Source organism: Acinetobacter sp. YH12096 (genome assembly GCF_013419215.1).
GTDB classification, from domain to species: domain Bacteria; phylum Pseudomonadota; class Gammaproteobacteria; order Pseudomonadales; family Moraxellaceae; genus Acinetobacter; species Acinetobacter amyesii.
Genome location: NZ_VPAM01000006.1, coordinates 1 through 57,671 on the forward strand (window position 1 = coordinate 1; position 57,671 = coordinate 57,671).

Consider the following 57,671-nt stretch of genomic DNA (forward strand, 5'->3'; position numbering starts at 1 on the left):
TGCCATACTGGCAGGGCTTTCAATACTATTGAACACTCTTCAGTTGTTGTCAGAGTATTCGTCTGATGAGCTGAATGCGATTGCTCAGATCGCATTCAATTTATAAAAAATGTGTAGATACCTATGCCCTTTGGGAGAGGGCTGGGGTGAGGGTAATGAAAATAATACTGAGACTAGAATGGGCAGGTGATGGGGGGGATTAATGAGGTGGTTTATTTGTATTGTTTGAATGGATTCTTAGTTGATACTCATAAATAAGTTTTGAAATCATTTGTAAAATATTTACATTGTTTATCCTCTCCCCTGTGGAGAGGATAAAAATTAAATTAGACTGTTAAGCAGCATTAATATTTTCGGCAATAGTAAGATAGTAAGTATCTTTCTTTTGTTTCAAGGTGTTAAAGAAAATACGTAATACATTTTTCTGGAAGATGTCTTTAGAAAAATTTTTAATATCAGTTAGTTCCTTTAATATATTCGCAGTGAGATGGTATGAGACACTCTCAAAAATTTTTCCATAACAATCATGATAGAAATCAAAAGAACTTACAATTTTGACATATTTGAAAGGTCTTTGAATATTTTGATTTTCAACTATTGATTTGATTTTTTTAATAAGAAAATCCATATCAATTTCGCCATTTTTAATGATTGCCTCACCTGAAACATTTGTCAAAAAACGTATTCCTTTTTTTCTAAAAATTATTTCTAGCCTTATAAGCTTAGAGCCAATTCTTTCTAAATTATGAAAACTATTTTCTATTTTAGTATTTGAATCTAATGGGATGTCATCGAAAATATATTCGCTAATTAAATTAATAATATTTTGTTTTGTAAATACGTCATTTTCCCAGCTATAGCCTTTTGTATAAATTATTTTAGGATGTGTTATATATTTTTCTAAGTAATGATCTAGATCTTTATCTTTGAAAATTAAAGTATTTTTTATTTTACCATTAATAATTCGGTCAGTGATTTCATCTCCACTGGTTTTAGAGCCAATGGCTTTAAAGTGAATTTTTCTATTACAACCGTGAATTTTTAAAATAGTCTTCCAAAAATCAATATCAACTGAAGTAGAGCTAAATTGCCCATTTTCGATTTGAACAATTGTATAGCTTTTTTTTCCGCCTTCCGTATAAGCAGTTAAATCTACATTATTAAATGCATTTTGATTGGATTGACCATGAGGTGATCTATTAAATGGAACATTATTCACTTGATGCTACCTCTGCTTCAGTAATAATATTTTCCATATTTATAATGTTTTCTCCAAAGCAACTAACAATATCAGGAGAGTGTGTAGCAAAAATTATTTGTGCATTTGGATTAAGTTCTTTTAAATGTTGTACAAGATTTTCTTGCCAATTAATATGTAATGATAGTTCAGGTTCGTCGGCAAAATATATAAACCTCTTGTTTTGCTGTAAGAATGCTTCTCCCAAAATAATTAAAAGTTGCTTTTCTCCAGATGAGAGTTGGCTCAATAAAAGTGGTTTATTTGATTGAGTTATAACCTCTAGTTCATTACGTGCATTAATGTAAAATTTCTTTCTCTGCATCATTGAATTTAAAATGTTGAGGAACTTATCTTTAGGTTCTTCAATTTTAGATTTTTGAACTAAGTGTTCATTCCATTTTTCTACAATAAAGTCGATTCTTTCTGTACTGAAAAGTACTGAAAAATCATTAAGTTCTATTGGTACAGCATTATCTGCATTTTTAAGTTTTTGTTGAGCTTTATCTAAAGCTGAAAAATGATTATTAATTTTTGATCTCAAGTCGCCAGAGTCAAGATTAAAGTGTTTGTAGATATTTTCTAAAGCGTCTTTTTCTTTTTTTGCATCTAGCTTTATAAATGAGTCTATAACACTATTTTTATTTTCCCTTTTATATAGTAAAGATAAGAATACTTGTTTTTGGAATTGATCTATTTGTTCTGTAATTTTTTGATTATAAAATGAAAAAAGGCGAACCAATTCATTTGAAAGTTCATTAACCTTTAAGTCAATACTAGAATCATATTCCTTTCGAATTTCACGATAGTCGGTTTTTGTTCGGTGAACAGATAACCAACTTATATTAAAGAGGGAAGATAATTTGGTACTATCTCTTAGAATAATGTTCCTTCTTCTAAAATCATTACGATAATGGCTAGAGTAACGTCTAAACTCATTTATCTCTTCATTAAGGATTGATACATAATTGTCTTTTGAATTTTCCTTAAAATAAAAAGAAATTTGGTCATTGTTTTTGGAAATTTTTAAGGATGCTACTCGATTACTTTTTTCAGCTCTTAATGAAATTACAATGTCGTTAAATTCAGATACCATCAAATATTCAAAATCAGCTTCTAGACAAGCTACTATTAAATTAACGACTGTTGTTTTACCTGAGCCATTGATTCCAATTAGGAAGTTGCTATGCGAGTTAAAGTTCAACTCAATATTTCTTGTTCCCCAAAAACCTTTAATATGTGCACTTTTTAAATGGTACATTGTTAATCTACTGTTTTTAAATATTTTTTAATTTTAATTTTTTATGTTTATAAATGCAATCATATGATGCTGCACCTTATAAAAAGGTGCAGCGATTTTTTGTTAGACCACAGAATCATCCAAATTTGGCGCTAACCAACGCTTCGCCTCATCCAAAGTCCAGCCTTTACGCTTTGCATAATCCTCAAGCTGATCGCCTGCGATTTTACCCACGTTAAAGTATTGGCTTTCAGGGTTTGCATAGTAGAAACCGCTGACAGATGAAGGCGGCCACATTGCAAAGCTAGAAGTCAATTGCGTACCAATTTTATCGGTAGAACCTAACCAATCAAACAATGGCGCTTTTTCAGAATGCTCAGGACAAGCAGGGTAGCCCGGCGCAGGACGGATGCCTATATACTTCTCTTTAATCAATTCTTCATTGCTTAAGGTTTCAGAAGCTTGGTTGCCCCAGAACTCTTTACGAATGCGCTCGTGCAAATGCTCCGCAAACGCTTCCGCAAAACGGTCACCTAAAGATTGTGCAAGAATTGCAGAGTAGTCATCGCCTTTAGCTTTGTACTCATTGGCCATTTCTTCTGCACCAAAGATCGATACAGTGAAACCGCCCAAGTAGTCTTCTGCGACACCTTTAGGCGCAATAAAGTCCGCTAATGACAAGTTTGGTTTACCTGTCACTTTATCAGACTGTTGACGAATGTGATGGAAGGTATGCGTAACCGATTGACCATCTTCGCTATACACTTCAACCGAATCCGCTGCTGAACGGTTTGCAGGGTAAATACCAAACACAGCACGAGCATCAAAACGTTTGTTGTCGATGATGTCTTTTAGCATGGTCTGTGCTTGTTCATACAAGTCAGTTGCTGCTTCACCTACAACTTCATCCGTTAAGATAGCAGGGAATTTACCTGCCAAACTCCAAGAAATGAAGAACGGTGTCCAGTCAAAGTACTCAACTAATGTTTCCAATGGATAATTGGTCAGCGTTTGCGTACCAATAAAGTTTGGCTTCACAGGCGCATTGGCAGCAAAGTCAATTTTTAAGCCATTTTCAACAGATTCAGCATACGTCAGTTTCGCTGCTTTTGGCTGTTTGTTAGCAATACGCTCACGGACTTTTTCATATTCAGCACGTGTTTCCTCAACAAACTTCGGTTTCATTTCTTTAGAAAGTAAAGTTGTTGCAACACCCACCGCACGTGAAGCATCGGCTACATAAATGACTGCATCATTTGAATATTGCGGGTCAATTTTAACTGCAGTATGCGCTTTAGACGTGGTTGCACCGCCAATCATTAGCGGAACATTAAAGCCTTTGCGCTGCATTTCTTTCGCAACAAAAACCATTTCATCCAGTGACGGCGTAATCAGGCCAGATAGACCAATAATGTCGACTTTCTCATCAATCGCAGTTTGTAAAATCTTCTCGCAAGGCACCATCACGCCAAGGTCGATGATGTCATAGCCGTTACAGCCTAACACCACACCTACGATATTTTTACCGATGTCATGCACATCGCCCTTAACAGTCGCCATCAGGACTTTACCCTTAGATTGGCCAGCTGTTTTTTCCGCTTCAATGAACGGATTCAGCCAAGCTACAGCCTGTTTCATGACACGTGCAGATTTCACCACTTGCGGCAGGAACATTTTGCCTGAACCGAACAAATCACCTACCACATTCATGCCGTCCATCAGCGGACCTTCAATCACATCGAGTGGACGTTTAGCTTTCAGACGTGCTTCTTCAGTATCTTCATCAATAAAGGTGGTGATACCTTTCACTAAAGCATGCTCAAGGCGCTTTTCTACGGGAAGCTCACGCCATTCCAAGTTTTCCACTTGTTTTTGCGCAGCACCTTGACCACGGTATTTTTCAGCAACTTCAAGCAGCTTTTCTGTAGCTTCTTGATGGCTTTCACCTTGGTTTTGGTTCAAGATCACATCTTCAACCGCAGCTTTCAGTTCAGCATCAATATCATCATAAATCGCCATTTGACCAGCGTTGACAATACCCATGGTCATGCCTTGCTTGATGGCATGGTACAAGAACACAGAGTGAATCGCTTCACGTACAGGTTCATTACCACGGAAGGAGAACGATACGTTAGACACACCGCCTGAAATCATCGCATGTGGTAAGTTTTGCTTGATCCAGCCTGTTGCTTCAATAAAGTCCACAGCATAGTTGTTGTGTTCTTCGATACCTGTTGCCACTGCAAACACGTTCGGGTCAAAAATGATGTCTTCAGCAGGGAAGCCCACTTCATTCACCAATACATCATAAGAGCGTTTACAGATTTCTTTTTTACGTGCAGCAGTATCTGCCTGACCATTTTCGTCAAAGGCCATCACAATCACGGCAGCGCCATACTGACGGCACAAACGCGCTTTCTGTACAAACTCGTCATAACCTTCTTTGAGGGAGATCGAGTTTACAACCGCTTTACCCTGTACGCATTTTAAGCCCGCTTCAATGATGTCCCATTTCGATGAGTCAATCATGATCGGCACACGTGAAATTTCAGGCTCAGATGCTACAAGATTCAGGAAGTGCACCATTGCGCCTTCTGAATCCAACATGCCTTCATCCATGTTGATGTCGATGATTTGCGCGCCAGCTTCAACTTGCTGCTGTGCAACATCGAGTGCTTCGGCAAAGTTTTCTTCACGGATTAAGCGTAAGAATTTTTTAGAACCTGTTACGTTGGTACGTTCACCCACGTTCACAAACAGCGAATCTTCTGTAATGTTGAACGGCTCTAAACCGCTCAGACGGCAAGCAGGCTTAGTTTCTGGCACTTGGCGTGGCGCAATGTCTTTTACGGCATTGGCAATAGCGCGGATATGATCCGGCGTTGTACCGCAGCAACCGCCCGTGATGTTAATTAGGCCGCTTTCTGCAAATTCTTTAATAAATGCAGCTGTTTGTTCGGGGGTTTCATCATAACCGCCGAAGGCATTTGGTAAGCCAGCGTTCGGATGCGCCGAAACAAAAGTATCGGCAACGTCAGCAATGGTTTTGACGTGCGGACGCATGGCATCTGCACCTAGGGCACAGTTAAAGCCAATCGACAATAAGTCACCATGACGCACAGAGTTCCAGAACGCTTCAGCAGTTTGGCCAGTTAAAGTTCGGCCAGAGGCATCGGTAATGGTGCCTGAAATCATCAATGGCAATTCATAGCCTAGCTGATTAAACACTTCTTTCACTGCAAAAATGGCAGCTTTACAGTTTAAGGTATCGAATACAGTTTCAATGAGCAGAATGTCCGCACCGCCTTCAATCAGGGCATGCGCAGCTTCAATATAGTTTTCTTTTAGCTCATCAAAAGTGATGTTACGGAATGCTGGGTCATTTACATTTGGCGAGATCGAGCAAGTGCGTGAAGTCGGCCCAAGCACACCTGCAACAAAACGCGGTTTTTCAGGCGTAGAGTATTTTTCACAAGCGGCTTTAGCAATACGCGCTGCTTCACGGTTGATCTCTGATACCAAATCTTCCATGTGGTAGTCAGACATTGAAACTTTAGTGCCGTTAAAGCTGTTGGTTTCAATAATGTCTGCGCCAGCATCGAGGTAGGCTTCATGAATGCCTTGGATAATTTGCGGCTGCGTCAACACCAATAGGTCATTATTGCCTTTGAGGTCAGATGCCCAATCTGCAAAACGCTCACCACGGTAGTCAGCTTCTTCGAGTTTATGACGCTGAATCATGGTGCCCATTGCACCGTCGATAATCAGAATCCGTTGAGCGAGCAGCTCTTTTAGGGTGGCAAGCGTGGACATAAATAACCCCAATCCGATGGAATATAAAATCGGCAAATATATTAACAGAATTCATTGCAGTTTTATTGATATTCAACCATCTTTACAGCGCGCAATTATTAGCTTGTTGAATTAATGAGCAATATTGCAACTTGCTAATTTCATATTCCAATTTCATATAAATGTATGGAAAGCTTCATGAATTTGTCATATTGCTCAGGCAAGATTAAAAAACATCCAGCAGGGCTATGCAAAATGACAAAAAAACATGACAGATGAAATATAAGTTGAAATATTGGGTTTCAAAGAAAATAAAGTTTAAATACGCAGATTAAATAACTGATTTACTTTATGAAAGTAGAGTAGGGAAGTCGGTTTTTAACACTTAAAAAAAACAAATAAAGCATGAAAAATTGCTTTATATGACACCGCTTTGTCATATAATTGTCATAATTAAATTGAACAATATGGGGATTTTAAAATCCTCTATTCCTGCCTGCATGAATTCTAAACAAACTCCCGTAGATTCAGCGCACACGTCGACTCCTCAAAAGTCCACGAATGTTCATGTGCCTACACCGAAATTCTTTATGCCGGTATTTTTAACGCTGATTATTTCAACGTTGATATATATTGGTTTTCAGGTGACTGCCGATTTAGCGCATGTTCCGCCTTTAAGTCTTTATTCAATGATTTTATTGGGCACAGCCTTATTCATCGCACTTGGCTTTGAATTTGTAAATGGTTTCCATGACACTGCAAATGCAGTAGCAACAGTGATTTATACCAACGCCTTGTCAGCACCAGTTGCAGTAATGTGGGCGGGTTTCTGTAACTTTCTGGGTGTAATGGTTGCCAGTGGTGCAGTCGCTTACGGCATTATTGCTTTATTACCTGTTGAATTGATTATGAACGTTGGTTCAGGTGCAGGTTTTGCCATGGTTTTCGCAATGCTGATCGCAGCGATTTTGTGGAATTTAGGAACTTGGTTCTTAGGCATCCCTGCGTCTAGTTCGCATACTTTGATTGGTTCTATTCTTGGCGTTGGCATCATGAACTACCTGTTAAATGCAGGCGGTGGTGCGAGCGGTGTAGATATGGAGCAGGTGCTTAAAGTCGGTAAGGCGTTATTGTTCTCGCCACTGATTGGTTTTGCATTTGCGGCTCTCGTTTTCTTGTTGGTGAAGCGTATTTTCCGCAAACAGCTTGAACTGTTTCAACCACCAGAAGGCAATAAGCCGCCACCACCATTGATTCGTGCAATTTTGATCTTTACCTGTACAGGTGTAAGTTTTGCGCACGGTTCAAATGATGGTCAAAAAGGTATGGGGCTGATCATGCTGATTTTGATCGGATGTGTGCCATTGGCTTATTCATTGAATAAGAACTTAGATAATCAACATATTCAATCTTTCCATCAGTTATCTGCTCAAACTGCGACTGCGATCTACGCAGAGCATAAGGATATTCCTGATGCACAAGCGCGTGATGTACTCACCAAATACATTCAAACCAAAGAAGTCAGCCCAGAAGTTGTGCCAGCTTTAGCAAGTTTGACCGATCATTTAGGTGAGCGTGTTGCACAGTATGGCGACTTAAAAGATATTCCCGAACAAGAAGTATCTTCGATTCGTAATGACATGTACTTAAGTACTACTGCTTTTAAACGTCTAGATAAAGCTGAACAACTACCAGCAATGGCAGAAGCTGAACAAAAGACTGTGAAAGAATATCGTAGTCACCTAGACTCGTTCTTACAGTACATTCCAACATGGGTGAAAGTCGCTGTTGCATTGGCACTGGGACTTGGAACCATGGTGGGTTGGAAACGTATTGTCGTGACTGTAGGTGAACGTATTGGTAAAAACCACATGACCTATGGTCAGGGTATGTCTGCCGAGCTTGTTGCTATGTCAACGATTGCTGCTGCGGATGGTTTTGGTATGCCAGTATCGACCACACACGTACTTAACTCTGCGGTTGCAGGTACCATGGTCGCGAATAAGTCAGGTTTGAACTTTGCAACAGTGAAAACCATTCTATCGGCTTGGGTCTTCACTTTACCTGCAACGATCTGTCTATCAGGTTGCTTGTACTGGTTATTCTTGAAAGTGTTCTGAGCAACTCAAATTCCAGATATAAAAAAACGCTGCTTCGGCAGCGTTTTTTTATGGCTTTATCTCAGACATCACCGATTTTAACGAGATGACTGAGAGCCGAATTAGAACAATCAAACTAGCAAGTTGAAACTTTGCAAAGTTCAACACTTATTTAAACCAATGCAATTATGCTTTTTTAAACAGCGCTAATACTTTTTTCACGGGCAATTTCTCTTCAGCAAAACCATACAGCGCTGCAAAAGGTAAGGCGGTACGTGCCAAATAAGCTACACGCCATAAGCCACCATGGTTGGCACCATGCATCATGAGTTCTAAAGGATGGTCTAGCGCTGTTTCAGGGTTTGCAACTGAGTGAGGATTTCTCAAGTCATGAATCCATAAAGCCGCCATGAGTGCATTGGTGGTTTCAGGTTGAAAGGATTCAACATCAAATAAACTCGCACCATTAAATGCGGCTTTTAATAATGGATTCTTCGTCACTGAGCGAGTCGTGGTGGATGGCGCAATATTGATACTAACCCGCTGACCATTTTGACGTGCGACAGTTGCGCGCCATTGTTGGATACGTTTTGCGAGTGCGTAGTTTGGACCTTGTTCCACCACCAAACAGTCAGCGATACCATAGGATTTTCCATTGTCTGCTGTGGTGGTTTGCTCATTATTTTGCTTAAAGAAATGCTGACCTGTGACTTTGGCAATGCTTTGCGTCAAAAGCTTTTGTGCAGAAGCACGGTTTTGGAATTTGGCTTGCGCTGCCGTAACAATCTCTTCTGGCACCGCATAGACATCGGTCGGAGTACACATAAACATCAAGCTGGTGTCGGCTTTTTGCTGGCTGACATAGGCCATGATGCTGTCCATGGCCATTGCAACACGAACATGCTTTTCACCATCTAAATAGGCAATTGCAGCCAGATCAAGCTGATGTTCACTTTGTGCAAGCCATTGTGCAATTTCAGGAATGTGTGTTAGTAAATTGGCGCCCAATTTGTGTTTTAGTTCTTGAATGGGTGTGTTTTCATGCACAGCGTCGAGACTTGGCGCATATAAAGTGGCATTACCGGCCTGAACCGTGCTTAAGATTCGATCCCAAACACGTTCATTATTCAGGTCAATTGCCACAATATTGGCTTTCCATTTTGCTAACCACGTCAGAGGGCCAGCTTCGGAGGCAGCACCAAAAAGCACCATTGTCCGATCTGACAAATCGAACCATTCTGGGTGTGCAATGGCTTCACGTAATGCGTCGGCATGACTTGCTTCAATAATGCCAGCATCTTGCCATTTTTGAATCTGAGCCAGTAAAGCCTCACCTTGAAGTTTTTGACCATGATAGGGCACATACCACTCAGGTGCAGCGTCACTTTCACCTTTTAATTTCACGGTATGCAGCGGATGTGCAGTCAAAGCTACTGCATCTTTGAGCGTATGCTTTCCTTGATCACGATAAAACTCAAAGACGTGATGCGCTTTATTTAAACCTTGCTCAGCAATGTTGATCGCGGCTTCAGATGATTGAATCCCATGTTCAACCAAGGCTTTAAAATATTCAGGATATTTTTTACGCCAGTTTTTTTCTTGTTTTGCACGTACAGAAGAGTGATGGTCAACTGCAGCTAAGGCTTCAGCGATAATTTCACGACCAGTTTTAGATGTACTCGGCTTTTGGTTTGAAGCCGAAATGGGAAATTGAAGACCTTCAGTTGAACTCGACATGCAAAATATCTCAGCTAATTTTGTCATTAATATACAGATGTATACATTATCTATGCCAAATTAAAAAATAGGGTGGCATAAAGTGCCAGATTTATATGATTTGTCATGTGCTTTTGTGAACTTTCGTAGAATATACAGCGTCAATTTTTATTGCCGGAATTGAAAAAGCCTTCGATTTGAAGGCTTAAAAGAAGAGGGCATTAAATCAATAACGGCAAATCAACAACGGCCTTTTTTTGCCTGTCCAGGCGGGCAAAAGTCACCATGGCGATCTGGGTAATTATAAGGATAGTGATTACGATCTGGGTCGACCACGATACTGCCTTCACGGGTGTGAACGGCACAAGCACTCAACACGCAGGTCAACAGCAAACTTGAGAACATCAGGACTATTTTCATTGGAATTTTCCTTTTTTTATTCTGTGTCATTTCAGTTTAAATCAGGGCAAGGATAGATAGCGTTTCAATCTGCTGTGAAATTGTATAGCTCGATATTTAAAGTGCGGTGTTGTAGATGTGGGAAATTGGCTAAAGAAAAGATCAATGGTCATGAGGTTAAACTCTGCACAATAAAAAAGCCTAAACTGAAACGGTTTAGGCTGTCATATTACAGGTTAAATCAGACTGATTTTTTAGACTTAACGTTTAGAAAGGAACGTTTAATAACTGACTTAAGAAATGTGGAATGAGCTTCGGTTCAAGAATAATCGTCATGATTACACCATACGCTGCGCCCCAAAGGTGTGCGCTGTGGTTAATGTTGCTGTTGCCACGTTTACCTGACCAGATACTATAAGCCACATATAGCACGGCAAAAATAATCGCCGGAACAGGAATAAAGAATACAAAAATCAGTTTCCACGGTTCAAACAAGATATATGCAAAGAGCACTGCAGATACCGCCCCAGAAGCCCCTAAACTTGCCCAATGGGTATCGTGCTTATGTTTTAAATAACTCGGAATAATCGCCGCTATCAAGCCGCCCAAGTAAAACAGCACAAAGCCCATGTCGAAGAAATATTGGCGATAAAAACTTTCAATCACGCTACCAAAGAAAAATAAGGTAATCATGTTGAACAATAGGTGCGCGCCATCTGCATGAATAAAACCATGGCTAATAAATCGGTCATACTCGCCACGACTAAGGGCTGGCGGCCAAAATAACAAACGATTCATCACTTTCTGATTTGAAAATGCAATCAGTGAAATCACCACCGTAATCAGGATAATGGTCACGGTGTGGTTAAAGGGTAGGCCCAACATATATGACTATTCTACTTGTTAAAATTTATGCTCAATAATGCCATTAAATCTGCCTAAAGCGTGAACTTTCAGAATAATTCCGACAATTTTAGTTGATTTTTTTCTAATGCCCCGCATCTTAAGTTAAAATAGCGACTTCAGCTTGAGGAAATATTGTAATGTCGACTGAGAACAACAGCACAGCAGTTGCTGAAGAAATTCCAAACCTATTGATCACTCCAAATGCCCAAGAGTATTTGAAAGATCTTTTGGATAAACAAAATACACCGGGCATTGGTGTACGTGTTTTTGTGGAAAATCCGGGTACGCCACGTGCTGAATGTTGTATGGCTTACAGTGCACCAGAAGAAGTTGTGCCTACAGACTATAAACAAGACTATCCAGATTTCCCTGCATTTATTGACACACCGTCTATTCCATATCTTTTGGATGCGGTGATTGACTATAACAAAGACCGTTTTGGTGGTCAGTTAACTTTCCGTGCGCCAAACTCAAAAGTGCCACGTGTGGGTCCAGATGCCTCTGTAGAAGAGCGAATCACTTATGTTCTACAGTCAGAAATTAACCCTGGACTTGCAGGTCATGGTGGTAACTGTGCATTGGTAGAGGTGGTTGAAGATGCAGAACATGGTTTAACTGCAGTGCTTAAATTCGGTGGTGGTTGCCAAGGTTGTTCTTCAATCGATTTAACCCTGAAACAAGGTGTTGAAACAACATTGAAGCAGCATGTACCTGAGTTAATGCGTGTTGTTGACCAAACGGATCACAGTAATACTGAAGGTGCTTATTTCAAATAAGTTCAGTATTGTTATAAAAAAGCCGCAATGATGCGGCTTTTTTATTGTCTAAATCAAATAAAACGAAGATTTTTAAATGGTTTCTGAGGTTTTTACAGTGAGATGATAAGCGATATCACAAATATAAATGAGAATGATTATTAAAATTAGTTGCAATATGTTCGTGGTAGTTACAATGTGCAACACAATATTCAAGATTTCTCCATAAATACGTTCATTTGGAAGCACTCAATGACCAAACAACTATTAAAATCAACGCTTACACTTTCAATACTCTGTGCATTGGTAAGTTTGTCGCATGCAGAAGATGTGCAAACTGAAGCAACAGACGAATCCGTAACGAAGATGGAAACCATTGTTGTTACTGCAGCAGAACAGGTTAAACAATCATTAGGTGCTTCAAAAATTACGGCAGAAGATTTAGAAAAAATGCCGGTTGTGAATGATATTTCAGAGTATGTGCGCCGTATGCCGGGTGTGAATTTGACTGGTAACAGTGCCACCGGGCAACGTGGTAATAACCGTCAGATTGATATCCGTGGTATGGGGCCTGAAAACACGTTGATCTTAATTGATGGCAAGCCTGTAAATTCGAGAAACTCAGTACGTTATGGCTGGCGCGGTGAGCGTGATACACGTGGTGATTCGAACTGGGTACCTGCGGATGCTATTGAATCGATTGAAGTGCTGCGTGGTCCAGCAGCAGCGCGTTATGGTTCAGGTGCGATGGGTGGTGTGGTCAATATTAAAACCAAGAAAGTGACCAACGACGTGCATGGCTCTGTGGAAGTTTTTACCAATCAACCTGAAGACGCTAAAGAGGGCGCAAGTCACCGTGAAAGCTTTAACTTAAGCGGGCCAATTCTCAAAGATGTCCTTTCATATCGGTTATACGGTAGTTATAACAAAACCGATTCAGATGCTGCGGATATTAATGCTCTAATGGACAATGGCGCGCGTATGGCGGGTCGAGAAGGCGTTGAAAATAAAGATATCGCAGGGCGCTTGGCTTGGCAGTTGAATGATCAACAAGTCTTGATGTTTGATGCAAGTGTTGGCCGCCAAGGCAACCGTTTTGCAGGCGACAGTCAAAACAGTGTATTTGATCCAGCCGATCCAAACAAAGCGCCTATTCTATCGGCTTTAATTGGTGAAGAAACCAATACCATTTATCGTGATAGTTTTGCATTAACCCATGAAGGTACGTGGGGTTGGGGCGATAGTAAACTCATTGCGCAATATGACAAAACCAAAAATAAACGCCTACCTGAAGGAACAGGCGGTAGTACTGAGGGACAGATTAATAATCTTGAAAATAAACAAACGTCACATCTAGAAACCATTCGCTTTAATGCAGAAGCCAATCTGCCGTTCCAATGGTATGTCCCACAAGTATTAACTTTAGGCACTGAGTGGGTCGAAGATGACTTTACCGATACGGTTAATACACAAGCTGGCGCAGGCGGTTTTGGTGATGCGCTGACTTCAGGTGACCGTTCACAAATGGATTCACGGATTGCGTCGGCCTATATTGAAAATAATATGAATTTGGGCGAAAGCACCGATGTTGTTTTGGCACTGCGTTATGATAATCATAGTAAATCGGGAGATAGCTGGAGTCCAAGTCTCAATATTACGCAAAAACTTGGTGACTATTGGACACTAAAAGGTGGTGTGGCTAAGGCGTATAAAGCACCCAATATGTACCAAAATGCGGAAGGTTATCTGTTAAGCACTCGCGGTAATGGCTGTCCGATTGGGCTGAGCCAATGTCTATTACAAGGTAATGGCGATCTCAAACCTGAAACTTCAGTGAATAAAGAGTTAGGTGTGCAGTTCGAAAAAGACATCGTAAATGCAAGCTTTGTATGGTTCCGTAATGATTATAAAAATAAGATCGTTGCAGGGGATACGCGTCTAGAAGAACTAGAAGTAAATGGTACAACATATAATGTACTGCGTTGGATGAATACGCCAGAAGCCTTGGTGGAAGGTGTTGAAGGAAGTATTTCTTTGGACTGGGGTGATATCACGTGGACCAATAACGTTACTTATATGATCAACTCTGAAGATAAACGTACTGGCAATCCGCTTTCAGTGATTCCGAATTACACACTGAACTCTATTTTGAACTACAACATCACGGATCGATTAGACAGTAACTTTGTCTATACCCAATATGGTCGTCAAAAGCCACGTCAATATGCAGAAACCAGTCTTGAAAGCAAAGATGGCTTGGCGATGGATAGCGTGAAAAGTTATGGCATTGCAGGCATTAACTTTGGTTATAAATTTAATGCGGATTTGAGTGCTCGTATCGGTGTGAATAACCTATTTGATGAGCAAAAACTGCGTGATAAAACGGTCAATCAAACATATAACGAGCCGGGTCGTGCTTACTATGCAAGTTTGAAATACCAGTTCTAAGTATTTCTAAAAGAAAAGCCGCTTAACGCGGCTTTTTTTATGTTGGGATATTTAAAATTTTCAGTGCTTCACTTGAGTAGTAGAATTGTTCTAAATACAGACGGGAACGCTCACGCAAATAACCCGACTCAATCATTTGTTGAACGATAGGATTGAGTAAGTTTTGAAGTTCATGCTGAATCAGTGCTTCATCAATATTTAAATCACGTAGCAATAAATCAAAAGGGCGTTCTGCATTGCGCACGTACCAAGCGTATACGCCATCATGCACTTGCTGTTTCATATACTCAGACTGTCGCATAAAGTCCCAAATTTCATGACCCATGGCAACTGTTTGCGGCAAGTCCTGAACTTCAACATAGTTCTTTAATACTGAAACTGGCAGCGCTTTAATTTTATGCCACAAATTGGCTTGAAAATGGTACAGCTTATGATCATCAAAGTGCTGATTTAACACGGTTTCACTCATTTGACTGAGCTTTAAAATATTCTTTTGTAAGTATTTGCTGACTGCATTATCTAAATTGGTATCAGTGACATTTTCCAGTACCGATTTCCCCATTTTCATAAATCGTGAAACACCGGGGACAGATTTCGCAATAACTGAGTTGTCTAAATAATCTTGTATCGCATGTTGAATCAACTGACTGATCATGGCTGAAAATGCAGGATTGTTGACCATGGTATGAATTAAACGTTGACGATGTCCCTGTTTACTCGCCACATACTGTGCAATTTTATCAATGGTCAACACAGGAATGATTTCGGCAATCGTGGTGCTGTCATTTGCAGGATGAATCAGTGCAAATTTGATATGTTCAGCAATTTGCTCAATCAGAAATTGACTTGCAGGGGTATTTAAAATTTGTTTCTGCAACAAGGCATTGATTTGATCAAAACTCCAAATCTGCTGCAAAGTTTGTTTACGAAACCATTGATAAAAATGGGTGAATTCAGTGGCTACGGTATCATTGTGTGAAAAGCTCTGATCTAAAAAGTTCAGTTGAGCGTCAATCAACTGCTCAATCATCGGGTTTTTCTGCATACTTTCCCTGAAGTCCCAGTGATGGGTATCTAAAAATGGCGAATGCTCAGTTTAACTGAATCAGTTTATCTACCAAAGGGTTTTTAAACTTTTGACTTTTCGCAAGGAAAGGTAAGTAATGGTCTGCAACTTGTTGTTCGGCTTCTAAGATTGGCATATGACCGACGTTATTTAAAATTACAGGGGTTTCTGCACGTTTCAGTAACGACTTGAGTTCGCCAGCCACTTCAACATTAAAAATTTTATCTTGTTTGCCCCAAAGGATCAGGGTTGGTGCTTCCACCGTTCGTGTTAATCGAGCAAAAGTTTCAGGGGTGTAGATTCGATTGAGTGTGACGACTTGATCGATCATTTTACTGGTGAAGGGCGCACGCGCAATTAAGATATTTTCCTGCGCTTCTTTAAGCTGTGTTGGAACATTGGGCGGATTTTGCATGAGTTTATGCATAACATCATCTAAATCACCCGGTTTTGAAACGATTAAATTTTTAAGTTTATACGGGTCGCGGGTATAACTGGTATTGGCCTGTTTATAAATGCCCGCGCTGTTGAGTAAAAATAGGCTTTGGGTATCAAAGGGATATTGAGAGGCATATACCGTGGCAATGGAACCACCCAATGAGTGACCTGCGACATTCAGTTTATCTTCAATATCTATTTTAAGGACAAACTGGCGTAGTTGTTCCGTGACATTCGGCACTGAGACATCAAAATCGACCGGCACATGCGTATCGCCATTGGCCGGTAGGTCGGGGATAATCACGTGATAGTTCGGTGTTAAATAATGCGCAACACGATTCCAATTATCACGTGTGCCACCTAAACCATGAATCAGCAAGATGGTAGGTTTAGAGCGTTGACCGCCTTCGCTATAACTCCAATTCACATTCCCGACTTGAACACTGTGTGTGACTAAACCAGCCGCTTTACGCTCTTGGTTCAAATAGTTTTGCACGATAGAGGGTACAGCCAGGTTTTTGCTGATGGGAGACGGATTTGCAGCCAAAGTGTTGTTGGCAGTAAACGTCATACAGCAAATTGTTGCTAGCTTGAAAAAGCCAAAAATGCGTGAATGATGTCCTTTCATTGACGTTTACCCCAGTTAAATCGAATCGATATATTTTTTAGATCATTTATATGACTATTATCAGAATGGGCTGAAATAGCGAAAGCGTATATTTATGAAATATATTGTAAATTAAAAATGACCTTTGTCATCCATTGCTTTTTTGACGTGGTTAAACTTGCGTTTTAATAATGTGAACCATTACAGAAAAAATAATTTTTTTTGATGAATGTGGAGTAGCATTTTCTATCAAGATGCATCGTCGTAGAAAAAATTCACAGCAATTGTTTTTGCAAGTGACAATCGATTCGACTGGGATTAAAATATTGCAACTTCGGATAAGGGTAATTAGAACATGCTAGCAGCAGCAGAAGCTTTAGATCGTTTAAAGAAAGGGAATCAACGTTTTGTAAACGGTGAAACGAATCACCCGAAGCTTTTGACGCATCAACAACGTGCTGAAATGGCCGAAAGCCAAGAACCTTTTGCGATTATTTTAGGGTGTTCAGACTCACGTGTTCCTGCTGAAATGGTATTTGACCAAGGCTTAGGCGATTTATTCGTGATTCGTGTTGCAGGTAATATTGTGGCACCGTCTCAAGTCGGTAGCGTGGAATTTGCAGCAGAAAGCTTTGGATGTCCTGTGGTCATTGTATTGGGTCATACACACTGTGGCGCGATTCATTCTACGATTGAAGCTTTAACTAACCCTGCGACACCACCATCAGCAAACTTGATGTCGATTGTGAACCGCGTTCGTCCATCTGTAGAAATACTCATGCAAACTGAATTGAAAGATGACCTTGAAAAACTTTCAATGCATGCAGTACGTTCAAACGTTTTTGCATCAGTGAATCAACTTCGTCATGGTTCAGCAGTCCTCGAAAACTTAATTGCGCAAGGCAAATTAAAAGTGGTAGGCGCTGAGTATTCACTCGAAACAGGTGAAGTAAGCTTCTACGATTTCTAAGCAAATTACAGTAAAGACAAGATATTAAAAAAGGCGCTCAAATGAAGCGCCTTTTTTATGAACCGATTTTCACCAACTAAATTTATAAACTTGCTTTGATCAATGGATAAGCATTGTTCAGCAAAATTGTTTGCGCTTTGGCATTCGGGTGGATCTGATCTTGTTGCATTAAGTTTTTATGTCCCGCAACCCCTTGCATAAAGAAAGGCAATAATTTGACTTTGTACTGTTGGCTCAACACTTGATAGTTATTTTCAAAAGCTTGGCTATATGCCTTGCCATAATTCGGTGGAATTTTCATTCCAAATAAAATGACTTTCGATTTGGCCTGTTGGCTTTTTTGAATCAGCTGCGCTAAATTTTTTTGAATTTGTGCAGGGGGCTGTCCGCGTAAACCATCATTACCACCTAACTCAATCACCACAAGGTCTGGACGATGAGTTTGCAACAGTTTAGGCAGTCGTGCCAAAGCACCACTGGTGGTTTCACCGCTGACACTTGCATTGACCACTTTATGTTGTTTCGGATACTGTTGGTCTAGACGTTTTTGTAATAAGTGGACCCAACCTTGCTGCACTGAAACACCATAACCTGCACTTAAGCTATCGCCCAAAATCATGATGGTTTTGGCAGAGAGCAGCATCGGGCAGAACATCAGTGCAATAGCCAGCAAGTAACTCAATAGACGATTATTTTGAATGCGATTTTGCATATAGGGAAGATATGACCCAACTCACGACAGATGTTGACATCATGCCACAGGCGATTATTTCTGCACAGCAATTGACACAAAAGATACAACTTCCACAAAAACAGTTATCGATCTTCGAACAACTCGATCTTGAAATCTTTGCAGGGGAACAAGTTGCGATTACTGGTCGTTCTGGTTCAGGTAAATCCACCTTGTTGGGTATTTTGGCGACCTTAGATCAGGCCAGTTCGGGACAATTACGGGTCTGTGGTCAAGACATTCATCTATTAAATGAAGAACAGCGTGCTCAAGTCCGTTTGGCTCATATTGGATTTGTCTTTCAGTCTTTCCAGTTGTTGCCACATTTAACGGCACTGGAAAATGTCATGCTGCCGCTACGGCTAAAAGCAAATTTTCAGGTCAAAGCTGCCGAAGAAAAAGCATTAAAATTATTAGCAAAGGTCGGACTAGAACGCCAAGCGCATCAAGCCCCTAAAGTTTTATCGGGTGGTGAGCAGCAACGGGTTGCGATTGCCCGTGCTTTGGTGAGTGAACCCGATCTGATCTTTGCAGATGAACCGACAGGTAATTTAGACAGTGCAACGGCACAGGAAATTGAACAACTGTTATTTCAGTTAAATCGTGAAATGGGAACCACTTTGGTATTGGTGACGCATGATGCCGATTTGGCCCGTCAATGTCAGCGCCATTTTGAATTGGTCAATGGTCAATTGATTGAGCATCGGACAGGAGATGCTGCATGAATCTTTTGGCATTGTTTCGACCACTCTTACAGCTGAGTTTTAAAACTACGGGTGTGTATTTATTATTGATCGCACTAACCTTGGCGATCAGTGCCACCACGGCTTTAAAGTTTAGTAATGTACAAATTCAAAATGCTGTAGCGCTACAAGCTGCTGAAATGTTGGCAGCAGATTTGGCGCTGACAGCCAATGAACCAATTCCACAAGAGTGGCAACAACAAGCCAAAGCACAGCAATTAAAACATTCGAATGTCACGCTATTTAGCAGCATGGCGCACACCGATCAGCAATTTGTCATGGTCAATGTCAAAGCCGTTGATGCTGCATTTCCATTACGAGGTGAACTTGAAACAGAGCCGAAACTAAACCGGTCCATACAAGCAGGTGAGGTCTGGTTAAGTCCGCGTGCCATGGATTTATTGGGTGTAAAGGTTGGAGATCAGATCAATATTGCCGATGCTGCTTTTCAAGTCAGTGCCAAAATCATTCATGATACCAATCAAGAGCTTGGCTTCAGTGGTTTTTCACCGACGGTTATGATTGCGCAATCTGAGGTGGCGAGAACCAATGCTATCCAAGTCGGGAGTCGGATTGAATATCGCCTGTTAATGGCAGGAGATGCACAAAATACCCAGCGCTTTGAAAAACTGTATAAGCAGAAATTTGGCGATCAAACAGAAAGTGGTGCTGCCAATTCAGATCAAGCGCAGGTTCAGGATGCGGCTCAAAGCAGTTTGAAATTGAGAAATGCCAGTGAAGGCAATACCCGCTTGATGAAGCCGATTGCCAACCTAGAAACGTTTTTACAACTGGCGAATATTTTAACCATTCTACTTTGTGGCATCGCCATCGCATTAACCAGCCAGCGTTATGTCCAACAAAATCAGGATGCCATTGCGCTGATGCGCTGTATTGGATCGACCAAACAGCAAATATTAAGTGCTTATTTGGCTTTACTGTTGGTTGTACTCGGGCTTTCAATCCTGTTTGGAAGTTTGATTGGTCTGGGATTTGGGTTTGGCTTATTGCAACTGATGCTACAGCTGATTCCAAATTTACAATTAGAGTTTTCAGCCCTGTCTATGCTACTTGGCCCGCTTCCAATCGCAATATTTACCAGTGCGATTGTGCTATTAGGGTTTGTTCTTCCGAGTCTTTGGCAATTATTAGGGACGCCGCCAGCACGGGTGATACGACAACAAGAGCGTTCTGTACGTTCCATGCTTTGGATGCTCAGTTTCGGCACACTTAGCTTGGTGGTGTTTTGTGTGGTTTTAACTGAAAATTTACAGCTCACCTTATGGCTGATTTGCGCCATCATCTTCCTGTGTGTTGGCCTATATATGATGGTCTGGCTCAGTTTAAAGGCCTTGAAATGTTGGGGGACGAAAATCTCAGCGTATATACGCACACCGTATCAAACGGCATTTCAAATTACCGCATTAGCATTGGGGCTAAGTCTGATCACGGTTTTAGCGGTATTGCGTACAGATTTGCTGGAACGTTGGCAACAACAATTGCCACAAGGGACACCTAATCAATTTGTCTATGGATTACCGCCATTTGAGTTGCAGGATTTTAATCAACAACTCAAGCAGCATGGTTGGCAAGGGACGCCGATGTACCCGAATATTCGTGGGCGTTTAGTTGCCAAAAATGATCTTCCTTTTTCGGATGTCTTAATTAAAAGCAATAATTCATTACGCCGTGAATTGAATCTCACACAGGCTGCAACTTTTCCAAAAGATAATCAAATCATCGCGGGTAGTCAGCAGTTTCAACAGGTTAACGAAGTATCGGTAGAAGTGAAAACCGCACAAGAACTCGGCATTAAAATTGGAGATCGACTGAGTTTTAGTCTTCCTGAAGGGATTTTACAAGCCAAGGTGATCAACCTTCGCAGTGTGGAGTGGGAAAGCTTTAGTCCAAACTTCTTCTTTATTTTTTCTCCCAAAACCATGGATGAAAATGCAGGCAGCTATTTGGGGAGTTTCTATGTTCCACCGCAAGATAAAAGTCAGTTAATTGATCTGATTCAGCAGTTTTCGAATACCGTGTTTATTGATGTTAGTCTAATTTTGGATGAGATCAAACGCATCGTCAGCGTATTGGTTCAGATTATTACTATCTTGGCGCTATTGGTGAGTATTTCAGGCATTTTGGTCTTAATCGCATGCTTGAATTTATTTATGGATGAACGCAAAAAAGAAGTGGCATTACTGCGTTCCTTCGGCAGTTCCAAGCAAAAGTTAAAGTCGATGCTCAGTTTGGAAGTCGGTTTGATGGGGCTAATTTCGGGTGTTGTGGCATGTATTTTTGCTGAAGTGATCAGCGCGATTGTCAGTTATAAAATGGAATTGGTCATCCAGCTACATGCAGAAATTTGGTTGATCCTCCCACTGGTAATGACCTTAGTCTGTACATTGATCGGACGTTATCGCTTAAGTTATCTTTGCGATATTCCACCCTTAGAAAGTTTGCGTGAACTAAATAGTTAAGCGTGGAGAAGGTTAACGGTTGAGCTAATTAAAAGTGGAGCAAGAACCTAGTGCGTAGTTTGGATTTAGACAAGATTTGACGTGTTTTCAACATGTCTGTGTTATAGCCACAGGGTTCATTCCACTGTTTAACGTGCTGCGAAAGATTGCTTCATCAGCAGGATAAAGTGTTCCCAAAGCGGTAAAATCGGTTGGATTAATTGTTGGCAATGCAGATAAAACAGGTAGCATCCGACAGCTGCGGCGATTAGACCGATCATTTGAATGATTAGGGATTGATGTAATTTTTGTCCCACATACCAAATGAAAGCCAATGCAGCGCCCATCAACATGCCGCCAATATGCGCGGCATTGTTAATCCCACTAATCATAAAGCCCATCGCGAGGTTAATCCCCATCACCATCAATAAGGTTTTTTTATCCAGATAAAATTGCTGTTTAGGTAACATGGGGAGCAGCGAAATAATCGTCAGCGCTGCACCGAGACCCATCACTGCACCCGATGCGCCTGCACCAATACTCGGAAAAAGTTGCTGATTGGCTGCACCTTCGGCCAATAATGCATAACTGTCTTGAATGGTTAAATAACCACTCAATAAACTTCCCATCAGTCCGGCTAAAACATACAGGCCGAGGAAGTAGAAACGACCTAACATTTGCTCGGCAACACTGCCAAAAATATACAAAGCCCACATATTCAACATCAGGTGAATCAGGCCAAAATGAAAAAACATACTGCTGAATAAGCGGATGGGTTCCTCTAAAAAGGTTAAAGGTGCATAATCAGCACCCCAACGCAAAGCATCCAGTGTGTCGGGTTGGCTAACGTTCATTCCATGCAACACTTGCCAGCCAAAGAGTCCAACATTGATGGTAATTAAGAGTGCCGTGATCCACCACAGTTGGATTTGCAGCTTACGGGTTGATACAGCAGGAGGGCTGAGTTCAGACATGCTATTCTTGTACTGTGTCAAAATATTTAAAAATAAGCTTAACATGAAAAAACAGAATTTCTGGAGTAACACACTGACATGAAAGCCTTTATTGTTCGTACATTGTTAATTCTTGTCAGTCTTGTGCTTTTGGTGCAGCTTTGGATCTTTGGTAGTCTAGTGTGGTGGCGTACGCATCCTGTGGAATCCACGATGATGATGCGTTTAGATTATTGGTCTGAGCCATCCAAACCGATTAAACACGAATGGCGTGATTACGACCAAATCAGTGATTATGTCAAACATGCTGTTGTTGCCGCGGAAGATGGCAAGTTTTTACAACATAAAGGTTTTGATTGGGAAGGCATGCAAAATGCTTTAGAACGCAATAAAGATAAGGGCAAAGTGGTTGCAGGTGGATCGACCATTTCTCAGCAATTGGCAAAAAACTTATTTTTATATAATAAGCGGTCATTTATTCGAAAAGGGCAGGAAGCTGTTGCAACATGGATGATGGAACGCATGTGGACGAAGCAACGTATTTTAGAGGTATATCTCAACTCGGTTGAGTTTGGGGATAACATCTATGGCGTCGAAGCTGCAACACAGCACTATTTTGGTAAAAGTTCACGGAGTTTGAGCCGAGAACAAGCAGCGTTTATTGCGGCTATTTTACCCAATCCAAAATATTATGATGAAAATCGACAGGATCGTAAGCTGAATTATCGTAAACGTATGATCCAAAAATATATGCGTTATAGCCATATCCCAGATTAAGAATGATCTAAACACTTGTCAAATGGCATGGCAGCGATTTGAATTACAACAAAAAGCTCATATTAATGGGCTTTTTTTATGAAATTGTCACAAATTTGAAGCATACTAAACTGAGTACAGCACACATTTTTTAATATGGGTTTGAAATGAATACCGCAGCTGAAGTCGCGCAAGTACCAACTGAATATACTTATAATGATCGTTATATCAATCGAGAGTTATCGATTCTCGACTTTCATCTGCGTGTGCTCGAACAAGCGGTTGATCCGATACACCCCTTACTTGAACGCATGAATTTCTTGCTAATCTTTTCGCGCAACTTAGACGAATTTTTTGAAATTCGTGTTGCGGGAATGATGGAACAGCTAGACTTAGGTAATGAAAGCCGCAGTCCAGATGGCTTAACACCAAAACAAGTATTAGATGAAATTTCTGCGACAGCACATGCGGCAATTGAGCGCCAGTATCGTATTTTAAATCAAGAAATTTTACCTAAACTGCGTGAGGAAGATATTTGCTTCTTACGCCGTGGTGAGTTAACCCCTGCACAATCGGCTTGGGTAAAAAAGTATTTCCAAGAACAAGTTGCACCAGTTTTAACCCCAATTAGTTTAGATCCTGCACATCCATTCCCTCGCTTGGTGAATAAGTCGCTGAACTTTATTGTGACTCTAGAAGGGAAGGATGCGTTTGGTCGTCAGATTGACTTAGCCGTTGTACCTGCACCGCGTTCGCTGCCACGTGTCGTTCGGCTTCCTGATGAATTAACCGGTGGCAAAGAGCATCATGTGATGCTATCGGCAATTATTCATGAACATGTCTCTGATTTGTTCCCCGGCATGACGGCGACGGGTTGCTACCAATTCCGCGTGACGCGTAATGCCGATTTAGCTTTAAATGAAGATGTTGAAGATTTAGCTAAAGCTCTGAAAGGTGAGTTGAATTCTCGTCGTTTTGGTCGCGCCGTTCGTTTGGAAGTGACAGAAAATTGTCCGCAGCATATTTATGAATATTTGCTTGATGAGTTCGATTTAGAAGAAGAGCAACTTTATAAAGTAGATGGGCCAGTTAACCTTGCACGTTTACTGTCAAACTTTAAACGTCCACATCTACGTTATGATGCGCATATTCCAGTTATTCCGAAAGTACTCAAAAAATCTGAAAACATTTTTAGTGCGATGCAAAAGCAAGATATTTTGCTACACCATCCCTTTGAATCATTCGCACCTGTAATCAACCTACTGCGCGAAGCTGCACGTGATCCACAAGTTTTGGCCATTAAACAAACGCTTTATCGAAGTGGTGCAGACTCTGAAATTGTGCAAGTCTTAGCGGAAGCAGCACGTAATGGTAAAGAGGTTACCGCAGTAATTGAGCTTCGAGCACGATTTGATGAAGAATCAAATATTGCTGTAGCCAATGTATTACAAGAAGCGGGCGCAGTGGTGGTGTATGGCATCGTGGGCTATAAGACCCATGCCAAAATGATTTTGGTGGTACGCCGTGAAAATAATAAATTGGTGCGTTATGTGCATTTAGGTACGGGGAACTATCACGCGGGCAATGCGCGTATCTATACCGATTATGGCCTATTAACCACCGATAAAGAACTCTGCGAGGATGTACATCGCATTTTCCAAGAGCTGACCGGTATGGGCAAAATGGCGAAGTTGAAAAAATTGCTGCATGCGCCATTTACCTTACATGCTCAACTGATCAATTATATTGATAATGAAATTGCTAATGCTAAAGCAGGTAAACCTGCGCAAATCATTGTCAAGGTCAATGCATTAACTGAAGTTCAGTTGATCAATAAACTGTATGAAGCGTCACAAGCGGGTGTACAGATTGATTTAATTATTCGTTCTATTTGTTGTTTGCGTCCGGGATTACCGGGGCTGTCTGAAAATATTCGCGTACGTTCTATTGTTGGCCGTTTCTTAGAACATACCCGAGTTTATTATTTCAGTAATAATGGCGATGCACGGATTTACTGTTCAAGTGCAGACTGGATGGATCGTAATTTATTTAACCGTGTTGAAGCCTGTTTCCCAATTGAAGATCCAGCCTTGAAAAAGCGTATTTATCAATTAGGTTTAGTGAATTATCTAAAAGATAATCAGCAAGCTTGGTTGCTCCAAAGTGATGGTCGTTGGATTCGTACCCATGTTCAAGAGGGAGAGGAGGCACATAATTCACAGCATGTGCTTTTAGATGCATTTAAATAGATGTGGGTTATAAATAAAGGGAGCAGATGCTCCCTTTGGTATTTTTTAAGTATAGATTTATTTTTGAATACTTTATCTCAGCTAAATTTAGCTGTAGCTACAAATTTTTCTATAGATATTTTTGACAAAACCATCAATTTGATACGTTGAAAGTTTTAACTCACGGACCATCTGCTCTTGAGTCGCACTATGGCTGACCATATCCAAAATTTGATATTCAGCTGGATTTAGACTGAGTTGTTTCGGCGCTGCATTTTGCGGACTAAAAGTTTCACTCAATAAAAATTTAGCAAAAGTTGGGTGCAGGGCAGCACCACCTCTTAAAATGGTTTTCAGCTGGTTATAAGTGTCTTCAATTGGTTGTTGAATCAACATATAGGCAGTTGCACCTAACTGAATCGCATGTAAAGTTAAATCGGCAGACTGTTCATTGACTAAAATAATGAGATTGCTCGAAGGATAGATTTTCTTAATTTTATGTATGAATGAGATATCAGACTGTTGCGTGACCACTAAAAAGATTAAATTTGGCAATTGATTGAAAATTTGTTGTTCTGCATCTGCTAAATTTTCTGAAAATGTAATGAGGTCTTCAGGATAACCGAGGTCTCCTAAGATGTTAAACAGCACTGTTTTTGAAGTCATTGATTGATGATCAATGATCAAAACGGGTACTGGTAATAAAAATTCACTCATCATACATTTCGCTCATTTATTATTTTTAATCAAATTGCATTTCCATAATGTGCATGGAAGTGAATTAGAAAAATATACCTAGAAGTAGTGATTTATACATCAAAGTATAATTAAGTTATTGTGATATAATATAATTTAATTAATGTATGGTTTTTTGTGTTTTTCATTATGTTGAATGCAAAGATTTATAGTTTTTTCGTTTTTATTTTTAGAATATTGATTAAATAATCATCAGATTTCGATTCGAATTGAAAATAATAAATGAAATGTGAAAGCAGTATTTTGACAACTAATAAATTGAACTGTTTCTGATGTGAGTTAATATTCACCTATTGCTTAGTTATTTTAAACATGAATATTAGTGACTATTTAAAATAATGTGATTTATTTCTCATGTATGGTTATTTTATAGCACAAAACATAATTATGAAAAAAGCCCTTTGAAAATGAATCAGACGTACTTTATCTAAAATACCTGAAACTAGTGATTTTAACGAAAGTTATATTTTACTAAGATGTATTAATCTTCTTACTTATCTGGCTAGTGTGAAGATATTATCGAGGCGATGAATTGAGATATACATCAAGTCATATATTACCTTATCAGGCTACCTATTTGGGTTAGCCTTTTCTTTTTTCTAGATACTATATTTTTATTTTCAATTTTAAATTCATCTCAATATTATTATTTCTGGATTATTAATTTCTGCAAAATAAAAAAGAGAGCACAGGGCTCTCTTTAATATTCATGGATTGAATTAGTGCAGATTACTGGTGATTTTCTGCAAGATTTGAAGCAATACATCAAATTCACTTTGAAGCGGCGTACTTTTACGCGTTACCAATGCTAATGTGCGTGTAGGACTAGCTTCTATTTCTTTCACAGCCAAATCTTCATTGGCTTTGATCATATTGGTATGAACTGCAATTTCAGGCAATAAGGTAAAGCCTAAATCTGCGTAAACCATTTCAACCAAAGTTGGCAATGAGCTTGCTTTTAAACGGTGGTCATTTTTACGTTCACCAATCGGGCAAGCACTCAAAGCATGATCACGTAAGCAATGGCCTTCTTCAAGCAACATTAAACGAGATAAATCTAAGTCGTCTAAAGATTTTGCTTGAGCTGCATTTTGGTCAGTTTTGTTGTACACCAAGAACAATTTTTCTTTGTTTACTTCTGCAACTTTCAAGCTACGTGTATCGAAAGGAAGGGCAAGTAATACAATATCTAGATTACCATGCTCGAGTTTCTCAACAATTTTTTCACTTTGTGCTTCATGTAAGTGCAATTGAATTTTTGGTAATTGCTTATGCACTTCTTCTAATAATGGCGCAAGTAAGAATGGCGCAATAGTAGGAATGACCCCTAGATGTAAATCACCCGTTAGAGGTTCGCTCATTTCACGACTTAAACGCATTAGGTCTTGCGCATCTGCCAATAGAACTCGGGCTCGTCCGACAACTTGTTCGCCAAGAGGAGTTAAACGCACGTTTTGACGGTCGCGTTCTACCAATACGCCACCTAGTAAACGCTCAAGTTCCATGATCCCGCCAGACAAAGTAGACTGGGTGACAAAAGAACGACGCGCAGCTTCAGTAAAGTGTAGCGTTTCTGACAGTGTTACTAGATATGACAGCTGTCTTAAGGATGGTAATGCAGCCATAGTGTCCTAATTTATGATTTAAAGTGATCAGCAAACAAACCGCTAAGATATGGAATAAAATGCGGTGGGATATCATGCCCCATTCCATCAATTAATTCAAATTTAGCACCTGAAATAGCCTTTGCAACGGCCTTACCATGGCTTGGCGGCAGCAAACGGTCACGAGCTCCATGAACCACAATGGTTTTATGCTGAATTTGTTTATCCAACTGCAGCAGGGAACCTGTACATAATATTGCTAAAAACTGTTGAAGTACACCCGCTGGGTAATAACTCCGTTTATAGAGTTTACGTGCAGTTTGTATCGCTTCAAGCTGATTAATATAGCCTGGAGAGCCTATAATATTAAAAACTTTCAGGCTATGGTTAATAATGCCATCTTCATCGTTAGATTCAGGTTTTTCAATTAGACTAAATAATTGCTTTGGAAATGGCGGTGGAAGTAAGGGGTGGATGTTACTGGTAAAAAGTAAGCTTAAGTTGTGCACTTTATCTGGATAGCGTGCCGCCACGATTTGAGCAATCATGCCGCCCATCGAAGCGCCTAAAATATGGACTTTATCAAGTCCCATACGATCAATTAACAGTGCAACATCGTCTGCCATATCGTATAGATCATAAGGCGCACCTTGATTCTCTAGACCTAAGGCAAAACGTCCCATCAGTTTAAAGGTGTTAAGACGTGGGCCTGGGTTACGAATTTTACTCGACAGACCAATATCGCGATTATCAAAGCGAATAACTCGGTAACCTTGGTCTATTAGGGACTTACAAAAGAAATCGGGCCAATACAACATTTGTGCGCCGAGTCCCATAATCAGTAAGATTGCAGGATCTTCAGGATGACCACCCACCTCGACATGAAGTTCAATGCCATTGCCTAACTCTACGCGAGTTTCATGCATAAAAGAGGCATAAGGTGAAATATTAAACTGAAGGGCACTATTCATTGTTATTTTCCTTTAAAAAGGACGTCTATTATTATCAGGACGTCCTTGTATTTAAACCTTAAACTGAAGCGGGAATCAAGTCCGGAACCTGCTTAGTCAAAGTTAAGCGTTGCTTCCCAGCAGTTGCACCGAGCAGTACAAATCCACGTAATACGCCATCTTGATCGATCGCACGGGCAATCATGCCATCTTCAAGCTCTTCTGTTTCCCATTGGGTTTCTACATCAATTGGCGCAGGAAGGACAGTTAAAGGTGCAGCAGGTGTTTTAACAGCTACAGGCATGGCTGGATAATGCACAGCGGTATGTTCACCATTGAGGGTTTTTGCCAAAGCACGTGCTTGTTGCATGATCGGCATCACGTATGGCAGAAGGGTACCATTAACTTCAGCACAGTCACCGACAGCATAGATATCTGCCAAGTTGGTTTCTAAGCCTTTATTGGTTAATACACCGCGACTGGTGTGAATGCCGGCTTGTTTTGCCAAGTTAATTTCAGGTTGTAAGCCAATCGCAGACAACACAACATCTGCCACTAAGCTTTGACCATTGGCAAGGCTCACTTGATAGTCACCATTTTCAATACGTGAGACTTTTTCAACAGTCGTGCCTAGAACGAATTGAATGCCCGTTTCCTCTAAATTACTTTGGAATTTAGCGGCCACATGAGATGGCAGTAGACGACCTAAAGGTTGCGGAGCTAAATCGATCACCGATACTTTCGCCCCAGTGTTTTGAAGGTCATTGGCAAATTCACAGCCAATCAAGCCTGCACCTAAAATCACCACACGCTTATCTTCACGTGCTGCAAGTTGTTTACGGAATGCTTTGTAGTGATCTAAATTGTTGACGACATGAATGTCTTCGCTGCCATCACCCGAAATAGCTAAGCGAATTGGATTTGCGCCGACTGCTAAAACGAGTTTTGAATATAGTTGTGTTTGAGTTCCATTTTGGCTTTCAATAGTAAGCTCATGTTTTGCTGCATCAATGGATTTAACCCAACTCTTATTGATGATTTGCATATTGAGTTGAGCCGACATTTTTTCGGCATCCCCTAGAGGGATTTGCTCAGGAGTTTTATTACCAACGAGCGCATTGGATAATGTCGGTTTAGCGTAGTTAATGGCATCATCTGCACAGATCATAATAAGTTCTAGTTCAGGATTTAACTTACGAAATTCACGCGCAACGGCATATCCCGCCATACCAGAACCAATAATGACAATAGGGTGCATACTCAACTCCAAACACATTTCATATTTTTTAAAGACAAAAAAAAGACCATAACGATGATGGTCTTAGATTCTATTTATTAGATTTCAACCATTTCAAAATCTACTTTTGAGACGCCACAATCTGGGCAAGTCCAATCATCTGGGATATCTTCCCATTTAGTTCCTGCCACGATACCGTCTTGTGGCCAGCCTTCTGCTTCGTCATAAATCCATCCACAAACGATGCACTGATACTTTTTCATTCCATTCTCCAAAAACTGACACAAAATTAAGTCAGTAAATACTTCATAACTGTATAAGTTTATTCCTTAAGGTTAAATCGCCTTATACAGTAGACTGTTATGTTAAATTTTTACGCAGTTCTAACGATAAAGTAAAGTGGCTAAGAGTTTAATGAGTGAAATTAAAAGCAGAATGGCAGTGAGGGACAATAAATATCATCAAAACCCCAGATCTGGGAAAAATTGTCTGACAATATTTATGCCTATTGAAAGCTATATTGGAATTCATTTCCGTGAATTGGGTTCTAAATACCGCTTTTTCTATATTCATAGACTAAAGTCTTGCAGAAAAAAACTCTAAAATCTTTTATTTTATGATTAGGAAAATATATATTTGATATTTTTTAAATAAATACAACATTAATAATCAATAACTTATGTAAATTCACTGTATCTTAAATATGCATTTTGGTAGGGGGTTAGCTGTTCTTTTCTCTCAAATCGCGTTAAAATTCACACATTCCTTCCTTAATTTATTTTCTCCTATTATGAGTAATTCTACTGCTGCGGCATTGTGGTCTAACATTCGTACTGTCCAAGATTTTCCAAAACCAGGAATTTGTTTCTTTGACCTTACGCCGTTATTTATGAATAACATCGAATCGTTAACTGATGCCCTAATTGCAAGTATTCCAGCTGAGCAATTGGCAGAAGTAGATAGCTTTATTGCAGTTGAAGCGCGTGGTTTTGTTTTGGCAAGCTTACTTGCCCAGCGTACGGGTAAAGGTTTGGTCTTGGTACGTAAAGCAGGCAAATTACCACCACCAGTTGTCGGTGTGGGTTATAGCCTTGAATACGGTTTAGATCGTCTTGAAATGTCAGCTGAAATCGAATCACAAAAAGTGATTATTGTAGATGACGTATTGGCGACGGGCGGTACGCTTCGTGCAGTGAAACAATTGGCTGAAAAATGTAAACACCAAGTTTTAGGCGCAAGCATTTTCTTAGATTTGCCTGACTTGCATAAAGATTTAGGTTTAAATATCTGGTCTGTTTTAGATGATAAAACACGTCCTGAAGCAGATGCTGCCTAAGCGTCAGCTTTAAAATGTAAAAAGCCTTGTCTATGACAAGGCTTTTTTATGTCTGATAAAAAAGACGTTGCTGCTTATGATGAATATTATGATTTATTTTTTTAAGTAGTTTAATTCGAGATGCTGGATTAAATCATTAATATTTTCAGGGCATTGTAGACGATGGTGTCCGCCATCCATGACTTGAACTTGCATATAATCTTCGAGTTGTTGCTCTGCTTCATACATATCTAAGATTTCATCACCACGTTCGATATAGGCAATTTGTGGAATATCGTGATCCAAATCCATTTCATTGATTGCAGGGTAGTCGTCGCGAAAGTCTGGATGCAGGCTCGGGTTGGCAATTACACACGGAATGCGATGAAACAGCGACATTTTTAATGCCCAATATGCCCCGAGACTATGCCCGACGATGATATCGGGCTTAATGGTTTCAATACTCTCGTGGTAAAAATCCGCAACAGTTTGAAAATTTAAGTTGCGATAGTCCACTTCAATGCAGAATTTTTGTTTTGCATTGATGGCATGGAACTTCGTAGATTCACGGGAAGAATCCAATCCATGTAAAAACAGAATTTTCGATAAGCAGGAAGTCATTGTTTTTCTACACACTGTTTTCAAACATTTTTGGATGTGTTGAATATTTTATTTTTCAACAATTTTATGACTTCATTGTAGATAGAATTGTCAAAAAGAGAATTTAGCTTTTGGTCTAATTTATAGGCATTTAAAAGACTTTAGTCTTAAAGAAAATAGATTAAAAGGTTGAATTAAGTTATTGATATATATTTTAATGTATTGATAATTATAAGTATTTTTAAAGCTTTTAGTTATCATCTGATATCATTAAAATGTAGGTTTTCGAGCTTGAGTATTTAATTTTTATCTACTGCACATCTGTAAGGTAGGTTCTATGTCTACCTGAAGGTATAACGATTAAAACATCTTACTTCGATAAATTTCTACTTATTAAAAAAATGCGCGCATTGCTTACTGCTCAATTCAAAGGAAATCTGCTATGCTATGCAACTTCCGTTTTTTAACTATTTGAGACAGAGATGACGCAACATAACGCTCAATCGACTTCTGAACAAGCCATTTCCGAAAACGATTTAATTGCACAGCGTCATGCCAAGTTAGAGCACATCAAAGAGCACGCCAAGGAAACAGGTGTTAGCCCGTGGCCTAACACATTTAAGCGTGAACACTATGCACAAGACCTACAAGATCAATTCGCTGAAAAATCAAAAGAAGAAATTGAAGCAGGCGAAAAGGTTTATGTAAAAGTTGCTGGTCGTGTGATGTTGAACCGTGGTTCATTCATCGTAATCCAAGATATGACTGGTCGTATCCAGCTTTATGTACCACGTAAAGAGTTGGATGCTGATGTTCTTGCAACAATTAAAGCACTCGATTTGGGCGATATTATTGCCATTAAAGGTTATATTGGTCGTTCTGGTAAAGGTGACCTTTATGTTCATATTGAACATTTTGAGCTTTTAACCAAATCACTCCGTCCACTTCCAGACAAATTCCATGGTTTGACTGATACTGAAGTTAAATACCGTAAGCGTTATTTAGACCTCATCATGAACGAAGAAACACGTAAAACTTTTGAAATTCGTGCAAAAGTGGTGTCAGGTATTCGTTCATATTTGAGCAATGAGCGTTTCATGGAAGTTGAAACACCAATGATGCATGTGATTCCGGGTGGTGCGTCTGCGCGTCCATTCGAAACTCACCACAACGCATTGGATATGCCTTTATTCTTGCGTATTGCGCCTGAACTTTACTTAAAACGTTTGGTCGTTGGTGGTTTTGAGCGTGTGTTCGAAATTAACCGTAACTTCCGTAACGAAGGTGTATCAACACGTCATAACCCAGAATTCACAATGATTGAATTTTACCAAGCGTATGCAGACTACAAAGACTTGATGGCTTTGACAGAAAATATGCTTGAAAAATTGGCCATTGACATATTAGGTTCGACTGATGTGCCTTATGGTGATGAAGTGTATAGCTTCAAAGGTCCATTCAAGAAAATTTCGATGTTTGATGCGATTCTTGAACATAACCCAACGTTCACTGCTGAAAATGTATCTGATCGTGAGTTCCTTGCAAATTTTGTTAAAAATGAACTGAAAGAGCAAGTAAAACCTGGTTTTGGTTTAGGCAAACTTCAAACCATCGTATTTGAAGAAACTGTTGAAACAGAACTTCGTCAACCGACATTCATCACAGAATACCCAGCGGAAACTTCACCATTGGCACGTCGTAATGATGAAAATCCACATATTACGGACCGTTTTGAATTCTTCATCGGTGGTCGTGAGTTGGCAAATGGTTTCTCAGAGTTAAATGATCCGATTGACCAAGCTGAACGTTTCCAAGCCCAAGTTGCTGAAAAAGATGCGGGTGACGATGAAGCAATGCATTACGATGCAGACTTCATTGAAGCATTGGAATACGGTTTACCTCCTACAGCGGGTGAGGGGATTGGTATTGACCGTTTGGTGATGTTATTTGCGAATGCTGCAAGTATTCGTGAAGTAATCTTATTCCCTCATATGCGTCATAAAAACTAATTTAGTTTTTGAAATAAAAAACCCGCTTAATGCGGGTTTTTTATTTTGTATTTTTATTGAACATCTTTACCTAAATGATGAAAAAAATAAAAGGAGATACAGTTTCACCCTTGAATAAATGAGTTGAAAAATCTAAGGTGGGCTGTGAATTAAACTTGAGAAAAAGAGCATGTATTTAAGAAAGTCACTCTATGCTGCTGTACTGTTTGGATTATCAGTTCCTGTTTTTGCTCAGGGGATTGTATTAAATAATGAAGAGTTACGCGCAGATTTGAATTGGTTGAATCAGCAAGGCGTTATTCAAATTAGTACCTCAACATGGCCAATGAGTGGTGATGAAATACAGCGAGCGTTAACTTCTGCAAAAGTGATGACACCTGCACAACAAAAAGTATTACAAAGTATTCAAAATAAATTGACTGCCGAAAATGCATTATTAAAAGCAGAATTGTTTGCAGAGTCAGATAAAAATAATTTACCGCAAAATTTTGGTGATCATCAAAAAGCGCAATATCAAGGTGCACTTGAACTCAACGTTGGTGGTGAAAATTGGGATGGTCGTTTACGTGTAAATGCTGAAGATAAACAGCAAATTAATAATGATCAAGATGTAAATGTGGAAGGCTCATACATTGCCGGGAAGCTTTGGAACCAATGGTTAATTGCAGGTCAGATTCCGACTTATTGGGGGCCTGGTCATGACGGTAGTTTAATCCGTGGTGATGCGAGTCGTCCTGTGTACGGTGTTACTGCACAGCGTGCACAACAGAATGCTTTTGAAACACCATGGCTATCATGGATCGGCCCTTGGCAGTATCAAGCTTTTGCTGGACAGTTAGATGATTATTCTGCTATCCCAGATGCAAAACTCATTGGACTTCGACTAACTGCACAACCTACTCCATATTTGGAATTGGGAGCATCACGTTCTATACAATGGGGTGGCGAAGGTCGTCCCGAAAGTTTTAGTTCACTTTGGGATGCCTTTATTGGTAATAAAGATAATGGTGGAACAGGTAAGGCTGATCCATCAAATCAAGTCGCGGGTTTTGATGCGCGTTTGAATTTACAACCACTTGTGCAAGTTCCAGTTAGTCTTTACGGCCAATATATTGGTGAAGATGAAGCAGGTGGTTTACCAGCAAAAAGCATGTATCTTGCAGGTGTTGATTATTCTTCAAGTGTAAATAATATGCCTTATCAACTGTATACTGAATGGGTTGATACTCGAACTAATGGTGATGCCAAAGGCATTTCATACAATCACTCTATTTACACAGATGGATACTATCAACATGGCTATCCACTTGGTCATGCATTAGGTGGTGATGCTCAAATGGTTTCAGTGGGTGGGAATATACGTATTGATCCACTAAATCGTCTAAATGGTCGTGTACTTTTTGCAAAAGTTTCTGAAACAGAACGTGCTGCTTTGAACAATGCAGCATTTCCAGAAAAAAATGAATTGAAAGCTCTAGACTTAACTTGGACACATTATTTACGTCCAGATATGCCTTTAAAAATTAATGGTTGGGTGAGTGACTCGGATTTAAATGGTAATGATGGTGGAGCGTCAATTGGAATTGAACTACCATTAGATAACCGTTTATTTCATTACTAACTGATGTTACGCGCGTAAAAGTAATTACGCATTTTTAAAATGATTTTTTTAAGTCTATTCGACGGAGTCTTGCATCTAGGGTTTGAATAAAGGGATTAGCCTTCGGCTGGAGGTATTTTTGTTTCGGCAAAAGTACCCAAAACCATTGTCATCCGCAAAACTCGTTTACTAGCGTCAAATTACTCAAAGTATCGCAAAAACTTTTTTGATTAGAAGTAGTCCTGCCTCGAACAGTTGCGGATGACGTTACTGCGTATCGTTCTTTTATTTGAAGAAAATTGCGCTTCTGATGTTACTGCGTAACATCAGTTACTAATTTATATTCATTTTTAAAATGATGTATTCATTGAAAAGTCCGCTTATAGCGGACTTTTTTCTATTGGTAATTGTCAATTTTTAGACAAAAAAATACGCAATGATTGGGGTGTTCACTGCGTATAACAACGAATCTGCTTTCACAGGTTCGGTAAAGGAGAAATGTTATGAATTTAGGTATTCCTAAAACATGAATAGATAATAGAGTGAACGGTCAGTCATTTCATTGGTGTTCACGTTAAGTGATGTTACCTAACGTTAAAACTAAGGAGATTTTGTGAATACCTTCACCAAAAGTGCCTGTAAAAAAGCCTTTCACATTGGAAAGGCTTAATTTTATAGAATTTTTTAAATTTAGAAGTGGAACACACCCAATCCAGATTTAATCTCATCCAACGTTTGTTGGGTAATATCACGGCATTTATCGGTACCGGTTTTTAAAATATCCATGATGTAGTCAGGATCTTTTTGCAATTCTAAACGGCGTTCACGGATCGGGCCGATGAGCTCTTTTAGCACACCTTCAAGACGCTTTTTCACCGTACCATCGCCTAGGCCACCACGACGATAGTGTTCTTTCAGTTCCGCAACAGCATCTTTATCTGGGTCGAATGCATCAAGGTAAGTAAAGACCACGTTACCTTCAACTTGACCTGGATCTTCAATACGTAAATGATTTGGATCAGTATACATTGCATTAACAGCTTTCTTGATATCTTTATCAGTCGCGTCAAGCACAATGGTATTGCCCAAAGATTTAGACATTTTTGCTTTACCATCAAAACCTGGCAAGCGGCCGACATTAGAGAGTAAAGCTTTACATTCAGGAAGTACGTCACGACCAATTTGACGGTTTAAACGACGAACAATTTCGTTGGTTTGTTCAATCATTGGAATTTGGTCTTCGCCGACAGGAACGACAGATGCTTTAAACGCTGTAATATCGGCAGCTTGAGCTACTGGATAGCATAAGAAACCTGCAGGAATGTCACGCTCAAATCCACGCATTTGAATTTCAGATTTGATGGTTGGATTACGCTCTAAGCGAGACACCGTCACAAAGTTCAAATACAACATGGTCAATTCATTTAATGCTGGTAAGCATGATTGAACGCAAATCGTGGTTTTGGTTGGGTCAATTCCTACAGCAAGATAATCGGTTGCGACTTCAATAATATTGCGACGAACTTTTTCGAAGTTATCGGCATTATCAGTTAAGGCTTGAGCATCAGCTAAAAGAAGATGTTGATGATGCGAATCTTGTAAACCTACACGTGAACGTAAAGAACCTACAAAATGACCTAAATGTAATTGTCCTGTCGGACGGTCGCCAGTCAAAATCACTGGACGATTATCTTGAGTACTCATTATCTGTTCCAAAGTGGTAGTCAAAGCTACGGCTGATTTTCAAAGAATGTCCCCATTGTACGGCATTCTATTTTTGATTGTTACTGACACAGCACAATTGACTGAAAAATGGGTGAATATTTTGTTAATTATTAAAAAACTAAATACAATTTTAGCGTTAAATAGAATTAGAATATTAAAAAATGCCTAAAGGATAAAAATAATGGCGAGTAGCTTATTAATCTTACTTGATGATATTGCAACTGTGCTGGATGACGTTGCTGTTATGAGTAAGATGGCAGCCAAAAAAACAGCGGGTGTCCTTGGAGATGATTTAGCACTGAATGCGCAACAAGTCAGTGGTGTCCGTTCGGATCGTGAACTTCCAGTTGTTTGGTCTGTGGCCAAAGGATCTTTTGTAAATAAATTAATTTTGGTTCCGGCTGCTTTATTGATCAGTGTGGTTGCACCTTGGTTGATTACACCGCTTTTGATGATTGGTGGTTTGTTCTTATGCTATGAGGGTGTGGAAAAAGTTCTGCATAGTTTGCATCATAAAAAAGCCAAAACAGAAGAAGTTGCTCGTGAAGAGATGACCCATATTGAAACGGATTTGGTGACTTTTGAGAAAGAAAAAGTCAAAGGTGCCATCCGGACCGATTTTATTTTATCTGCTGAAATTGTGGTGATTTCGTTGGGCACGGTTGCAACTGCGGCATTTGGGACCAAGGTCATGGTGCTTTCGGTGATTGCAATTTTAATGACCGTTGGTGTTTATGGTTTTGTCGCGATGATTGTCAAAATTGATGACTTAGGACTTTATCTCACTCAACAAGCGTCACAATTTAAAAAGACCGTTGGACAAGGTTTGTTGGCATTTGCACCTAAGTTGATGAAGACATTGACCATTGTAGGTACGATTGCCATGTTTTTAGTGGGTGGTGGCATCATTACCCATGGTGTACCTTTGCTACACCATTTTATTGAAGGCTCTGTAGATTATGCAGAACATATTCCTACAGTTGGCAGTATTGTGGGTGCATTAACACCGACTTTAATCAATTTAGTGACAGGTTTTATTGCAGGTTTAATCGTGCTGTGCGTCGTATCTTTAGTTCAAAAAGTATGGCCAAAGTCGCAAAAGGATTAATCTGTAAACGCACGGATATCAACTATTTTATATAAGGAAGATCACTATGCGCTGGAAAGGTCGAAGAGTTAGTTCAAACGTAGAAGACCGTCGCGGTGGTGGCGGTGCAAAAGCGGGTGGGATCAGTATTCTCGGTTTGGTTGTGGCATTTGTTGCGTGGAAGTTTTTTGGTGTCGATCCGCAGCAAGCTTATCAGGCGACTAAACAAGTGACTTCACAGGGTCAAACGGCTGAAGTCAAAGGTCTGGATAATCCAACACCGGAACAACAAGAAGCGATGGATTTTGTTGGCACTGTTTTGGCCGATACGGAAGATACGTGGAATACAGTCTTTCAAGAACAGTTAAATGCTCAGTATAAAGCGCCTAAATTGGTTATGTTTAATGGTGTGGTCAATTCAGGTTGTGGTACAGCACAAGCGGCAATGGGGCCTTTTTATTGCCCAGCAGATCAGAAGGTCTATATTGATACTGCATTCTTTAAAGATATGCGTACGCAAATGGGCATCACGGGTGAACAAAATCAAACAGAATTGAGTCGCCAAGATCAGGCGGGTGATTTTGCGCAAGCCTATGTGGTTGCCCATGAAGTTGGACATCATATCCAAACGATTTTAGGCATTTCTGAGCAAGTCCAGCAGGCCCGTGCGCAAGCATCTAAAGCTGAGGGTAATCGTTATTCGGTTATGCAAGAACTGCAAGCAGACTGTTTTGCGGGTATTTGGGCGCATCATAATCAACAGCGTACCCAATTTTTAGAGCAGGGTGATGTAGAAGAAGCGATGGACGCTGCACATAAGATTGGTGATGACTATTTACAGAAAAGTGCAACAGGGCAAGTGGTCCCAGATAGCTTCACGCACGGCACTAGTGAACAACGTATGAAATGGTTCCAGACAGGGTTGAAATCAGGCAATATCAATAGCTGTGATACCTTTAATCAAGCCATTTAAAACAAAAAAGAGGATGCAAAACATCCTCTTTTTTTCATTGAAAAATAGATTGAAGCTTATTTGTTGAGAAATGATTTGAAGTTTCGAACAATACGATAGCTGACATACAATGCGGCAAATGCAAATAAAGCTACGCCAAAAACAGTATATTTAAGGCCTGAAATATCGTTTTGATAGAACTGTTTTAATTGGGCATCGCTATAGCGTAATTGTTGTTTTTGTCCAGTGCGGCTATTGGTGAAACTCACATTTTGGATATATTGAAATTGTCCGATTTTTAGCAAATCGAGGTGTTGAATTTGTCGGGTGTGTTGCTGATTAAATTCATCTAGACAAATATCTTGTGCATAGTTTTCACAATTCATTTTGGCAAGATAACCATTATTCGCCAGCATGATAAAAATCGCACGATCGGGTGATTCATTATTGGAGACCAAAACCAATTGTTCTTTGGGCGTTGAATCCAGTGAGATGGTTTTTGCCTGACTAAAATAGTGCTCAGCACGTAAAATTTCCTGTGTCTTGCTATAGCAAGTGAGGATCAGGGCCGCAGTAATGATAAAGATCACCGCAGCAAAAAAAAGTCGAAAAACAGTTTTAATAGTCTGATGCATAGGAGAAATCATGTAGATGATGAAAATGCATAAAATCTATGCAGGTTTGCTATGTTAAATGATCTTGATAAAAGATGTGAAAAAAACTGAATTGATACACGGAATTTAGATAAAATTCGTTAGAATATTTTATTTTCAAATACTAAATAATTTAGTATTTATTTTCAAAATACCTATATCTCACTCTGTAGGCGACAGAGCACCAAAATTGGGAACGAAATGGGAAATTATTTTTTTCTACAGGTTTTTACCGTTATTTTTGCACTTTCGATTGCAACCACGATTTTTAATAAACGTATCTTGGGCTTTCCACAAGCCATAGGTGTTCCTATTGTTTCTGCAATTTTTGTCTTTATTTTGCAATGGGGTGCAAGCCTGCTCAATGGCAATCAATTTGTGACGATTAATTTGCACAATATCGAAGAGGCCGTTCGCCATATCGACTTTTATGACTTTTTAATTAATGGCGTGATTTGTTTTATTTTGACCTCTTCTGCCTTGAAATTTAAAGTTTCCGATTTACGTTTGCATTGGAAACCAATCAGTATTTTGGCCAGTATAGCCTTGGTGCTTTGTGCGGTGTTTTTTGGTGTTGCTTTATATGGTTATCAGTTCTTAATTGGTCATCATGTTGATTTATTGGTGTTGTTATTATTAGGTGCGGCTTTAGGTGCGACTGACCCAATTGGGGTTAAAGGTGTATTAAGTTCTGTACGTGCGCCACATCATTTGATGGTGAAATTAGAAGGCGAATCGCTCTTTAATGATGCCATGTGTATTGCCGTGTTTATGACCTTACTCAATGTTTTGCAAGGTGAACATTTTACCGTCATTGGTACGCTTGAAACACTGTTATATGAAATTGTTGTCGCAGTCATCATTGGTTGGGCATTTGGTTTAGGAATATTACGTTTACTCCGTGGTAAACATGAGATGGAATCCTTGATTTTAACCACTGCATTGTTGGCAAGTGGTTCTTATCTAGTCGCTTTATTCGCACATGCATCAGCACCAATTGCATGCGTTATTGGTGGTTTGATTGTTGGGAATAAATGGAAAGAAATCCTTCAAGATCGTGAAATTAGGGAAGTCAATCATTTTTGGCATACGGTGGAAGGGATCATCAACTCCTTCTTATTTACCCTGATCGGACTTGAGTTATTTATCTTAGATTTAAGTATCAGTTTGATTTTAGGTGGTATGGTGGCGTTTATCATTTTGCATGCATCGCGCTTTGCAGCAAACTATTTATCTTTTGCATTCTTCCCAAGTTTCCGCAAAAAAAGTTACAACGGTAGCCTTGCCATCTTATCGTGGGGTGGGGTTCGTGGCGGTATTTCATTGGCCTTAATCCTTGCTGTTGCCAATATTCCTGAACTCAGTGAATACAGCAGTATTTTGATTGGATATACATTTATTGCTGTCTTAATGTCGGGCCTCGTGTGTGGCCTAGGTTTACCCGCTGTGATGAATGCTTTTTATTACAACCCGAATGAAGAAACCAAAGGTTTCAAAGGTTGGTATCAAAGAATGTGCCATAAAATGAATAAAAAGGGTTTCCAATATATCGTGGGCGAAGATATACATGGTAATGAAACCATCACGGTATATAACCCAGAAGCATTAATAGATACCAAAGCGGATGATGGTGTTGCTGCTGTACATAATCCAGAGAAAGTGCAAGAAGTTCGTCGATTAGAAAACCCCGAAAACTTCTAAATTGCTTTGTTCGATTTAAAAAAAGGAAATGCTTGAGCATTTCCTTTTTTTTTATTTCTAGCTGTGTTCCATCATGAAACAGCAAAATGTGGGAAATTATGACTGGTCATTCAGCAGGAGATAAAAACATATTGATATTGCGATTAGCTATCAAAAAAGTTCTGATGGACTACATCTACTTGTTGACTCTATAGGTTTGAAGTTATTAGCTGAAGGTGAATCGAAACCTAATAAACATCAGTCTGAAGGTCGACGACAATGGCGTAAACTTCGTATTGGTATAGATGCTGAAAACATTGCAAACATGGACAATTCAGCTCATGACAACAATGTCAGCAGTTCATAAGTACTAGAAAACTTACTTGCATAAATTTCACCTAGTGAGCCAATGAATTCTAGCTATACCGATGGCGCATATGACACAAAATGCTGTAGGCATATCATTTCAGATTTATAAGCACTCTAGTCATTCCTCAAAGAAAAAATGCGAAACCATGAAAAGACAAAAAACTGTGGCTTTGGGAAGAAATGAATTCTTAAAGACAGTCCGACGTGTAAGGTGTGCCGTCATGAAGCTTTTAGTCACATCATGATAAAGTTTATTTGAAGTTCTGCTTTAAATGACGCTGTCTTTTTGCATAAGAAATACGATATCTCGCCATGTTTTTAATTGCATAAATGCGCTCTCTACCAAGGGGCGATATTTATACAAATGGTTGTCATAGCCCAAATGTGTCGATAAAGTTGAATTTTTCACATTGAAAAATACTGATGTGACCTTGAAAGATTTACTTGATCACAACCAATTACTGTACTAATCTGTCAAAATTAAGTATTAATCAAAGAGAACCTTCGGGTTCTCTTTTTTATGCGGCTCAAAGGAGATCAGATGAAGCAGAGTGATGAATTGGCAACGCAAATTTTGTCGGTCATTCAATTGATACCGCAGGCGAAGATTGCCACTTACGGACAAATTGCCAAATTAGCGGGTTTACCGAAGCATGCACGACTGGTTGGCTATGTACTCAAGCATCTAGATACAACATCAACGATCCCATGGCATCGGGTGGTGAATGCTCAGGGAAAAATCAGCACGCAGCGTTGCAATGAAAAAGGTGAAAATATCCAGCAATTGAAATTGGCAGCTGAAAATGTCTTTGTGGTGAATGGACGCATCTCATTGAAACAATATCAATGGTTACCCTAAAAAATCCTTGCCTTAAACTTAGCGTTTTTTATATTGATGACGCAGTCAATAAAAAAGCCCTCTAGGATCAGAAGGCTTTTTATTTCACGCTATAAATCTAGTGGTTTATTTGCGCACAACCAAAACAGGAATGTCTGAAGCACCCAGTACACTTTGAGCTACGCTGCCCAAGAAGAATTTTTTGATCCCTGTACGGCCATGTGAACCAATGATAATCAAATCTGCATGTGCCTCTTCTGCAGCTTTAACCAGTTCAGTATGCACCACTTGACCTTCAAGTAAGCGAGTTTCAACAGTGACACCTTCAGTTGAAAATTTCGCTTTTGCTTCTTCAAGTGTATTTAAAATCGATGCACGAGCACGTTCAATTAAATCATTGGTTTGTGCTGCTGAAATATACTCTGCAGCAATATACGGATCGAGCGTCAGTACTTGAACCACAGTAATTTTACTGCCAAAAGTTTTTGCAAACTCGACAGCTTTAGCCACCGCAGCATAAGAAGTTTCTGAACCGTCCACTGGAACTAAAATATTATTTAAAGCCATCTTATTTCTCCTTATCTGATCAATTGAATTTGGATGGAAAAACCTGAAAAAAAGCGCTATTTACATTGATCATAGTTTCATCATACGCTTTTTTATTTAGGAATAAAACCAAGTAAATTCATAAGGATATTGCAAAATTCGCAATAAAAATATTGCAAAAATATGGACTTGTTTTCACCATGCTTAGCGATAGCAAAAATGCTTAATAATGTAAGCAGCTATGTCTAGATTGTAAGACAATTTGGTGCTGAAAAAATTGAGCCTAGATAATTCATCCATAAGTGGACAGGGTTTCAATCACACCGTTTCTCTTGATCTGTCAGGGTAATATGCAACGCTTGTTGCTCAAGCAAGCTTAATTTATACAACGCATCTTCAGGGAAGATCTGTTTTTGCAGGCGTTGAATCTGTCGTGCTGATAAATGCTGATTGGCACAATACATCGCAGCTTCATTGGCGCGCGCAACACTGACTAACTTCTTCTGATCATTGAAGTCGAGACGAATGATAGGCTGCTGTGCTCGGCTAAGTTGAGCCATGCTACGCTTTTGTTGCATGCTTAATAAGGGCTGTTTATTAATCCAAGTCGCCACATCACGTCGCACACCATAGTAGTCAACAAAAATAGGCGAAACGATTTGGCAGCCCGTTAAGGTCATGACAGCAAGGCTGAGGGTCAGACAGGTTTTTTTTATCGAATTGAATTGCATGATAAAACTCTAATTTTTAATCAAAAAATATAGTAATTAGGGCTAAAAATAGCATGATTTGCTTAAATAGTAACATCTTGAACTTTGCTTGTTTAAACTCTGAACAATTGCATACAAAAATGCTTGACGATAATGTGTGAAATCTAGATAATGCCACCACAGTTTACGGCTATGTAGCTCAGTTGGTTAGAGCACCGCACTCATAATGCGGGGGTCACAAGTTCAAGTCTCGTCATAGCCACCATTTTTATAGACCAAGCTCTCAGCTTGGTCTCTTTTTTTGTGCCTAGAAAAAGTCAAATAGATTGAAAATAATTACAGCACTAATAAAATGATCTGTTCACGATGTTTATGTGGAAATAAAAGAGAACTCAAATCCTTAACTGCATTATTTGATGACCTAACTTTTGAAATACACATCTCAATTACTTTTTATATTTACTGCTGTGTTTTTTGCGCCTATAAAAAAGCCCAGTTATAGAACTGGGCTTTTTGATTTGAATCGAGTAATTAGATACCCGGTTTCCAACCATTCACGATCGGGTAGCGACGTTCGCGGCTAAATGCACGTGAGCTGATACGTGGACCGATTGCGCCTTGGCGACGTTTGTATTCGTTTAGATCAACCAAACGGATGACTTTTTTCACGATTTCAGCATCAAAACCTTTGGCAATGATGTCATCTTGGCTCATGTCTTCTTCGATATACGCATACAAGATGGCATCTAACACTTCATATTCAGGTAGAGAGTCTTGGTCTTTCTGATCTGGACGAAGTTCCGCAGAAGGTGGACGAGTAATTACACGTTCAGGGATCACTGGTGTTTCTGAAATGCTGTTACGGTATTTTGCTAGTTCAAATACAATCGTTTTATAAACGTCTTTAAGAACCGCAAAGCCACCGACCATGTCACCGTACAATGTGCAGTAGCCAACAGATAATTCAGACTTGTTACCTGTAGAAAGGACTAAATTGCCGAACTTGTTCGATAAGGCCATTAACAATGTACCGCGAGAACGCGCTTGTAGGTTTTCTTCAGTCGCATCAGTCGGTGCATCGCCAAAGAAAGGGAACAAGGTTTGCATGAAGCCATTCACAATCGGGTTGATTTCGGCAATACCAAAAGTTACGCCCATATTTTTGGCTTGTTCAGCCGCATCTTCAACACTGATTTGTGCAGTATAAGTATATGGCATCATGACCGCTTGAACTTTATCTGCGCCAATCGCATCGGCAGCAATCGCTAAAGTTAATGCTGAGTCAATACCACCAGATAGACCTAAAATCACACCTGGGAAGCCCGAGCGTTGTACGTAGTCACGTGTTGCGATCACAAGGCTTTGGTAGATTTCAGCCATGGTATTTAATACAGGGGTGATTGCACCTGTTTTAAAGGCTTTTTGTTCAGCATCGTATTCTGCGATATATAGATCTTCAACAAAACTTGGTGCTTGCAACGCAACTTCACCTGAATTGTTCATTACAAAGCTTGTGCCGTCAAAGACAAGGTCATCTTGACCGCCGACTTGGTTACAGTAAACCAAATTGATGTTCAATTGTTTGGTCAATGCAGCCATTGTTTCAATGCGATGCTGTGGTTTACCAACTTCATAAGGTGAAGCATTCAACACCAAAGCGGTTTCAACATTTAACTGAGCAAGTTGTTGAACAGTTGGTAATGCCCAAACATCTTCGCAAATCAACACACCAAACTTATGACCTAAATATTCAAAGACAAGGTGTTGATGACCTTCACTGAAATAACGTTTTTCATCAAAAACGCTATAGTTTGGAAGATTTTGTTTATTGTAAATCCCGAGAACTTGACCATTTTTCATGACAGCAGCAGAGTTATAGCGCTGACCATCTTCAGTTTGATTTACAAAACCAAAGACTAAAACGATGTCCTTAATGCTCGCCAATTGTTCAAAAGCTTGCTGTGTACGTTTATTTAAACTTGGACGTAATAATAAATCTTCAGCAGGATAACCAACTGTAGAAAGTTCCGGAAAAACAATAATATCTGCGTTCTGTTCTTTTGCAGCATTGGCTTGTTTAAGCATTTTTGCTGCGTTTGATTCTAGGTTACCAATATGCGGAGAGAACTGAGCAAGTGCAATTTTAAAACTATTCATTCCAACTAAATCCTATTCCTATAGGTGAATACACTTAACACACTGATTTGTATTATTGTGATTATTCAGCGAGTGTATTTAGATACGAAAAATACTGCCGAAAGGCGAAAACAAAACACCATCATCGTATGATAATTCACTTGTTTTGATGCAAAGCAAAAAAATAAGGTGAGCCTATTTTATCTGAATTTAAGCGAGATACTAGAGGTATTCATAGCTTTTAAAAGCCTAGCTGAGATTATGTGCCATAAAGTAAATATTAATGCTGTTTTTTTGTACTTAAAATAGCGTCAATGGTCGAGCACTAGTGTGAAATAGAATGATCAGGCGATATTCAATTTTATCTAAAAATATTCGCTACAGAGCATGGAAGCTTTATAGCTCAATTTGATGAACAAGTTCAGGATATAAAATAATATTTTTAATTCGCTTTAAATAGATGTCACGTGCAATGTCACCTTGTTGCTCAATGTTGTAGTCAAAAAATGCCTTGTGTGCTTTGAGGGTATAGCGGTATGGATTATATTTTTTAAAACTGAAGAAATACGCCATCTGCAAAATAGCACCCCGACCCAAAACATTGATCTGTTGCTGGTATTGATAAACATGGGCCATTTCATGAATAAACAGGGCACGATATCCTAAAGACGCTTTGGCATAGTCCGCTTTAAACAGTAAATTTCGTGCATGGATATACCCCTGAGGCGCCATGACCACATGCGCCGATTGCCAAGGCAAAAAAGGGTGATTCATCACTTTCACTTGCTCATATTGAATCAAATCACCAAACACACTGCGACACATGGATATTTCACCTGCCGTGAGGGATCGATATTTAAAACCTTCAAGTTTTAATAGTCGAATGAGTGTGTGAAAAAAGGGCAACATGATGAAAGGTGTCTAAATCTCTAAAGGGATGTGCAGTTTAACTATAACCTGAAAAAAAGATATCGCACTGTTGCGCTGTATTTAAAAAGCGATATTTTTGCATCTGCTACAGCGAAAAATCGGTTAGGGCGTTACAATTTAGTTTTCGGTCAAACAGATAGTCAGATGCAAGCACGGATCAATACTTTAATTTCTGAAATCAGCAAAAATATGTATGAACGTGAGCAGATTATTGCTTTGAGTTTGTTGGCTGGTGTTGCGGGTATGAATACCTTTTTATATGGTTTGCCCGGCACTGCAAAAAGTTTGATTTCACGTCGAATCGCCTCTGCTTTTGAGGTCCATGACTATTTTGAATATTTGATGAATCGTTTCAGTACGCCTGAAGAAATTTTTGGACCGGTATCGATCAAAGCCTTAAAAGAAGATCAATACATTCGTAAAACAGAACATTATTTACCACGGGCAGATTTTGCATTTTTAGATGAAATTTGGAAAGCCAGCCCTGCGATTTTAAATACTTTACTGACCTTGGTGAATGAGCGGAGTTTTAAAAATGGTGACATTGTCCAAAAAGTTCCATTGAATGTTTTGGTCAGTGCATCGAATGAAATTCCCGAACCAAATCAAGGTCTAGATGCCTTGTATGATCGTTTTATTTTGCGCTTAGAAGTGCCGCCGATTGCTGTTGCAGAAAACTTTCATGCACTATTACAGGCCAAGCCGAGTCAAGTCAGTGTTGAAGTCGATGCGACCTTAAAAATAAAAAAAGCCGAGTTGCAAGATTGGCGGGAACAGATATATCAGGTGGAATTACCCGCTTCGATTTTAAATCTGTTTGATCAACTTAAAACTCGACTCAACCATAACTTTGAAGATCACGTGGTCTATGTCTCTGACCGTCGTTGGCAACGTGTGGCTTATTTAGTCAAAGCCTGTGCATTTTTAAATGATCGTCCATCAGTGATTTTGAGTGATCTATTAATTTTAAAACATTGCTTATGGAATCAGCCTGAAGACATTGCTTTTGTTTCGCAGCAGATAGATGAAGTATTGGCTGAAAATGGCTTAAATTACGGTTTGCAATTCGAACAACATGTGGCAGAGAAGGATGCACTTGAACAGCGGGTGCTCAATCATTTTTATTATACCGATGATGTGTATGAGAGTTATTTAATTCATGGCACTGATTACTTGCGTGCAGTGACCAATCTAGATCGACACTATAAAGATAAACTGTTGTATCTCGAACTGGATAAAATGGATACGAAAAAGGACTTCTTTGCCTTAGATGATACCGGTGAAGAAGTGCGTGGCATCGTATGTAATTTTAATGGTTCAAGAGTGTGTACGTTAAAAGGTGGCTATTACGGCTTAGAAGAAGTGGTGACGCCGTATATAAAACATACCAAAGGTAGTCCACGCAGCTCTCTTTCAGCACAAAGCCAATATGAGCTGTTACACGAAGTTCAACAGCTCAAAGCACTGTTTCAAACAGAATTGGATCTGTTGACGGAACGCTTTAACAGTCAAAAACATCAGTTTAAATCGGTCTTTGTCACTGAACAGGATATTCAACAATTAATTCAATCTATTGAGCAGCAATTGGCGAGATATCAGTTGCAGTTACAAGATTGTGAGCGCTTGGAACAGTTATGTCGCAATTAAAACTGACACGACATCAAACTCAATCGGCACTCGATGAATTAAGTTCACAACTATATGATGAATTAAAACAATCCAGTTTAAAACATTGGTTGGAAGATCATAAAGTTGCAAAAAAGCTCGATCAAAAAATTCAGGAATGGGCCTTTCAGGCAAAATCGAGTTTAGATCAGCAGCATCCCTATGCAGTGGCGCAGCAGCAATTGGAATATTGGCTTGCGTTAAAGCATTGGGAGCAGGGTGATTTTGTTCAATTCCACACTGAATATGCCGCCTTCATGCAAACCTTAGGGATTCCAGAATTCACTGAAATGTGGCAACAGAGCCAACAGCCATTGCTGACCAAGCAGCAGCGTCAATTACAAATAGAGCTATTTAAAGGCAAATGGCAGCGCAAATTGACCGAAGCCATTGCGCATTGGGAGTTTGAGCAGCTCAGGTTACAACGCGATGCCTTTTTAGATGAAATCAAAGATTTTCTTGCGACATTGTCGAAAATGGTCAAGCACCATGACAGTGTCGGGTTTGAAACTGGGATTTTTCTGGACTATTCCAAAGGGCAACTGACTGAACACGATGTACAGAACTTTGAGCAATGGGCCAATTATCTCGAGCAAGATCGGGCGCTTAAACGCCTATGTCAAATGATCGGAAGCGCACAGCCGAATATGCCACGTAAGCGGATTTCTGCTCAGTTAGAACAAGAACTACAGCAGCTCATCCACACCCCGATGGCGCAGGAGGAAATTACTGGAATTAAATTGGCACAAGAGCTCAGTATGGCTTTACCCAGCGAGTTGGCGCTATTAGCTGATCCAGACTTGCAGGTTTTATTTGATTTAAAATATTTAGAATCTAACCTGATGAGTTTTAATCGACAAGGTCAGCAACAGGGACGGGTGATCGAAGACCAACGCCATACGCAGCGTCGAGTCGGACAAAAAGGCCCGATGATTGTTTGCTTAGATACCAGTGGCTCAATGAATGGACAACCTGAACTGATTTCCAAAGCGATTTGTCTATATTTATGCATTCGAGCGCTAAAAGAAAAGCGAGCGATGTATTTGGTGAATTTCTCGACCAATTTAACCGCGCTGAATTTAAAGCTTAACAGCGCTTTGGATGATGTCATTCACTTTTTAGGGCAGTCATTTCATGGGGGAACAGATATTATCCCTGCGATGAATCATGCCGTGGACATGCTGAAACAACCGAATTTTGTACATGCTGATGTGGTGGTGATTTCCGACTTTATTATGGGTCAACTGACTGAAGAACTCATGCAAGAGATCACACATGTTAAGCAGCAGGGCAATGGATTCTATGCTGTGGCGATCGGTAATTTTAAACTGGATCATTTAGACGACAGCCTGTTTGATCATCAATGGGTCTATCAATCTGCGACTGGCAAAGTGCAAAAAATCTAATAATCGTCCCTCACAAAAAATACGCCATGACCTTTAATGACAAGCTTTTGAGCCATACAGCACTGATGTTTTAAAGATTGTCTGACAAAGAAAATATTTGAGCATTTTTGCAAATCGAGAGGTCGGTTTTGCTAATGGTCTAGTGATCTATCTCACTTAATTTGATCCTCAATCTATGTGTTTTTACTTCAATCGACATGAAGTCAATGAAGGGGAAACACCCAAATTGAGAGCAAAATCATGAGCGCTTTTCAACCGATAAAAAAAACTTTAGCACGCGTATTTGCAGGCCCTGTCTTTGACCCAACAAAACAGTCTGCCGTTGTTCCTATTCGTCATATGAAATTTGATTTCGAGCCAGAAAAAATTGATCCAAAATTTTATATGAATGCAGAATTGGCCAGTGCCTATTTTGCATCTTTATCTATTTTCTTAACCCGTGGCGAAGATTTAGTGATTGATACTGCTCGATATCATCGCGACTTTATTCAAGATCCTGTATTAAGACAACGTGTCACGTCGTTGATTGGGCAAGAGGCCATTCATTCACGTATGCATGAAGAAATGAATGAAGCATATCGCGCAAGAAATCTGCCTGTGCAATTTTTTAGAAAGTTAGAACACTACGTCTTTGCCTATGGTTTTGAACGTATGCCACAGCCAATAAAGTTATCCTTAATGGCAGCAATTGAGCATTTCACCGCAGTGCTTGCGGAATACATGATGAATCATGAAGAAATCTTTTTTAATTCAATAGATGAAAAGCAGCGCGCTATTTGGATGTGGCATATGTTGGAAGAGTCTGAACACAAAGACATTGCCTATGATGTCTATCAAGAATTATCAGGTAATTATGCTTTACGTATTGCCGGTTTTTTCCCTGCATTAATTACCATTTTGGGTTTGATTTCAATTGGTGCTTCGATTGTCCCTTTCTACAGAAAGCCATCGAACTTGATTAGCCTAAGTTACTGGAAGGATATTCCGCGCAGTTTCCAGCTGATTTTTGGTCTAAAAGATGGTGTCTATGGCAGCAGCCTCGGGCATATTTTTGATTATTTACGACCAAGTTTTCATCCGAATGATCATGACACTTCTGCATTTCTTGAATATTACAAAAAGCGTTTGTTGAACCCTGTTGATGGCGTGTTAACACCTTATTTTGTCAAAGAATTTACCCCAGCATTAAAACGATAAAAGGACAAAACCATGGGTCTATTTGGAAAAAAGAACAAGCCAAGTGAAAACGCTTATGCGGTGGTCACAGGTGCAGGCAGTGGTATTGGACGAAGCTTTGCTTTAGAGCTAGCACGTCGTGGCGGAACAGTGGTCTGTGCCGATATTCATTTAGAGGCAGCACAGGAAACGGTGGATCAAATTCAATCCATGACATCATCAAATGCTTATGCGGTGCAGTGTGATGTAGGTAAGGCTGAAGAAGTAAAAGCATTGTCAGAGCAAGCTGAGCAGTTGATGGGACATGCTGTGACTTTAGTGATCAACAATGCAGGCGTCGGGCTGGGTGGTAAATTTGATGAGCTGAGTTTAGACGACTGGCAGTGGTGTATGCATGTCAATTTGTGGGGTGTAGTGCATGGCTGTCATTATTTTGTACCTAAGCTGAAACAAAATAAGCAGGGCGGCGCGATTATTAATGTTGCTTCTGCTGCGGCATATACTGCTGCACCAGAAATGACAGCATATAACGTGACGAAGTCGAGTGTGTTGGCATTGTCTGAAACTTTATCGGCTGAGCTGCGATCGGCAAATATCCGTGTGAATGTGCTGTGCCCAACCTTGGTGCCAACCAATATTATGAAAAATGGTCGCTTGCCCAATCGATATTCAGGCTTAGCTGATCAATTGCTGATGAATCATGCATTTACGACGAGCCACGATGTAGTCAATTTGACATTGAATAATTTAGATGCAGGGAAGTTGTATACCATTCCACAACCTGATGCCAAATTATTTTGGTGGTTAAAGCGTTTATCCCCGCAAACCTATACCCGCTTATTGGGGGTGGGTTATCCCATATTTAACAACTATATTAAAAAGTCGGGAGCAAAAGCATGAACATGCCGACACAATTACATGACGAAGATGTAAAAGCATTAGATCAAGATAAAACTCAAACTAAAAAGCCCACAGCACATACTAATGCACGTCGTCCTGCATCGTCTTCTGCCAAAGCTAAAAAAGCAGCACAAGACCAAGCAGAGTCAGAGCCTAGTCTAGAAAAACCAAGCGTAGAAAATCAAGTACGTGTCTACGATACCATTGTGATTGGTGCGGGGATATCCGGTTTAGCCGCAGCTCATCAAATGAATGAACGGGGTTATACCGATTATGTGGTTTTGGAAAAAGCCAATCGCGTGGGAGGAACATGGCGCGACAACACCTATCCAGGTTGTGGATGTGATGTCCCTTCTGCTTTATATTCGTTTTCATTTGCGCCGAGTCATAAATGGAGTCATTTATTTGCCAAGCAACCTGAGATTCTGAACTATTTAGAAGATGTTGCGGAGCAGCATGCGCTGTATCGCAACATTCAGTTCAACTGTGAATTAATGGCAGCGGAATGGAATGAGCAATTAAAGCAATGGCAATTGGAGACCAGTAAAGGTAAGTATGCGGCGAGAACGGTAATTTTTTCCACTGGGCCGATTACTGAACCGCAAATTCCAAAAATTAAAGGTATTGAAAGCTTTAAAGGTGAAATGTTCCATTCTGCGCGATGGAACCATGCCTATGACTTAAAAGAGAAACGTATTGCAGTGATAGGTACGGGAGCATCTGCGATTCAGTTTATTCCTCAGATTCAACCTATTGCCAAAAATGTGGTGGTGTTTCAACGGACTGCGCCATGGGTATTACCAAAAGCAGATTTACCACTGAATGACCGTGCGAAAGGCATGATTACACGCTTTCCCTCTGTTCAAGAAACTTGGCGCAAAAGTGTGGCCGGTATATTAAATGGTATCAATTTAGGACTGCGTAATCCTTCACTGTTAGAGCCAGTCAATTATTTGGGTCGTCAGTTGTTGAAAACACAAATTCAAGATGCTGAATTACGTGAAAAAGTAACACCAAACTTTTCTATTGGTTGTAAGCGTCTTTTATTTGCCAATAACTATTATCCTGCATTGCAGCAAGCCAATGTTGAACTTGTGCCACATGGTTTAGTTGAAATAGAAGGTAATACCGTCATCGCTGCAAATGGTGAACGTCATGAAGTCGATGTCATTATTTGGGGCACAGGATTTGAAGTTTCTCATCCGCCGATTGGACAACGTGTAAAAAATGCCAAAGGGGAGTTATTGTCAGAACTTTGGAAAAACAGTTCTCCTGAAGCGTTTTTGGGTACCAGTATCGCGCAAGTACCTAATGCCTTCTTGGTGCTCGGGCCAAATATTTTGGTTTATGACTCATTCATTGGGATTGCAGAAGCACAGGTTGGGTATATCGTCGATGCCTTGGTAAAAATGAAACAAGAGAAGATACAACGGCTTGAAATTAAGCCAAATGTATTGGCCTATCACAATGCAAAAGTGCAGACACATCTACAGACGACAGTCTTTAATAGTGGCGGCTGTAAGAGCTATTACTTAGATGCCAATGGGCGCAATTTTGCAGCTTGGCCGTGGTCACTGAAACAGTTAAAGCAGCGTCTTAAACATGTGGATTTGGCAGATTATGAGACTGTTGCTTAGAGACTTTGGTTTAATAAATGTCGCTTAACTCGATAAGCCAAAATGAAGCATCATCAATATTTAAACCTTTTGTTTACAGCCTAATTTCTACGTGGCATTGGGCTTTTTTTATGACGATATCTGATGAAACAGTGTGAGATTTTCTAGAAAATGGCGATTTAAAATACACTCAGCAATAAACAGCATACTTTATAGCTTGTGAGGCATCGTTTTATCTAATGATTGAGCAGGAAAATTCAGTCAGATGGGGCTGTTTAATAGCGAAAAATAAATCTAGTTGCATAAAAAAACCGCCCCAAAGGGACGGTTTTTAGATTCGCACAATTCTTTCGAATTAACGACCTTGGATATCGCGTTGAGTTTCGCCAGTGTAAAGCTGACGAGGACGACCGATTTTGTAAGGTGCGCTGTGCATTTCTAACCAGTGGCTGATCCAACCAACAGTACGTGCAAGAGCGAAGATTACTGTAAACATTTCTGTTGGGATACCAATCGCTTTAAGGATGATACCTGAGTAGAAGTCTACGTTAGGGTATAGGTTACGTTTGATGAAGTATTCGTCAGAAAGCGCAATACGTTCAAGTTCCATAGCCAAAGCAAGTTGTGGATCGTTGATACCAAGTGCAGTTAACACTTCGTCACAAGTCTCTTTCATTACTTTCGCACGTGGATCGAAGTTTTTGTAAACTCGGTGACCGAAGCCCATAAGTTTAACTTCTTTAGTTTTCACTTTTTCCATGAACGGAGCAACGTTTTCTACAGTGCCGATTTCATCAAGCATCTTAAGAACAGCTTCGTTCGCGCCGCCGTGAGCAGGTCCCCATAGAGCCGCGATACCCGCAGCGATACATGCGTATGGGTTAGCGCCAGTAGAACCAGCAAGACGTACTGTAGAAGTAGACGCGTTTTGTTCGTGGTCAGCATGAAGCGTGAAGATACGGTCCATTGCTTTAGCAAGAATAGGGTCAACTTTGTAATCACGGTCTGCAGGAGTAGCAAACATCATGTACAAGAAGTTTTCTGCGTAGCTTAAATCGTTACGTGGGTAAACGAATGGTTGGCCTACTGTGTATTTGTAAGTCCAAGCAGCTAAAGTAGGAACTTTAGCGATTAAGCGAATAGCAGTGATTTCGCGGTGGTCAATGTTTTCAACATCGAAACCGTTGTGATAGAACGCAGAAAGCGCACCAACAACACCACACATGATCGCCATAGGGTGAGCGTCACGACGGAAACCATTGAAGAAACGGCCAACTTGATCGTGAACCATAGTGTGGTTACGAACTTTAGCATCGAATTCTTGTTTTTGTTCAGCAGTAGGAAGCTCGCCGTTCAAAAGAAGGTAGCAAGTTTCTAAGTAGTCTGCTTTAGTAGCAAGCTGGTCGATTGGGTAGCCACGGTGTAGAAGAACACCTTTACCGCCGTCAATGAAAGTGATTTTAGATTCACAAGCAGCCGTTGAGACAAAACCAGGATCAAAAGTAAAGTGACCTGCGGCCAACACATCTTTAACGTCAATTACATCTGGGCCTAGAGTGCCACTGTAAATTGGTAAGTCAATTTCTTTGCCATCAAGCTGTAAAACGGCTTTTTTGCCAGTTGCTTCAGACATTCAATAGATCTCCTGTCCTGGTGAATGTTTTATCTGACTCAGTACTAATCTTTTAATGCGAGAATCAGACGGATCAAAAATTTGCTCTAAGATTAGAGGGAACTGAAATTTTGTCAATTATACTTATGGATATAAATTGAGGATCATTCCTTGAAATGAAGCACAATTCATCCGCTTAAAAAATGAGTAAAATCACAGTGCCGACGCAGTATAATAAGTCAATTTGCAGGGGAGGTGCAGATTAAAAAAAGCCTATTGCCTTAATTGTAAGCAATTTTTAATTCTTAAAAACTCTGAAACAAATATGAATTACAAGACCGCTATTTCATTAAATTATTATAATTTTCGTAACTTACACACATCTGTGGCTCTAAATTGCTTTTTTCTTATTCATAATTAAAACGACTTAATCGTACTTAAAAAAAAGTTCGTTTGGTTAAAAAATAGTTAATTAAACGCCTTTAAAAGCTTAATAAATGATCATTTTTGTCATTTGAAAGGTAAAAAATGGCGTTTTATTAAACAGATTTGCTGTTGTTGAGATTTTTATGCACAGACTAAGTTCTTATTTCGTTTCATGATCTTTCAGTTTTATCATTTGAGAAAATGATGCACATTTATTTTTATGATTATGGCTTGGCGAATGTGTTGGAAGATTTTAAAATGTAGTGGGAAAAGAAAGATTTAGATTTGTTCATCTTTAGTCTAAAAGTTTAAATCGCCATATACACACAAAAACAATAAGTGAAATTTACATTTAACTGATTAAAACCAACAAGATAGTCTGATTTTCTTAGATAAATAAGGTATTTGTTTTTAGAAAAGTTATTGTTAATGATTCTTATTTAAGGATATTTTGCAAAATTCCTAATTGTCTTCGTTTGTGTTTTGAAAGTTCACGTTTTATAATTCCCTGTCGTTTATAAGATCAGACAGCTGCAGAGTTTATTATATTGTAATGTCTGACTATGCTAGCTTTCCTACGAATTAATTCCAACAAACTCCGGATGGAGTTTTTACTTACAGGATGCCCGCTGTGAAAAGCAACAGACCTGTCAATTTGTCCATGGGTCAAGTTTTAGAAGTAAACTTAAAATCCCCTGTGGCTATTGCATCAATTTTACACCGTCTATCAGGTGTTATCGTATTTTTACTCGTACCGGTCCTTCTTTGGATTTTAGACAAATCTCTATCTTCACCTGAAGGTTTTGCGCAAGTTCAAGCTGTGTTTGATAGCTTTATTGTGCGTTTTGTCGTATGGGTATTTGTAGCCGGCTTAATTTATCACCTTATCGGTGGTATCAAGCATCTATTTGCAGATCTTGGCGTTGCTGAAGAACTTCAAAGTGGTCGTATCGCAGCTACTATTTCATTGATCTTGTCTGCAATCGGTATTGTTGCAGCATTTGTATGGATTGTTCTCTAATGAAAAGTGCTACAGGTTTAACAGGATCGGGTTCACGCGATTGGTTTATCCAACGTGTAAGTGCCGTTGTATTGGCTGTTTATACTATTGTTGTGCTGGGCTGGATCCTTTGCAATAGCGGATTCACTTTTGAGCAATGGTATGGCTTTATGATGACAACACCAATGAAGATTTTATCTTTATTGTCTGTCTTATCTCTTGTTGCGCATGCTTGGATTGGTATGTGGCAAGTATTCACTGACTATGTGACTACTCGTCAAATGGGTCCTTCAGCAAACGGTCTGCGTTTAGTGCTGACTTCTGCAGTGATTGTTGCAGTATTTGCATACGCGATCTGGGCGATCCAGATTTTTTGGGCAAATTGATAGGAAAATATCATGGGCGCTATAACCCCTAAAGAAGATTACACAAATATTCCACACCTAACTTTCGATGCAGTCATCGTTGGTGGTGGTGGTTCAGGTATGCGTGCTTCTTACCAACTTGCTCAAGCTGGTTTGAAAGTTGCTGTACTGACTAAAGTATTCCCAACTCGTTCGCACACTGTTGCAGCGCAGGGTGGTATTGGTGCATCTCTTGGTAACATGCAAGAAGATAACTGGCACTACCA

General features: G+C 39.8%; 46 protein-coding genes, 1 tRNA gene and 1 pseudogene (1 of these 48 running past the window's edge). 25 read left to right on the forward strand and 23 right to left on the reverse strand.

What is annotated here, in order from left to right; all coding sequences use genetic code 11:
* Positions 1-334: 334 nt before the first annotated feature.
* From FTU36_RS04020 to metH, 3 genes are all read right to left on the reverse strand, one after another.
* Complete coding sequence (locus FTU36_RS04020) at positions 335-1,219, reverse strand: hypothetical protein (RefSeq protein ID WP_180116847.1); 885 nt, start codon at positions 1,217-1,219, stop codon at positions 335-337.
* Positions 1,212-2,498, reverse strand: coding sequence for an AAA family ATPase (locus FTU36_RS04025; protein WP_180116848.1), 1,287 nt, complete (start codon positions 2,496-2,498; stop codon positions 1,212-1,214). Before FTU36_RS04025 ends, FTU36_RS04020 begins: the two co-directional genes overlap by 8 nt.
* A gap of 102 nt (positions 2,499-2,600) precedes the next feature.
* Positions 2,601-6,290, reverse strand: a complete 3,690-nt coding sequence (metH, locus tag FTU36_RS04030) for a methionine synthase (RefSeq protein ID WP_180116849.1) — start codon at positions 6,288-6,290, stop codon at positions 2,601-2,603.
* 479 nt (positions 6,291-6,769) lie between these two features.
* Here metH and FTU36_RS04035 point away from each other — a divergent pair, with 479 nt between their 5' ends.
* Complete coding sequence (locus FTU36_RS04035; protein ID WP_111884444.1) at positions 6,770-8,389, forward strand: inorganic phosphate transporter; 1,620 nt, start codon at positions 6,770-6,772, stop codon at positions 8,387-8,389.
* Between the two features lie 165 nt (positions 8,390-8,554).
* Here FTU36_RS04035 and FTU36_RS04040 read toward each other — a convergent pair whose 3' ends face one another.
* The 3 genes from FTU36_RS04040 to FTU36_RS04050 form a co-directional block, all read right to left on the reverse strand.
* Complete coding sequence (locus tag FTU36_RS04040; RefSeq protein ID WP_180113052.1) at positions 8,555-10,105, reverse strand: hypothetical protein; 1,551 nt, start codon at positions 10,103-10,105, stop codon at positions 8,555-8,557.
* A gap of 219 nt (positions 10,106-10,324) precedes the next feature.
* A complete protein-coding gene (locus tag FTU36_RS04045) occupies positions 10,325-10,504 on the reverse strand; it encodes a hypothetical protein (protein ID WP_180005268.1) in 180 nt (59 codons plus the stop codon).
* 246 nt (positions 10,505-10,750) lie between these two features.
* Positions 10,751-11,368: a rhomboid family intramembrane serine protease gene (locus FTU36_RS04050; protein WP_111884441.1), complete on the reverse strand. Its 618-nt coding sequence runs from the start codon at positions 11,366-11,368 to the stop codon at positions 10,751-10,753.
* A gap of 158 nt (positions 11,369-11,526) precedes the next feature.
* Here FTU36_RS04050 and nfuA point away from each other — a divergent pair, with 158 nt between their 5' ends.
* Positions 11,527-12,165 (forward strand): Fe-S biogenesis protein NfuA, encoded by a 639-nt coding sequence (nfuA, locus tag FTU36_RS04055; RefSeq protein WP_078189947.1) that lies wholly within the window; start codon positions 11,527-11,529, stop codon positions 12,163-12,165.
* A 231-nt stretch (positions 12,166-12,396) separates the two neighbouring features.
* Positions 12,397-14,592 (forward strand): TonB-dependent siderophore receptor, encoded by a 2,196-nt coding sequence (locus FTU36_RS04060; protein WP_180116850.1) that lies wholly within the window; start codon positions 12,397-12,399, stop codon positions 14,590-14,592.
* Between the two features lie 37 nt (positions 14,593-14,629).
* Here FTU36_RS04060 and FTU36_RS04065 read toward each other — a convergent pair whose 3' ends face one another.
* Both FTU36_RS04065 and FTU36_RS04070 read right to left on the reverse strand, forming a co-directional pair.
* A complete protein-coding gene (locus FTU36_RS04065) occupies positions 14,630-15,637 on the reverse strand; it encodes a hypothetical protein (protein ID WP_180005270.1) in 1,008 nt (335 codons plus the stop codon).
* A gap of 46 nt (positions 15,638-15,683) precedes the next feature.
* Entirely contained in the window at positions 15,684-16,724 is a 1,041-nt protein-coding gene (locus FTU36_RS04070) for an alpha/beta fold hydrolase (protein WP_373686346.1), read from the reverse strand.
* A gap of 334 nt (positions 16,725-17,058) precedes the next feature.
* Between FTU36_RS04070 and FTU36_RS04075 the strand changes: the two genes are divergently transcribed.
* Positions 17,059-17,673, forward strand: coding sequence for a carbonic anhydrase (locus FTU36_RS04075; RefSeq protein WP_078189941.1), 615 nt, complete (start codon positions 17,059-17,061; stop codon positions 17,671-17,673).
* Between the two features lie 82 nt (positions 17,674-17,755).
* On the opposite strand, the gene FTU36_RS04080 is transcribed toward FTU36_RS04075, so the two are convergent.
* Positions 17,756-18,385, reverse strand: coding sequence for an arylesterase (locus FTU36_RS04080; RefSeq protein WP_078193022.1), 630 nt, complete (start codon positions 18,383-18,385; stop codon positions 17,756-17,758).
* 11 nt (positions 18,386-18,396) lie between these two features.
* On the opposite strand from FTU36_RS04080, the gene FTU36_RS04085 reads away from it, so the two are divergent.
* On the forward strand, positions 18,397-19,128 hold the full coding sequence (locus FTU36_RS04085) for an ABC transporter ATP-binding protein (protein WP_180005271.1): 732 nt from the start codon (positions 18,397-18,399) through the stop codon (positions 19,126-19,128).
* On the forward strand, positions 19,125-21,626 hold the full coding sequence (locus FTU36_RS04090) for an ABC transporter permease (RefSeq protein WP_180116851.1): 2,502 nt from the start codon (positions 19,125-19,127) through the stop codon (positions 21,624-21,626). Before FTU36_RS04085 ends, FTU36_RS04090 begins: the two co-directional genes overlap by 4 nt.
* Positions 21,627-21,754: 128 nt before the next feature.
* Here the strand turns inward: FTU36_RS04090 and FTU36_RS04095 are convergent, their stop codons facing one another.
* Positions 21,755-22,579 (reverse strand): rhomboid family intramembrane serine protease, encoded by an 825-nt coding sequence (locus tag FTU36_RS04095; protein WP_180063445.1) that lies wholly within the window; start codon positions 22,577-22,579, stop codon positions 21,755-21,757.
* A 78-nt stretch (positions 22,580-22,657) separates the two neighbouring features.
* On the opposite strand from FTU36_RS04095, the gene mtgA reads away from it, so the two are divergent.
* Positions 22,658-23,335: a monofunctional biosynthetic peptidoglycan transglycosylase gene (mtgA, locus tag FTU36_RS04100; RefSeq protein WP_078193019.1), complete on the forward strand. Its 678-nt coding sequence runs from the start codon at positions 22,658-22,660 to the stop codon at positions 23,333-23,335.
* Positions 23,336-23,481: 146 nt separating this feature from the next.
* Positions 23,482-25,563, forward strand: a complete 2,082-nt coding sequence (gene ppk1 / locus FTU36_RS04105) for a polyphosphate kinase 1 (protein WP_078189935.1) — start codon at positions 23,482-23,484, stop codon at positions 25,561-25,563.
* Between the two features lie 87 nt (positions 25,564-25,650).
* Here the strand turns inward: ppk1 and FTU36_RS04110 are convergent, their stop codons facing one another.
* The 5 genes from FTU36_RS04110 to rubA form a co-directional block, all read right to left on the reverse strand.
* Positions 25,651-26,262 (reverse strand): response regulator transcription factor, encoded by a 612-nt coding sequence (locus FTU36_RS04110; RefSeq protein ID WP_180116852.1) that lies wholly within the window; start codon positions 26,260-26,262, stop codon positions 25,651-25,653.
* Between the two features lie 755 nt (positions 26,263-27,017).
* Positions 27,018-27,923 carry a LysR family transcriptional regulator OxyR gene (gene oxyR / locus FTU36_RS04115; protein ID WP_180116853.1) on the reverse strand — a complete coding sequence of 302 codons (906 nt, stop codon included), beginning with the start codon at positions 27,921-27,923 and terminating at the stop codon, positions 27,018-27,020.
* A gap of 11 nt (positions 27,924-27,934) precedes the next feature.
* A complete protein-coding gene (locus FTU36_RS04120) occupies positions 27,935-28,873 on the reverse strand; it encodes an alpha/beta fold hydrolase (RefSeq protein WP_218948613.1) in 939 nt (312 codons plus the stop codon).
* 58 nt (positions 28,874-28,931) lie between these two features.
* Complete coding sequence (locus tag FTU36_RS04125) at positions 28,932-30,110, reverse strand: NAD(P)/FAD-dependent oxidoreductase (protein WP_180116854.1); 1,179 nt, start codon at positions 30,108-30,110, stop codon at positions 28,932-28,934.
* A 77-nt stretch (positions 30,111-30,187) separates the two neighbouring features.
* Positions 30,188-30,352, reverse strand: coding sequence for a rubredoxin RubA (gene rubA / locus FTU36_RS04130; RefSeq protein ID WP_005179369.1), 165 nt, complete (start codon positions 30,350-30,352; stop codon positions 30,188-30,190).
* 527 nt (positions 30,353-30,879) lie between these two features.
* Between rubA and FTU36_RS04135 the strand changes: the two genes are divergently transcribed.
* On the forward strand, positions 30,880-31,425 hold the full coding sequence (locus FTU36_RS04135; RefSeq protein WP_078189930.1) for an adenine phosphoribosyltransferase: 546 nt from the start codon (positions 30,880-30,882) through the stop codon (positions 31,423-31,425).
* A 93-nt stretch (positions 31,426-31,518) separates the two neighbouring features.
* On the opposite strand, the gene FTU36_RS04140 is transcribed toward FTU36_RS04135, so the two are convergent.
* Positions 31,519-32,025: a YqiA/YcfP family alpha/beta fold hydrolase gene (locus tag FTU36_RS04140; protein ID WP_078193013.1), complete on the reverse strand. Its 507-nt coding sequence runs from the start codon at positions 32,023-32,025 to the stop codon at positions 31,519-31,521.
* A gap of 461 nt (positions 32,026-32,486) precedes the next feature.
* On the opposite strand from FTU36_RS04140, the gene lysS reads away from it, so the two are divergent.
* Entirely contained in the window at positions 32,487-34,013 is a 1,527-nt protein-coding gene (lysS, locus tag FTU36_RS04145; protein ID WP_180020646.1) for a lysine--tRNA ligase, read from the forward strand.
* 169 nt (positions 34,014-34,182) lie between these two features.
* Positions 34,183-35,634, forward strand: coding sequence for a capsule assembly Wzi family protein (locus FTU36_RS04150; RefSeq protein ID WP_180116855.1), 1,452 nt, complete (start codon positions 34,183-34,185; stop codon positions 35,632-35,634).
* A 669-nt stretch (positions 35,635-36,303) separates the two neighbouring features.
* Here the strand turns inward: FTU36_RS04150 and trpS are convergent.
* Positions 36,304-37,317, reverse strand: coding sequence for a tryptophan--tRNA ligase (gene trpS, locus FTU36_RS04155; protein WP_180007457.1), 1,014 nt, complete (start codon positions 37,315-37,317; stop codon positions 36,304-36,306).
* 202 nt (positions 37,318-37,519) lie between these two features.
* Between trpS and FTU36_RS04160 the strand changes: the two genes are divergently transcribed.
* Positions 37,520-38,446, forward strand: coding sequence for a DUF808 domain-containing protein (locus FTU36_RS04160; RefSeq protein ID WP_180116856.1), 927 nt, complete (start codon positions 37,520-37,522; stop codon positions 38,444-38,446).
* 46 nt (positions 38,447-38,492) lie between these two features.
* Positions 38,493-39,398, forward strand: coding sequence for a neutral zinc metallopeptidase (locus FTU36_RS04165; protein ID WP_180042270.1), 906 nt, complete (start codon positions 38,493-38,495; stop codon positions 39,396-39,398).
* A gap of 56 nt (positions 39,399-39,454) precedes the next feature.
* Here the strand turns inward: FTU36_RS04165 and FTU36_RS04170 are convergent, their stop codons facing one another.
* Positions 39,455-40,012, reverse strand: coding sequence for a hypothetical protein (locus FTU36_RS04170; protein ID WP_180116857.1), 558 nt, complete (start codon positions 40,010-40,012; stop codon positions 39,455-39,457).
* A gap of 219 nt (positions 40,013-40,231) precedes the next feature.
* Here FTU36_RS04170 and FTU36_RS04175 point away from each other — a divergent pair, with 219 nt between their 5' ends.
* The 3 genes and pseudogenes from FTU36_RS04175 (at position 40,232) to FTU36_RS04185 (ending at position 42,938) form a co-directional block, all read left to right on the forward strand.
* The gene (locus tag FTU36_RS04175) at positions 40,232-41,731 is read left to right on the forward strand and encodes a sodium:proton antiporter (protein ID WP_078189922.1); all 1,500 of its coding nucleotides are present in this window, start codon (positions 40,232-40,234) and stop codon (positions 41,729-41,731) included.
* 124 nt (positions 41,732-41,855) lie between these two features.
* A pseudogene (locus tag FTU36_RS16685) lies at positions 41,856-42,288 on the forward strand (transposase); the annotation flags it as partial.
* Positions 42,289-42,620: 332 nt separating this feature from the next.
* Entirely contained in the window at positions 42,621-42,938 is a 318-nt protein-coding gene (locus FTU36_RS04185; protein WP_180011029.1) for an MGMT family protein, read from the forward strand.
* 105 nt (positions 42,939-43,043) lie between these two features.
* Here FTU36_RS04185 and FTU36_RS04190 read toward each other — a convergent pair whose 3' ends face one another.
* Both FTU36_RS04190 and FTU36_RS04195 read right to left on the reverse strand, forming a co-directional pair.
* Positions 43,044-43,484 (reverse strand): universal stress protein, encoded by a 441-nt coding sequence (locus FTU36_RS04190; RefSeq protein WP_180111213.1) that lies wholly within the window; start codon positions 43,482-43,484, stop codon positions 43,044-43,046.
* Positions 43,485-43,777: 293 nt separating this feature from the next.
* Positions 43,778-44,194 (reverse strand): hypothetical protein, encoded by a 417-nt coding sequence (locus FTU36_RS04195; protein WP_180116858.1) that lies wholly within the window; start codon positions 44,192-44,194, stop codon positions 43,778-43,780.
* Positions 44,195-44,361: 167 nt separating this feature from the next.
* On the opposite strand from FTU36_RS04195, the gene FTU36_RS04200 reads away from it, so the two are divergent.
* Positions 44,362-44,438: transfer RNA gene (locus FTU36_RS04200), tRNA-Met, on the forward strand.
* A 266-nt stretch (positions 44,439-44,704) separates the two neighbouring features.
* Here FTU36_RS04200 and FTU36_RS04205 read toward each other — a convergent pair.
* Positions 44,705-46,330, reverse strand: a complete 1,626-nt coding sequence (locus FTU36_RS04205) for an NAD+ synthase (RefSeq protein WP_180116859.1) — start codon at positions 46,328-46,330, stop codon at positions 44,705-44,707.
* Between the two features lie 375 nt (positions 46,331-46,705).
* A complete protein-coding gene (locus tag FTU36_RS04210) occupies positions 46,706-47,218 on the reverse strand; it encodes a hypothetical protein (protein ID WP_180049135.1) in 513 nt (170 codons plus the stop codon).
* Positions 47,219-47,248: 30 nt separating this feature from the next.
* On the opposite strand from FTU36_RS04210, the gene FTU36_RS04215 reads away from it, so the two are divergent.
* The 5 genes from FTU36_RS04215 to FTU36_RS04235 all read left to right on the forward strand — a co-directional run bounded on the left by FTU36_RS04215 (position 47,249) and on the right by FTU36_RS04235 (position 54,023).
* Positions 47,249-48,886: an AAA family ATPase gene (locus FTU36_RS04215; RefSeq protein ID WP_373686347.1), complete on the forward strand. Its 1,638-nt coding sequence runs from the start codon at positions 47,249-47,251 to the stop codon at positions 48,884-48,886.
* Positions 48,874-50,310 carry a VWA domain-containing protein gene (locus FTU36_RS04220; RefSeq protein WP_180116860.1) on the forward strand — a complete coding sequence of 479 codons (1,437 nt, stop codon included), beginning with the start codon at positions 48,874-48,876 and terminating at the stop codon, positions 50,308-50,310. Before FTU36_RS04215 ends, FTU36_RS04220 begins: the two co-directional genes overlap by 13 nt.
* Before the next feature lie 240 nt (positions 50,311-50,550).
* The gene (locus tag FTU36_RS04225) at positions 50,551-51,507 is read left to right on the forward strand and encodes a metal-dependent hydrolase (RefSeq protein WP_180116861.1); all 957 of its coding nucleotides are present in this window, start codon (positions 50,551-50,553) and stop codon (positions 51,505-51,507) included.
* A gap of 12 nt (positions 51,508-51,519) precedes the next feature.
* The gene (locus FTU36_RS04230; RefSeq protein ID WP_180113035.1) at positions 51,520-52,386 is read left to right on the forward strand and encodes an SDR family NAD(P)-dependent oxidoreductase; all 867 of its coding nucleotides are present in this window, start codon (positions 51,520-51,522) and stop codon (positions 52,384-52,386) included.
* Positions 52,387-52,388: 2 nt separating this feature from the next.
* Entirely contained in the window at positions 52,389-54,023 is a 1,635-nt protein-coding gene (locus FTU36_RS04235) for an NAD(P)/FAD-dependent oxidoreductase (RefSeq protein ID WP_180003974.1), read from the forward strand.
* Between the two features lie 334 nt (positions 54,024-54,357).
* On the opposite strand, the gene gltA is transcribed toward FTU36_RS04235, so the two are convergent.
* Positions 54,358-55,635: a citrate synthase gene (gene gltA / locus FTU36_RS04240; protein ID WP_078189909.1), complete on the reverse strand. Its 1,278-nt coding sequence runs from the start codon at positions 55,633-55,635 to the stop codon at positions 54,358-54,360.
* A 1,027-nt stretch (positions 55,636-56,662) separates the two neighbouring features.
* Here gltA and sdhC point away from each other — a divergent pair.
* The 3 genes in view from sdhC to sdhA are tightly spaced (at most 12 nt apart) and all read left to right on the forward strand, a layout consistent with a single transcriptional unit that may run on beyond the window.
* Positions 56,663-57,061, forward strand: coding sequence for a succinate dehydrogenase, cytochrome b556 subunit (gene sdhC, locus FTU36_RS04245; protein ID WP_078189908.1), 399 nt, complete (start codon positions 56,663-56,665; stop codon positions 57,059-57,061).
* Positions 57,061-57,426 carry a succinate dehydrogenase, hydrophobic membrane anchor protein gene (gene sdhD / locus FTU36_RS04250; protein WP_078189907.1) on the forward strand — a complete coding sequence of 122 codons (366 nt, stop codon included), beginning with the start codon at positions 57,061-57,063 and terminating at the stop codon, positions 57,424-57,426. Before sdhC ends, sdhD begins: the two co-directional genes overlap by 1 nt.
* A 12-nt stretch (positions 57,427-57,438) precedes the next feature.
* Positions 57,439-57,671, forward strand: the 5' portion of a protein-coding gene (gene sdhA / locus FTU36_RS04255; protein ID WP_180116862.1) for a succinate dehydrogenase flavoprotein subunit. 1,666 nt of this gene lie beyond the right edge of the window; only the first 233 of its 1,899 coding nucleotides appear in the window; it begins with the start codon at positions 57,439-57,441; its stop codon lies off the right edge, out of view.

Coding starts and splice junctions, on each gene's coding strand:
- FTU36_RS04025 (WP_180116848.1), bottom strand. CDS start 2,498: ATGTACCATTTAAAAAGTGCACATATTAAAGGTTTTTGGGGAACAAGA.
- metH (WP_180116849.1), bottom strand. CDS start 6,290: ATGTCCACGCTTGCCACCCTAAAAGAGCTGCTCGCTCAACGGATTCTG.
- FTU36_RS04035 (WP_111884444.1), top strand. CDS start 6,770: ATGAATTCTAAACAAACTCCCGTAGATTCAGCGCACACGTCGACTCCT.
- FTU36_RS04040 (WP_180113052.1), bottom strand. CDS start 10,105: ATGTCGAGTTCAACTGAAGGTCTTCAATTTCCCATTTCGGCTTCAAAC.
- FTU36_RS04045 (WP_180005268.1), bottom strand. CDS start 10,504: ATGAAAATAGTCCTGATGTTCTCAAGTTTGCTGTTGACCTGCGTGTTG.
- FTU36_RS04050 (WP_111884441.1), bottom strand. CDS start 11,368: ATGTTGGGCCTACCCTTTAACCACACCGTGACCATTATCCTGATTACG.
- nfuA (WP_078189947.1), top strand. CDS start 11,527: ATGTCGACTGAGAACAACAGCACAGCAGTTGCTGAAGAAATTCCAAAC.
- FTU36_RS04060 (WP_180116850.1), top strand. CDS start 12,397: ATGACCAAACAACTATTAAAATCAACGCTTACACTTTCAATACTCTGT.
- FTU36_RS04065 (WP_180005270.1), bottom strand. CDS start 15,637: ATGCAGAAAAACCCGATGATTGAGCAGTTGATTGACGCTCAACTGAAC.
- FTU36_RS04070 (WP_373686346.1), bottom strand. CDS start 16,724: ATGAAAGGACATCATTCACGCATTTTTGGCTTTTTCAAGCTAGCAACA.
- FTU36_RS04075 (WP_078189941.1), top strand. CDS start 17,059: ATGCTAGCAGCAGCAGAAGCTTTAGATCGTTTAAAGAAAGGGAATCAA.
- FTU36_RS04080 (WP_078193022.1), bottom strand. CDS start 18,385: ATGCAAAATCGCATTCAAAATAATCGTCTATTGAGTTACTTGCTGGCT.
- FTU36_RS04085 (WP_180005271.1), top strand. CDS start 18,397: ATGACCCAACTCACGACAGATGTTGACATCATGCCACAGGCGATTATT.
- FTU36_RS04090 (WP_180116851.1), top strand. CDS start 19,125: ATGAATCTTTTGGCATTGTTTCGACCACTCTTACAGCTGAGTTTTAAA.
- FTU36_RS04095 (WP_180063445.1), bottom strand. CDS start 22,579: ATGTCTGAACTCAGCCCTCCTGCTGTATCAACCCGTAAGCTGCAAATC.
- mtgA (WP_078193019.1), top strand. CDS start 22,658: ATGAAAGCCTTTATTGTTCGTACATTGTTAATTCTTGTCAGTCTTGTG.
- ppk1 (WP_078189935.1), top strand. CDS start 23,482: ATGAATACCGCAGCTGAAGTCGCGCAAGTACCAACTGAATATACTTAT.
- FTU36_RS04110 (WP_180116852.1), bottom strand. CDS start 26,262: ATGATGAGTGAATTTTTATTACCAGTACCCGTTTTGATCATTGATCAT.
- oxyR (WP_180116853.1), bottom strand. CDS start 27,923: ATGGCTGCATTACCATCCTTAAGACAGCTGTCATATCTAGTAACACTG.
- FTU36_RS04120 (WP_218948613.1), bottom strand. CDS start 28,873: ATGAATAGTGCCCTTCAGTTTAATATTTCACCTTATGCCTCTTTTATG.
- FTU36_RS04125 (WP_180116854.1), bottom strand. CDS start 30,110: ATGCACCCTATTGTCATTATTGGTTCTGGTATGGCGGGATATGCCGTT.
- rubA (WP_005179369.1), bottom strand. CDS start 30,352: ATGAAAAAGTATCAGTGCATCGTTTGTGGATGGATTTATGACGAAGCA.
- FTU36_RS04135 (WP_078189930.1), top strand. CDS start 30,880: ATGAGTAATTCTACTGCTGCGGCATTGTGGTCTAACATTCGTACTGTC.
- FTU36_RS04140 (WP_078193013.1), bottom strand. CDS start 32,025: ATGACTTCCTGCTTATCGAAAATTCTGTTTTTACATGGATTGGATTCT.
- lysS (WP_180020646.1), top strand. CDS start 32,487: ATGACGCAACATAACGCTCAATCGACTTCTGAACAAGCCATTTCCGAA.
- FTU36_RS04150 (WP_180116855.1), top strand. CDS start 34,183: ATGTATTTAAGAAAGTCACTCTATGCTGCTGTACTGTTTGGATTATCA.
- trpS (WP_180007457.1), bottom strand. CDS start 37,317: ATGAGTACTCAAGATAATCGTCCAGTGATTTTGACTGGCGACCGTCCG.
- FTU36_RS04160 (WP_180116856.1), top strand. CDS start 37,520: ATGGCGAGTAGCTTATTAATCTTACTTGATGATATTGCAACTGTGCTG.
- FTU36_RS04165 (WP_180042270.1), top strand. CDS start 38,493: ATGCGCTGGAAAGGTCGAAGAGTTAGTTCAAACGTAGAAGACCGTCGC.
- FTU36_RS04170 (WP_180116857.1), bottom strand. CDS start 40,012: ATGCATCAGACTATTAAAACTGTTTTTCGACTTTTTTTTGCTGCGGTG.
- FTU36_RS04175 (WP_078189922.1), top strand. CDS start 40,232: ATGGGAAATTATTTTTTTCTACAGGTTTTTACCGTTATTTTTGCACTT.
- FTU36_RS04185 (WP_180011029.1), top strand. CDS start 42,621: ATGAAGCAGAGTGATGAATTGGCAACGCAAATTTTGTCGGTCATTCAA.
- FTU36_RS04190 (WP_180111213.1), bottom strand. CDS start 43,484: ATGGCTTTAAATAATATTTTAGTTCCAGTGGACGGTTCAGAAACTTCT.
- FTU36_RS04195 (WP_180116858.1), bottom strand. CDS start 44,194: ATGCAATTCAATTCGATAAAAAAAACCTGTCTGACCCTCAGCCTTGCT.
- FTU36_RS04205 (WP_180116859.1), bottom strand. CDS start 46,330: ATGAATAGTTTTAAAATTGCACTTGCTCAGTTCTCTCCGCATATTGGT.
- FTU36_RS04210 (WP_180049135.1), bottom strand. CDS start 47,218: ATGTTGCCCTTTTTTCACACACTCATTCGACTATTAAAACTTGAAGGT.
- FTU36_RS04220 (WP_180116860.1), top strand. CDS start 48,874: ATGTCGCAATTAAAACTGACACGACATCAAACTCAATCGGCACTCGAT.
- FTU36_RS04225 (WP_180116861.1), top strand. CDS start 50,551: ATGAGCGCTTTTCAACCGATAAAAAAAACTTTAGCACGCGTATTTGCA.
- FTU36_RS04230 (WP_180113035.1), top strand. CDS start 51,520: ATGGGTCTATTTGGAAAAAAGAACAAGCCAAGTGAAAACGCTTATGCG.
- FTU36_RS04235 (WP_180003974.1), top strand. CDS start 52,389: ATGCCGACACAATTACATGACGAAGATGTAAAAGCATTAGATCAAGAT.
- gltA (WP_078189909.1), bottom strand. CDS start 55,635: ATGTCTGAAGCAACTGGCAAAAAAGCCGTTTTACAGCTTGATGGCAAA.
- sdhC (WP_078189908.1), top strand. CDS start 56,663: ATGCCCGCTGTGAAAAGCAACAGACCTGTCAATTTGTCCATGGGTCAA.
- sdhD (WP_078189907.1), top strand. CDS start 57,061: ATGAAAAGTGCTACAGGTTTAACAGGATCGGGTTCACGCGATTGGTTT.